This is a genomic window from Parabacteroides massiliensis, assembly GCF_900155425.1.
GTDB classification, from domain to species: Bacteria; Bacteroidota; Bacteroidia; order Bacteroidales; family Tannerellaceae; genus Parabacteroides; species Parabacteroides massiliensis.
Window position 1 is genome coordinate 1,777,700 of record NZ_LT700191.1, and the last position, 57,671, is coordinate 1,835,370.

Sequence of the window (57,671 nt, forward strand, 5' to 3'; positions counted from 1 at the left end):
CACACGACATACACTTTGCTGATTTGGTAGTTCCAACGTTTGCGAATTACTTCATCCGGTTCTTTTTCAAGTTTTTCCTTTACGATCATTGACTGCTGCTGGATCGCGAACGAGGCATAGTACAACACTCTGTCGGAGAAATATTTCTGCCGGCTTTTCTGCATCTCGACTATGAATATTTCTCCTTTTTCATTCTCACAGAAGATATCGAAGACAGCCCGCCGCTGATCTTGTTTCAAACCGAGCATCTCGACGTTCCGAAACGTAATGTCAACGATTACTTCCTGTTGGATAACTTCATTGAGGAAACTGATGATAAGATCCTTGCTTACTTCGCTGCCGAAAATCTTTTTCCAGCCATAATCGGAAAAGGGGTTGACAAATTTGTTCATAATTAAATGTTTTAGTCGCAACTGTTATTACTTCGATGACAAATATACATAAATAATTGAATTTACTATCTTTGCCGTATGAAAGAATTTATTATATCTGAAGCACAGACAGAAAAAGCTGTTCTCGTAGGGTTGATTACTCCCGAGCAGAATGAACAGAAAGTAAAGGAATACCTGGATGAATTGGCCTTTCTGGCCGATACGGCAGGCGTTGAAGCTGTGAAACGTTTTTATCAGAGGCTGGATTATCCGAACTCTGTGACCTTTGTCGGTTCCGGCAAGTTGCAGGAGATAAAGGAATATGTGGTGGAAAATGAGATCGGGTTGGTGATATTCGATGACGAACTTTCCGCCAAGCAATTGCGTAATATCGAGAAAGAGTTGCAGGTGAAGATTCTGGACCGTACGAATCTGATTCTGGATATCTTTGCCCGGCGTGCGCAGACAGCCCATGCGAAGACACAGGTGGAATTGGCCCAATATAAATATATGTTGCCTCGCCTGACACGTTTGTGGACCCACTTGGAACGTCAGCGTGGCGGTGTCGGTATGCGTGGTCCGGGTGAGACGCAGTTGGAAACGGATAAGCGTATCATCCTGGATAAGATATCCAAACTGAAACGGGACCTGGTCGAGATAGACAAGCAGAAAAGCGTGCAGCGGAAGAACCGCGGAAAGATGGTTCGTGTGGCTCTGGTTGGTTATACCAATGTCGGGAAGTCCACCTTGATGAACCAGCTTAGCAAAAGCGAAGTGTTTGCCGAAAACAAACTGTTTGCGACGCTTGATACGACTGTCCGCAAGGTGATTGTCGACAATCTGCCATTCCTGCTTTCCGATACGGTCGGTTTTATCCGTAAGTTGCCGACCGAACTGGTCGAATCCTTCAAATCAACCTTGGATGAGGTGCGTGAGGCGGACCTGCTGGTGCATGTTGTCGATATCTCCCATCCGACATTCGAAGAACAGATCGAGGTGGTGAACCGCACCTTGTCTGAAATCGACAAGACGGAGAAACCGATGATTATGGTGTTCAACAAGATTGATGCCTTCACTTTCGTCCCGAAGGATGAAGATGACCTGACTCCGCGTACACGCGAGAATATCGACCTGGACGAACTGAAACGAACTTGGATGAACAAGATGCAGGATAATTGTATCTTTATTTCGGCTAAGGAACGGACGAATCTCGATGCACTCAAAGCCTTGTTGTACGAACGGGTGAAACAGATTCATATTACCCGTTTCCCTTATAACGATTTCCTTTTCCAACAATATGACGAAGAATGAATGTTGGATATTTAAGGTTTTCTTGTTACGTATGCTTTTTGTTTCTCGGATGATGCTCCAGTATCTCCTTCCGTAGGAACTGGCGGTCGATATGCGTATAGATTTCGGTGGTGGTGATCTTCTCATGTCCCAACATCTCCTGGATGGCAAGCAGGTTGGCGCCACCTTCCAATAGATGGGTGGCGAAGGAATGGCGGAACGTATGCGGGCTGACGTTCTTTTTGATGCCCGCCATTTCCGTCTGCTGCTTGATGATATGGAAAACCATGATCCGCGATAAAGCCGTTCCCCGCCGGCTCAGGAACAGGATGTCTTCGAATCCCTTTTTCACCGGGACATGGTTGCGGTCATACAGGTAGTTCTTGATCTCCTTGATGGCAATTTCCGAGATGGGGACCAAGCGTTGCTTGCTCCCTTTCCCTTCCACCTTGATAAACCCTTCGTCGAAATAAATATCCGTGAAGCGCAGCGAGACCAGTTCCGAGACGCGCAGTCCGCAGCTATACAAGACTTCGAGCATTGCCCGGTTCCGCTGTCCCTCCGGCTGTGTCAGGTCGATCGTGTCCAAAATGCTGTTTATCTCGTTGACGGTTAGAACTTCCGGAAGTTTCAGCCCGATCTTGGGCGATTCTAACAATTCGGTCGGGTCAGTTGTTATATAATCGTCCAGGAACAGGAATCGGTAGAAAGATTTGATTCCGGAAATGATCCTTGCTTGCGAGCGTGGGTGGATGCCGATGTCGCGTAGGCGGGCGACAAACTGTTGCAGGTCGTCATACGTGACATCCTCATACTTCTTGCCCTCGCTTTCGACGAAGTTTGTCAGTTTGTCGATATCTGTCAGGTAAGCGTCGATGGAATTGGCCGAGAGCGCTTTTTCCAAACGGAGATAAATTTTGTATCGTTCTATTTTGTCGTTTTCTTGGTGCATGTTTTGATTTATGATTTTAGATTTATGATGCCGGAAGGCGTTCGTGAGGAACTTTTCAGAAAAAAGTTTCACGTGGCTTCCGGGTTTGAAACTAAAGTTTCAATTATTTCCCTTGGGTGGAACTAAAGTTTCATCCGGGGAAACTTTAGTTTCGTCCGATGAAACAAAATTTTCATGCCGATGAAACTTCCGGTAGACAGGGACGAAGGCTGAGCCATACTTCATAATTCATAAGTTTTTACTATCTTTGTCGAATATTTCTGCCCGTTCAAAGGGTAATGCAAAGGTAATAAATTACGGGAAAATGAAGAGAATTCAGATTATCAACGGCCCCAATCTTAATTTGTTAGGCAAGCGCGAACCTACAGTCTACGGAAATGCTTCGTTTGAAGGCTATCTGAGTGAATTGCGTGCCAAGTATCCGCAATGTGAAATTGCTTATTTCCAGAGTAATGTGGAAGGTGAGATGATAAACAAGATCCACGAGGTCGGTTTCGATTACGACGGGATCATCATGAATGCAGGTGCTTATACACATACATCCATAGCTCTCCACGATGCAATAAAAGCTGTAACTACTCCGGTAGTGGAGGTGCATATCTCAAACGTGCATGCCCGTGAACCTTTCCGCCATGTGTCCATGATTTCCGCCGCTTGCAAAGGGGTGATTTTAGGGTTCGGGCTGGATTCGTACCGGTTGGCGGTAGAAGCGGTGCTTCAATTGTCAATGGATAATTGACAATTGGCTATCAAAGAAAAAGAGAGATTTGTTTAGGTAAAAAGAAGTTTAATATAAGGTCTGGCACTTGGAGTTGAGGATTGGCTGTTTCTGAAATTGTCAATTGTCAATTATCAATTGTCAATAAAAAAAAGGTTATATGTTAAAGCATACGAAGATTGTAGCTACAGTTTCCGACCAGCGTTGCGAGGTCGAGTTCATCGACGCGTTGTACAAGGCGGGAATGAATGTCGTGCGCCTCAATACGGCTCACATGACAGAAGAAGGTTTGACCAGAGTCGTCAATAATGTCCGTACGGTTTCCAATCGTATCGGTATTCTGATGGATACCAAAGGACCGGAAGTGCGCACGACCACGGCACAGGCTCCGATCGAGTTCAAAACAGGTGAGATTGTCAAGATCATGGGAAACCTGGAAGGAGAGACTTCGCATGATTGTATTTGCGTCTCTTACCGGAATTTTGTCAATGACTTGGGTGTCGGCAGCGATATCCTGATCGACGACGGGGATCTGGAACTGAAAGTAATCGAAAAGAAAGACGATTATCTGGTTTGCGAAGTGGAGAACGACGCGACTTTGGGAAGCCGCAAGAGTGTGAACGTGCCGGGTGTACGTATCAACCTGCCTTCATTGACGGAAAAAGACCGTAAGAATATCCTCTGGGCGATCGAGAACGATCTGGATTTCATCGCTCACTCCTTCGTCCGTAACAAGCAAGACGTGATGGACATCCAACGTATCCTGGACGAACATAACAGCCCGATCAAGATTATCGCCAAGATAGAAAACCAGGAAGGCGTAGACAAGATCGACGAGATACTCGAAGTCGCTTACGGGATCATGATCGCCCGCGGTGACCTGGGAATCGAAGTGCCTGCCGAAAAAATTCCGGGTATCCAGCGCGTGCTGATCCGCAAATGCGTGGAAGTAAAGAAACCGGTTATCGTGGCAACGCAGATGCTTCACTCCATGATCAACAACCCGCGTCCTACACGTGCCGAGGTGACGGATATCGCCAATGCAATCTACTACCGTACGGATGCCTTGATGTTGAGTGGCGAAACAGCCTACGGGAAATATCCTGTCGAAGCCGTCCAGACGATGACGAAGGTGGCGCGTGAAGCGGAAAAGACGAAGCTTGCAGCCAATGATATCCGTGTTCCGATCGAAGGAAACGACCTGGATGTGACATCTTTCCTGGCAAAGCAAGCCGTGAAATCGTCCTCCAAACTGCATGTGAAAGCCATTATTACCGATAGTTATACCGGACGTACGGCCCGTTATCTGGCTGCATTCCGTGGCACTTCCACTGTGTTTGCCATTTGCTACAACCCCCGTGTCATGCGTATGCTGTCTCTCTCTTACGGCGTATGGGCTGTTTACCAGCCTTATAACGATAGCCGGCGCGGCTATTTCTACGATGCGCTGAACGAACTGATCAAGAGCGGGCGTATCACCCGCAACGACATGGTGGCTTACCTGAGCGGCAGTTTCGGCGAAGGCGGCGGTACGAGCTTCCTGGAGATCAACAACGTCGGGAAGGTGCTGGACGCAGGAACCAAATATCAGTTGCCGACGTTTAAGGAATAAACAACGATTTATAGTTTATGATTTATGCCCCAGCAGGTAAGCCATAAATCATATAAATCATAAATCATGAAGATGACAATAGACGAATATATCCTTTCCCATAGCGATGAAGAAGGTGCGTTGCTCTCGGCCCTGAACCGGGATGCGAATGTAAACCTGCTTCGTCCGCGTATGTTGTCGGGGCATCTGCAAGGGCGGATATTGAAGATGTTTTGCCGGATGCTTCGTCCCCGCCGCGTGCTTGAGATCGGCACTTATACGGGGTATGCGACTCTTTGCATGGCGGAAGGGCTGGAAGAGGGTGCTTTGATCCATACGCTTGAGATCAACGACGAGATGGAAGACTTCATCATGAAATACTTGAAACAGTCGCCCCATCAGGATAAGATACGGGTTCATTTCGGCGATGCCCTCGATATTATTCCGACACTGGATGAAACCTTCGACCTTGTTTTTATCGATGCCGACAAACGGCTGTATTCGGAATACTTCGACCTTGTTTTTCCGATGGTGCGTGCCGGTGGGTTGATCCTTGCCGACAACACGTTGTGGGACGGTCATGTGGTGGAAGAGCATCCTACGGATAAACAAACACTCGGTATTCTTAGTTTTAATGATAAAATCAAAGAAGACCCGCGTATTGAAAAAGTTATCTTACCTTTGCGTGACGGCCTCACGATGATCTGGAAAAAATAAAAAAGCAAGAAATTATGGAAAGTACAAGACTAAGTAAAATAGAGCGTCTCCTGCAAAAGGAGTTGAGTGATATCTTTCAGAAGCAGACACAGGCCATGCATGGCATCCTGATCTCTGTCAGCGTAGTACGTGTAAGCCCCGATTTGAGTGTGGCGCGTGCTTACCTAAGCATCTTCCCGTCCGACAAGTCGAAGGAAATGCTTGAAAACATCCGGGCGAATACGAAAGCCATCCGTTTTGATCTCGGACAGCGTATCCGGAAACAGGTCCGCAAGATTCCTGAATTGAGTTTCTTTATCGACGACTCTCTGGATTATATTGAGAACATAGATAATCTGTTGAAAAAATAAAAAGATTACCACGTTGAACTTCCCGTTTTATATAGCCCGGCGTTACCTTTTTTCAAAGAAATCCCACAACGCCATCAATATCATTTCGATGGTGTCTGTTTGTGGAGTGGTTGTCGCTACGATGGCTTTGGTCTGTGCGCTGTCTGTATTGAACGGGTTTGTCGCGCTGGTCTCTTCCATGCTCAGCAACTTCGATCCGGAGCTGAAGATCCAGCCTGTGCACGGAAAGGTTTTCGATCCGGCTCTTCCCGCTGTCCGTGAAGTGAAGGCGCTGCCTGAGGTCGCCTTGTTTTGCGAAGTGCTTCAAGACAATGCGCAGGTACGCTATCGGGACCGCCAGATTACCGCGACGGTTAAAGGCGTAGACGATGCTTTCGGCCGTCTGACACGGATAGACAGTATTTTGGTCGATAGCCGGGAGGGTAAGTTTGTCCTGTCTGACGAAGTGGCCAACTATGCCAACCTGGGTGTCGGAACGGCTTTCTCTTTGGGAGTACGTCCTAATTATGCCGATCCTTTGGAAATTTATGCTCCCAAAAGGAACGAGAAAGTCAACCTCGCCAACCCTGTCGCTTCCCTGAATTTGGAATATGCCTTTGTGGGCGGTGTATATGCCACTAACCAGCAGATGTATGACGAGAACTTCATCCTGCTGCCTTTGTCGATGGTCCGTTCTTTGTTCAGCTATGATAAGGAAGTCTCGGCGATAGAGTTGTCATTGGTTCCCGGTGCGGATATCAATTCGGTCAAAAGCCGTATCAAATCGCTCTTAGGCGATGATTTTTCGGTCAAGGACCGCTATGAACAGCAGGAAGCCTCTTTCCGGATGATGCAGGGAGAGAAATGGATGATCTTTCTGATCCTGTGTTTCATCCTGATCCTGGCTCTGTTCAACGTGATCGGCTCGCTCTCCATGCTGATGATAGAAAAGAAAGAGGATGTCCGCACTTTACGGAATATGGGTGCGGACGACCGTCTGATTCGTCGTATCTTCCTCTTCGAAGGTTGGATGATTTCCGGGCTCGGCGCTTTGATCGGCATCGTTATCGGTTTGGCGCTATGTCTGTTGCAACAAGAATTGGGCATCATAAAATTAGGCCAGGCAGCCGGTTCCTTTATTATAGATGCTTATCCGGTTCGTGTCGAAGCCGGCGACATTCTCATTGTTTTCGTGACTGTCCTTTCCATCGGTTTCCTTGCTGCCTGGTATCCCGTCCACTATTTGGGTAAGAAGTGGCTTGTCCGATAAGCCGTTGGAAATTTCTCTTATAAAGACAAGATTGTTTCTTCACTTAAGCCTGTACACATGGCTATGGTGGCAATATCGACTCCCGTCTCTTTCATCTTGGAAGCGACTTGGCGCAAACTTTCGGCTTTTCCTTTCGCCTCACCTTCGGCAAGACCTTCTGCTTTACCTTCTGCGATTCCTTCAGCTTTTCCTTCAGCTTTTCCTTCAGCAAGGCCTTCTATTCTTCCTTCCAGTTTGGAGGTGTGGATCGCGTCGTTTTGGATGTTGATGTCTTCGAGGTGGCGGATGTAGACAAGGCGTTCGCCGGGCGACATGGAGTAGTATTTCAACTTCTCGCGTGCTTCCTTCAGTCCGGGGACAGTCGTGTCGGGGCGGATCGTGCCGTCTTTCAGGTATTCGATCCATTCGTCCAGTGGCGTGAGGGCTGTTTTGTCGAACTCGTTCACGCGGATCAGGATGTATTCAGGGAAGATTTCGGCGGGGAGGCGGGAGACGAGGACGTCGCGTTCGCACGTGTTGACCCGCAACTGGTCGCCCGTATGCACGCCGATGAACTGGTTCTGCCCGTGGTAGATGTAGTCCGTTCCCGTGCCGAGGTCGAAATAGAGGATGCTGATGGAGTAGACTTTCCTGATTTTTTCGTAGTCTTCTCCCAAGGAAATATGTTCGGTGATGGCTTTGGCTACGCCGTAGAGGATACGTTCGAGGTAGTGTATTTCGCGCGTGTTCTGTATCTCGACGAGGATGATTTCGCCTTTGCTGTTGAGCGCTTTGATGTCGACGCGGTTGAACTTGTCGTCGGCTCTTTCCTGGTTGCCTTCGCTTTCGAGTATCTCGACGATCTTGATCTTTTCGTTCAGCATGACGGTCAGGAAGCCGTCGAGCACGTCGAAGTTGGCCTTCTGTCGCAGCAATCGCTTGATAGCCCAATCGAAGCGAATATACCGATCTTGTAATTCTTTTCTTTCCATTTCTTCCATAATTTTCAGATCCGACTTTTCTTTTTCCATAGTTATTGTTTTATTTGTTTGTAATTCACAAATATACATGATTATTCGTGAACGGGCAACGGATCGGGAAGAATGTTTCGGGTATCGCCTTATATATTATGTACGCGTATACATTATTCCTCATTCTTCTTGTGCAGGACTTTGTTGGTGCTCATCTGTGGATTTTATGGTTCGTCTCGTAAATAAGCGTTTTCGTACAGGATAGCTTATCTTGTTGATAAGAAAGAATATAGAAAAGGAAAAAATATTAAGGAAAAGGATTGTTGATTTAAAAGTTATGCGTATTTTTGCCAAAAGAAATTCGTACGCAATAGTATTTGATTATAAGATTTTTAAGACGTACGCGTTATTTGATTGATTTATTACACTTTAGTATTAATATTAAATTATTTGATTATGAACAAAAAGTTTTCTACACTTTTGGCAGGGGTTGCATTGTTAGGTGCGATGTCTGCTAATGCAGGGGATCCTGTAACATCCTTGAAGAAGACGGGTAATGGCTTGTATCAATTGAAAGCTGCTGATGGAGTGTTGGCAATGACTCCGGAAGGAGCTTTGAGATTGGAAGGAAGTACTACGTCTGCAAATTTAGCAAGTACATTGTGGTGTGTTGAAGTAACTGAAGAAGGTTTCGGAAAAGCTCCTATCTTTGATTTCACAAACAAAGCTACCGGTCAGCGTCTGGATATCCAGTATGCTGGAACTCTGTTGGAAGGTTTGGCTGGAAGTACAGCTACTTATACTGATACTGATTCTACCCGTGTAGGTGGTGAAATTTCAGGTTGGGCATTCTTGAGTCAGTACACTTCTATTCCGTCTTCTGAACAAGCAGGTAAGACTTTGTATTCTTATTTCAAAACTGACTCTGTTATCGGTTTGAAAGCTAATAACGCAAATATTCAGGTTGTGAAGGAAGCGGCGGCTAAAGTTTCTGCAGATGCTGTGGCAGGGTCTCTTTTGACAAAATTCGCTCTTGTAGAAGCCGACATGATTCGTTTGGCTGCTCCTGAAATCAATACGATTTTAGGTTTGCAGGATGCTGACAAGGGGGTTGCCTTAACATTTACGCCGGATGAAGAGGGTGCAAAGGTAAAAGTTGCCAACCCGTTCAACGGAAAGAATGCCGGCAAGTTCTTTGCTGAAGCAATTACAGGTGATAATGATTATGTGTATGTGTTAAATTCGGATTCTTCTTATCTGCGTGTGGATACAACTGTCGTAAACGCAAGTGGTGAAAGATTCCGTGCATTCTATTGGGATAATTTGACTCATGCAAAACTTCAGGCAAGTAAAGCTGCAACGAAACCGACTTCTCCTGCTGACTCAATTGGCAAATCGACAATTAAAGAACAGTATAAGTTCGCTTTCTCTTACTATCCTTCAAAAGACAGCTTGGTAATCCAGGTTGAAGAAGCTAAAGCTTATGATCCGGCAAATGGCCAAAATGGTTCTAACTGGGTTGATGGTTCAACCACAACGCTTCCTACAGCTTCTGCTGCAGGTACAAACAACTTTGTAACCGTTCAGGACCTGATCAAAGATGCAGTTCGTATTGTTACTGTTTATGACAAGAAGGAAACGAATATTTCCTTGGGTTATAAAGGTTGTGAAGCCGTTTACAACGGTCGTACTTCTGTTGAAGACGGTTTGTATTTCATCATGAACCAGAAAGGTCAATATTTGGCTTCTCCGATCCATAAAAATGGTGACTTGGAATGGGTAACTGTTAAGGCAGACGAACAGCTTACAGCTCACATGCCTGCATACCAGTGGGTTGTATTGAAGAAGAATACAGCAGATAAGGTAAAAGATTATTCTCCTGTAATTGTAACAAACCGCGAATATGACACTAAAACAGCAACAGCTCAACTGATGTTGAACGAAGGTGCTAAATATATGTACACATCTGCAGTTGGAATTAATATCGCGACAACAGACTCTTTGATCTTTGTACAGGTGAAAGATGCTGAAGGTGTTAAGGGCAATGCTGCTTTGATTGCTGAAGCTTATCAGGATTCATTGTTAGGCTATAAGAACATCAAAGATGCCAAGTTCTTCTTGGATGAATTCACATTCAAGTATCTGCATCCGTATGCAACCGGCGAAAACAGTAAGTATTTGGCTAAGGGTGCAGGTAAGGATTCTTTGCTGAATGTATTGAACGGTAAAGATGCTTTCCGTCTGACTGAAGAAGCAATTGCCAATTATGGTTATACTGTAACGAATGATGTTGCAAAACGTATTGGTATCAAGCAGTTGCGTAGAACAGAATATGCAATCTCCTTGAAGAATGCTTATATGGACGAAGCTACTGAAAATAAATATGCAATGTCTGCTTCTGCTGATCCTATCGATTATTTCTTCTTCAAAGAAAATAACCATTACGAAGGTGAATGCTATTATGCAATCGTAAAGGCTGAGAATGATGAAATCTCAGACGTTAAGGCTGGTGTTACGGACGATATCCTGGATGCAACAGTTAAAGTTCAGCCGTTAAGTGAAACAAGAACTTCTGCATTCGCGATCAATCCGGATGAGACTCCGTTGTATCGTCGTTTCAACAATGCAAATCTTGGTGAAGCTGATGGTCGTGACACTTTGAGATTCTACGAAAACGTACGTCATGAATATCTGATGGACGAAAATAATAAGGCTGGTGGTCTGACAGACGAAAATGTTGACTATGTCGGTATGTGGACTGCGGACAAAGCAACAGGCTTGGCATTCCAGATCGATACGACTTGGGTTGTTCGTGGACGTGGTTATATCAAACCTCAGTACCTGATTTCAGTTGCTCACAATGATTTCGCCGGTATCGAAGGAACTCCTTGTACGGAAGACGGTCCGCATATTACGGCCGACGGTAAGGTAACAGACGATCCTATGGCTTGTAAGCATGCTCGTCCTGCTATCCCTGGATTCGAAAGAGCTAAGTATATGGTTAGCTTCCAAGATTCTGTAGCAGTTTATGGTCAAGACAAACCGTATGCAGACGTAGCTGGTGGTTACACTCGCGTTGGTTTCGTTGAAGGTATCCGTATCGCTGATACATTGTGGATTTTGCCGGCTCAATATAGAGGCGTGGCTAACGAGAAAGTAAACTTCGCAACTCTGCAAGCATACAACGATTCTGTTGTAGCCAAAGGCCAGCCTGCTATCAAGAATCTGTTGACTGAAGATGTTCATAAGAACTACGTATGGTCATTCCGTTATGTACATCCTGAAAAGGCGAACAACGTAACAGAAGAAGGACAGGATAACTCATTCTTGTTCGAATCGAACATTTGGCCGAATTCTGCAACTACAGTCAATGCTTCCATCGCTCCTACAGACAAGGCTGCATGGTTGAAGATCCAGAATGGTTGCATTGTTTTGACAGATGATAAATCTACATTCGCCAATGCTAAGACTGGTGGTGACGGAGCTTTGGTTTTCAACGTAGAGAACGAAGAAAACGATCAGTTGGCTACAGATAACGAAACTATCGCTACATCTGAAGTAACAGTGATTGCCGGTAACGGTAATATTAAGATCGTGGGTGCTCAAGGTAAGAAGGTTGTTATCTCTAACATCTTGGGCCAGACAGTTGCCAACACAGTTATCACTTCAAGCGACGCTACAATCGCTGCTCCTCAGGGTGTAGTCGTAGTAGCTGTTGAAGGCGAAGAAGCTGTTAAAGCAATCGTTAAATAATTCGATGCATTTATAATTAAATAAATCGACTGCTTCTCTTCTCGTGAGAAAAGGGGACAGAAAACAAATGAGCCTCTCCGGTAGAAATATCGGAGAGGCTTTTTTTGTGCATATATAAATCCTCCAAATACACGATTCTGACAGGGTTTAGGACTGTCGGAATAGGGGTGTCTGTCCGACCTGTTGAAAACTTTTTGTTACTTTTCCCTTATATTTCTTGGCGGTTAAATTAGGAAATGTGTACTTTTACCCTCCAGTAGGGTGATGTATGTGCTAATCAACCAACTACAGACCCTTATTTTAAGGAAAAGTTTAACATGAAGTAGCGAAGAAATGGAAGAAAAAGAAGTCTGTTATCATGTGCCGGTAATGCTTCATGAAAGTTTGGAAGGACTGGCTATTCGCCCCTCCGGAGTCTATGTCGATGTTACCTTTGGCGGTGGAGGACATTCGCGTGAAATCCTGAACCGGTTGGATGACGATGGGAAACTTTATGGATTTGACCAGGATGCCGATGCAGAGAAAAACATTCCGGCAGATCCCCGTTTTGTTTTTGTCCGCAGCAATTTCCGTTACTTATATAACTTCATGCGCTATCATGGGGTAGCAGGCGAGGTCGATGGGCTGTTGGCAGACCTGGGCGTTTCTTCCCATCATTTTGATGACAAGGACCGCGGGTTTTCTTTCCGTTTCGACGGAGCGTTGGATATGAGGATGAATACCCGGGCCGGACAAACAGCAGCGGATATCGTTAATACATATACGGAAGAGCAGTTGGCCGACCTGTTCTATCTTTACGGGGAGTTGAAGGTGGCACGTAAACTGGCCTCTGTCTTGGTGCGTAGCCGGGAAACGAAGAAGATAGAGACGATCGCTGACTTTTTGGATGTGATAAAACCCTTTACGGGAAAAGATAAGGAGAAGAAATTCCTGGCTCAGGTGTTTCAAGCCTTGCGTATCGAGGTGAATGATGAAATGCGTGCCTTGCGCGAGATGTTGCAACAAACGCTGCAAGTGCTGAAACCCGGCGGACGCCTGGTCGTTATCACCTACCATTCTTTGGAAGACCGATTGGTGAAGAACTTCCTGAAGACAGGAAACTTCGAAGGAAAGGCGGAGCAGGACTTTTTTGGAAATGTCAAATCTCCGTTCCGTCTGGTAAACAACAAGGTGATTGTTCCATCGGACGAGGAGGTCGAACGGAATCCCCGTTCCCGGAGTGCAAAACTGAGAATAGCGGAGTTGAATAATGAACATAAAGTCCAATAACTTTCAACTTTTAACTTTCAACTAAAAAGTATGGCTGTGGAAACGAAACAGAAGAAAAAGAAGAAGGAGAATCGTTTTTCTCTTCTGTACATATTGGGAGGTGGAATCCTGAAGGAGGATTTTATTGTCAGGCATACGAAGATGATCGTGCTTGTCGTCGTGCTGATATTCATATTTATCGGTAACCGGTATGTCTGTATGCAACGGTTGCGCGAAATCGACCGCCTGCAGCAGCAATTGCGTGATGTGCGGTTCGAGGCGCTGTCCATCTCTTCGGAATTGACGGGCAACAGCCGCCAGTCGCAGATCGAACTATTGATAGAAGAACAGGGAATAGAATTGGAAGCGGCCAAGAACCCGCCGTATGAATTGTATAAGTAAAGATGGCTGAAGAGATCGAATCAAAAGAACAAGCTCCTAAGAGTAACCGGATTTTACTCTGTTACTTCTTCATTGTGCTGTTGCTCGGATTGGTAGCAATAGGCATCTTGCTGCGTGCCTGCGATACGGCTTTTGTGGAAAAGGAGACTTGGATGAAGGTGGCCGAGAGCCAGAAGCGCCCGAACCGCCTGATCTATCCCAGCCGTGGAAACATCTATTCTTCCGACGGCAAACTGATGGCGACCAGTGTGCCTTGCTTTTATCTGTATATCGATTTCAATGCAGACTGCTATACGCATCCGACCAAGACGTGGAACAGCTTGGATACGCTTCTGAAAAGTAAACATAACGGGATCGATTCCCTTTCCGTTTATCTTTCCCGTAAGTTGAAGAACCGGACGCCTGCCGGATATAAGAATTACCTGCTGAACGGCCTGAAGAAGAAAAACCGCCAGTTCCCTGTTTTCGACGGTAAAGTTTCCTATTCCGATTTGAAAGAAATAAAGAAATTCCCCTTCTTCCGTTTAGGACGTTTCAAGAGCGGTTTCTATACGCGGGAGATGGTTGAACGGCAGAAACCGTTCGGCACATTGGCTTCCCGTACGATCGGCGACACGTTTCGCGATATCGACCCTAAAACAGGGCTGACCAAGGGAAAGAACGGCCTGGAATTGCAATACGACACTTTGCTCCACGGCGTTGCCGGCCTGAATTCCGTCCGCCGTCTCGGTGGAGGATGGACGAATGTCGTAGAAGTGGAGCCGGTGGAAGGAATGGATATCCGCACGACGATCGACATCAATATCCAGGATATAGCCGAGAAGTCGTTGCTCGACATGTTGAAGAAGATCGACGCCGCATCGGGTACGGCTGTCGTCATGGAGGTCGCGACAGGCGAGGTGAAAGCCATTACCAACATGGGACGTATCCGTGAAGGCGTTTACGGCGAAGACACCAACCATGCCGTGGCGGACGAAACGGAACCCGGTTCGACCTTTAAGGTCGCATCCATCATGGTTGCCCTTGAAGACGGCGTTTGCCAGCCCGGGGATACGGTCGATGTCGGCAACGGTATCTATATGTACAAAGGAGCCCGCATGACGGACCATAATAATAACAAAGGCGGTTACGGCCGTATCTCGGTGGAGCAGGCTATTTGGTACTCGTCCAATATCGGAGTCGCCAAGACGATCCTGAAAGGATACGAAAAGAACCCGGCCAAATATGTGGAAGGACTTTACCGTATTGGCCTGAACGAAGACCTGCATCTGGAAATTCCCGGGGCGGGCCGCGCTAAAATCCGCCGGCCGGATGACACGGTACGCTACTGGTCGAAGACTGCTCTTCCGTGGATGTCTTTCGGGTACGAGACCCAGATACCGCCGATCTATACGCTTGCTTTCTATAATGCGATCGCCAACAACGGCAAGATGGTCCGCCCTCTCTTTACGAAAGAGATTATGCACAACGGCAGGACCGTACAGAGTTTCTCCACCGAAGTGGTGCGGGAATCCATCTGCTCGGAACGCACGCTGAATATCATCAAGGATATGTTGTTGGGCGTAGTGGAGAAAGGAACCGGAAAGGCGGTTCATTCCGACTTTGTCCGTATTGCCGGCAAAACGGGTACGGCCCAGATAGCATCGGGAGGCGTTTACCGCCAGGCAGGCCACCAGGTTGCTTTCTGTGGTTATTTCCCTGCCGACGAACCGAAATACTCCTGTATCGTCGTGATCCGCCAACCGCGCAACGGCTATCCTTCGGGTGGAACGATGTCGGGGGGCGTGGTGAAGGCGATCGCCGAGAAGGTATATGCCAGCCACATGTCTTTCGATATCCACGACATGGCGAAAGACTCGTTGGCCGTGACATTGCCTCAGCCGAAAGCCGGCGAACGGGATGCACTGGAATATGTTTTGAACAAACTCGATATAGAGGCCGATAACGACAGTACCGAAACCAAATGGGTGACGGCTAAGCGTGAAGACGGCAAGGAAGATGTGAAACTGAAAGATATCCCTATCCGGGAAGGATTGGTGCCGAATGTCGTCGGTATGGGAGCGAAAGACGCCGTCTACCTCCTGGAGAGTGCCGGACTGCGGGCTTCGTTGAATGGCATGGGGCGCGTGTCTTCTCAATCCATATCTCCCGGTTCGCGGGTTTCGAAAGGACAAACCGTTTCATTAACATTAAAATAGGCTATGGAACTAAAAGAACTTATTCGTCCGTTGGATGTGCTTGAGGTCATCGGAAACACAGATGTGGAGATCTCAGGTGTTCAGTCTGATTCCCGTAAAGTGGAAAAAGGCTTTTTGTTTGTAGCGGTTCGGGGTACGGCCGTAGACGGTCATGCTTATATCCAAAGCGCGATCGAGAAAGGGGCTGCCGCAATCGTCTGCGAGGAAATCCCTGCCCGTTCGGATGAAAATGTAGGAGCTTCCGGAAACAAACCGGTGTTCATCAGGGTGAAAGATTCGGCGGATGCTTTAGGCAAATCGCTTTCTGCCTGGTATGAGAATCCTTCGGACAATCTGATACTGGTGGGTGTGACCGGCACAAACGGAAAGACAACGATCGCAACGCTCTTGTACGAGATGTTCCGGAAGATGGGACATAAGGTGGGGTTGCTCTCTACCGTTTGCAACTATATCGATGGCGAAGCGATCCCGACCGATCATACGACGCCTGACCCCGTCACCCTCCATCACCTGATGGCACGGATGGTGGAGGCCGGTTGCGAGTATGCCTTTATGGAGGTCAGTTCGCATTCGATCGACCAGAAGCGTATCAGCGGCCTGTCGTTCGACGGGGGGATATTTACCAACCTGACGCGCGACCATCTGGATTATCATAAGACGGTCGAGAATTACCTGAAGGCCAAGAAGAAATTTTTTGACGACCTGCCCGCTTCGGCCTTTGCGCTTACGAATGCGGACGATAAATCAGGCCTTGTCATGTTGCAGAACACGGCTGCCAAGAAACTGACTTATTCGCTCCGTACGCTGGCTGATTTCAAAGGGAAGATATTGGAATCCCATTTCGAAGGGACCGAAATGCTGATTAACGGGCGTGAAGTGACGACGCGCTTTGTCGGCCGTTTCAATGCCTACAACCTGTTGGCGGTGTATGGGGCTGCTGTCTCTTTGGGCAAAGACCCGGAAGAAGTGTTGGTCGTGTTAAGCGATCTGCATCCGGTTTCCGGCCGCTTTCAGACGATCCAGTCTCCGGCGGGATATACGGCGATTGTGGATTATGCTCATACGCCTGACGCCTTGACGAACGTGCTCAACAGTATCCATGAGGTGCTGGACGGCAACGGCCGCGTGATCACGGTAGTAGGTTGTGGTGGCAACCGCGACAAAGGAAAGCGCCCGATCATGGCAAAGGAAGCAGCCCGGTTGAGCGACCAGCTGATCCTGACTTCCGACAATCCCCGTTTCGAGGAACCGGACGAGATCATTAAAGATATGGTTGCCGGCCTGAATACGGCAGATATGGAACATACGCTCTGCATTACGGACCGTGTGCAGGCGATCAAAACAGCCACCATGCTGGCAAAGAAAGGCGATGTGATCCTGGTTGCCGGCAAAGGCCATGAAGACTATCAGGAAGTAAAAGGCGTAAAGCACCATTTCGATGACAGGGAACAGTTAAAAGAAATATTTAAGAGTTGAAAGTTGAAAGTTGAAAGTTATACTCAGCAGTATTGAACTTTCAACTCTCACCTTTCAACTGAAAAAACAAAGTTTTTTTATGTTGTATTATTTGTTTAATTATTTGGATCAGCTCGATTTTCCGGGGGCCGGCATGTTCAAGTATGTATCGTTCCGTTCCGCCTTGGCCTTGATCCTCTCTTTGTTCATCTCGACGGCTATCGGACGCCGTATCATCGACAAGCTGCAAATGTTGCAGATCGGCGAGACGGTACGTAACCTCGGCCTGGAAGGGCAGATGAGTAAGAAAGGGACGCCGACGATGGGAGGTATCATCATTATCATTGCGATTGTGGTGCCGACCTTGCTTTGTGCGAAGCTGACCAATATCTATGTGATCCTGATGCTGGTGACGACCATTTGGTTAGGGGCGTTGGGATTTGCCGACGACTACATCAAGGTGTTTCGGAAGAACAAGGAAGGCATGCACGGCAAGTTTAAGATTATCGGACAGATAGGTCTGGGGCTGATCGTCGGACTGGTTCTCTTTATGAGTCCGGACGTGGTGATCAAGGAGAATATGGAAGTACGACATGACAATGTGATCGAGGAAGTGCACTTTCATACGGTCGAAAAGAAGTCGACCAAGACGACGATCCCGTTTGTGAAGAACAACAATTTCGATTATGCGCAGTTGGTTAGCTGGGCAGGCGAATATAAGGAAGAGGCGGCCTGGCTGGTCTTCGTCCTGATGGTGATCTTCGTGGTGACAGCCGTGTCGAACGGGGCGAACCTGACGGACGGCCTGGACGGTCTGGCGGCGGGAAGCTCGGCGATTATCGGGGTGGCGCTCGGAATACTCGCCTATATGTCGTCTCACTTCGAGTTTGCCTCCTTCCTGAATATCATGTTCATCCCGGGAGCGGAAGAACTGGTGGTGTTTGCAGCGGCCTTTATCGGGGCGACGGTCGGATTCCTGTGGTACAACGCCTATCCGGCACAGGTATTTATGGGTGATACGGGAAGTTTGACGTTAGGCGGTATCATCGCCGTGTTCGCGATCATTATCCGGAAAGAATTACTGATCCCGATCCTGTGCGGCATCTTCCTGGTAGAGAATCTTTCCGTTCTGATGCAGACGTTCTACTTCAAATATACGAAGAAGAAATACGGTGAGGGACGGCGCATCTTCAAGATGGCTCCCCTCCATCATCATTTTCAGAAACCCGGTAATGCGGGAATACAGGCTTTGATACAGAAACCTTTTAACGTGGTGCCCGAATCGAAGATCGTGGTCCGGTTCTGGTTGATCGGTATCATCCTGGCAGTTATTACGATTGTGACATTAAAGATGAGATAAAGTGATTTATGATTTATAATTTGTGATTTATTATCGATGCATAAATCATAAATTATAAATCATAAATGAATAAAAAAATCATAAATCAAATGAAGAAAAGGATTGTTATCTTAGGGGCCGGTGAAAGTGGCGCAGGTGCTGCCGTGCTGGCGAAGGCGAAAGGATTCGATGTGTTCGTTTCCGATTTCTCGTCTATCAAACCCAAGTATAAGGATATGCTGGATGCCCACGGTATCTGTTGGGAAGAGGGCCGGCATACCGAAGCCGACATCCTGAATGCCGACGAAATCATCAAGAGTCCGGGAATACCCGACAAGGCTCCCATTATAAAGAAACTGAAGGAGAAGGGTACGCCCATCATCTCCGAAATAGAATTTGCCGGACGGTATACGGATGCTAAGATGATCTGTATCACCGGAAGCAACGGCAAGACGACGACGACCATGCTGACCTACCACATCCTCCGGCAGGCAGGAGTGGACGCAGGGCTTGCGGGGAACGTCGGGAACAGCCTCGCTCTTCAGGTGGCTGAAGATCCTCACGCCGTCTACGTGATCGAACTGAGTAGTTTCCAGCTCGACAACATGTATGACTTTAAGGCGGATATCGCCATCTTGTTGAATATAACGCCCGACCATCTGGATCGTTATAATTATGAGATGCAGAACTACGTGGATGCCAAATTCCGCATCATCCAGAACCAGACGGCCGAAGATGCTTTCATTTTCTGGAACGACGACCCCATTATTGCCCGCGAAATAGCCAAACGCCATCCGCAGGCAACTCTCTACCCGTTCGCCGAAACTCACGAAGCCGGCGTAAAGGGCTATACGGAAGATAAAAAGATAATAATTGAAACCTCAAACGGAATGTTTACAATGGAAGAAGATTTATTGGCATTATCGGGAACGCATAATCTGTATAATTCGTTGGCTTCAGGTATCGCATCCAAACTGGTGGATATCCATGATGAAAACCTGCGAGCTTCGCTGAGCGACTTTACCGGGGTAGAACATCGCCTTGAGAAAGTGGCGCGTGTGCGCGGAGTCGATTATATCAACGACTCGAAAGCCACGAATGTAAACTCCTGCTGGTACGCCTTGCAGAGCATGACCACTCCTTTGGTCCTGATACTCGGTGGTACGGATAAGGGGAATGACTATTCCGAAATTGAAGAGCTGGTGAAGAAAAAGGTGCACGCCCTCATATTCCTGGGTGTGGATAATGCCAAGTTGCACGGCTTCTTCGACGGGAAGGTCCCCGTTATCGAAGATGCCCGTTCGATGGAAGAAGCCGTTTCGAAAGCTTATAAACTGGCCGAAAAGGGAGACACTGTCCTGTTGTCGCCTTGCTGTGCCAGCTTCGACCTCTTCAAAAGCTATGAGGATCGTGGCGACCAGTTCAAAGCTTGTGTGCGTAACCTGTAAAGAAAGACGAAGAAATGGATTTAGCGAGTAAACTGTTCAAGGGTGACCGGGTGATATGGGTGATCTTCATGTTCCTGTGTCTGGTCTCGGTGATCGAGGTGTTCAGTGCAACCAGCACGATTGCCTATAAGAACGCGAATCACTGGGCTCCTATTGTCCGTCATGCGACTTTCCTGTTAGGGGGCTTTGTGCTCGTATTACTGATGCACAACGTCCCGTGCAGGTTCTATTCCTTGTTGAGTTTGCTTTTGCCGGTCTCGATGGTCTTGTTGGCCATAACGCCCTTTGTCGGTGTCGTGGTAAACGGAGAACCCCGCTGGCTGGAAATACTCGGAGTCCGTTTCCAGCCTTCGGAGATAGCCAAGATCGCTGCCATCGGCTATACGGCGTTTATCCTGAGCAAGCGAAACTGGTTCACGGACAGACAGATGTTCTGGTACATCTTAGGAGGTGTCGGGAGCGTTTGTTTTCTGATCTTCTTCAATAACGGGTCGACAGCCATCCTGTTGTTTGCCGTGACCTTTATGATGATGTTCATCGGGCAGATATCCTTCATCCGTTTGCTGAAACTGAGCGGTGTGGGTCTCATTGGCCTTTTGATGTTGGTTGGGTTTATCCGGTTTGCCCCGGACAAGGTGATCGACCTGATGCCGGACCGTGTGCACACTTGGAAAGCACGTATCGAACGCTTCTCCGATCCGGAAGACGCTGTTAAGTTCGAGCCGGGGAGAGCGGTCAGCATCGACGGTGACGACTATCAGGTGGTGCATGCCAAGATCGCACTGGCGCGAGGCGGGCTGTTGGGAAAGTTTCCCGGACACGGGCAACAACGAGATTTCCTGCCGCAGGCTTACTCGGACTTTATCTATGCCATTATTATAGAAGAGATGGGGATCGTAGGAGGAGGTTTTGTCCTGCTCCTGTATATCATCCTGCTTGTCAGGGTGGGGATGATCGCCCGTAGATGCGATAAACTATTTCCTAAATTCCTGGTGCTGGGCTGCGGGCTGTTGGTCGTCGTCCAGGCTCTGACGAATATGGCGGTGGCGGTAGACCTGATACCGGTGACCGGGCAACCTTTGCCGTTGATCAGCCGGGGAGGTACGTCGACCGTCATCAGTTGTGCCTATATCGGCATCATTCTGAGCGTTAGCCGCTTCGGAGCGAATATGGGAAATGAGGAAGAAGCGCCGGATGAGGCTGTTGCCATAGGCGGTACGCCACCGGAAGGCGAGTCGATCGCAGATACAACGCTTGATACGGCTTCGGACGAACCGTTCGAAGCGACCGCAGAAGCTCCCGTGAGAGAAGAAAACCCCTTGGAGGCTGTGCGGACAATAAAAGAAACAACAACAGAAACTGAAATATGAAACAGTACCGAATCATCATAAGCGGCGGAGGAACCGGAGGCCATATCTTCCCGGCTATCTCCATTGCCAATACCTTCAGGAAACGTTTTCCGGAGGCGGAAATACTGTTTGTGGGAGCCGAAGACCGGATGGAAATGGAAAAAGTGCCGGCCGCCGGTTACCGCATCGTGGGATTGCCGGTAAGCGGTTTCGACCGTGCCCACCTGGCAAATAACATCCGTGTCGTGGGACGCCTGCTCAAAAGCCTCCGGCTTGCCAAAAAGACGATACGCGAGTTCAAGCCTGATATTGCCGTAGGCGTAGGCGGTTATGCCAGCGGACCGACGCTTTGGATGGCTGCTTCCTTAGGAATCCCGACCTTGATACAGGAGCAGAATTCCTATGCCGGTGTCACGAATAAGCTCTTGGCAAAGAAAGCAGGCAAAATATGTGTCGCTTACGAGGGCATGGAAAAGTTTTTCCCGGCCGACCGTATCGTCGTGACCGGCAATCCGGTCCGTCAGGATTTGGAAGAGGCACTGGATAAGCGCGAAGAAGCATTGAGGTTTTTCGGTCTCTCTCCGGATAAGAAGACAATCTTGGTGGTCGGCGGCAGTCTGGGAGCCCGGACGATCAACCGTAGCATACAGGGCGATCTGGATAAACTCTTTGCTTCGGATGTCGACGTACAGGTGATCTGGCAAACCGGGCGCTACTACCATGAAGAAGCTTTAAAGCATCTGAAGGCTTACAGGGGGATGCCGGTCTGGTGCTCGGACTTCATCACTCGCATGGACTATGCCTATGCTGCGGCCGATCTGATCATCTCCCGTGCAGGCGCCAGTTCCATTTCCGAACTCTGCCTGCTGAAAAAACCGGTGATCCTGGTCCCTTCTCCCAATGTGGCGGAAGACCATCAGACGAAGAATGCCTTGGCCTTGGTCGATAAAGAGGCTGCTATCCTGGTGGCCGACAAAGATGCCGAACAGCAATTGGTGCCGAAGGCTCTCGAAGTCATCCACGACGACGAACGCCTCCGTCTCTTGAGCCGCAACATCGCGACATTGGCCCAGCACCAGAGTGCGGAACGCATCGTAGACGAGATCGTCAAGATTATCGAATGAATGTATTATCTTTGTAACAAAGATTTGTAACGAGTAAGAAAATATGGATATAAACAACATAACGGCTGTCTATTTTGTTGGAGCCGGCGGGATAGGGATGAGTGCCCTGATCCGCTATTTCCTTTCGAAAGGAAAGATGGTGGCGGGTTACGACAAGACCCCTTCCGGCCTGACGGAACAGTTGAACTGTGAAGGAGCCGTCATTCACTATGAAGACAATGTGGACTTGATCCCCGACGGCTTTACCGATCCGGAAAAGACACTGGTCGTCTATACTCCTGCCGTTCCCGAAGACCATTCGGAACTCAGCTATTTCCGGGAAAATGGTTTCGAGGTGATGAAACGTGCCCGTGTGCTGGGTGAGATCACCGGTTGCAGCCGCGGATTGTGTGTGGCCGGTACGCATGGCAAGACAACGACCTCCTCGATGGTCGCCCACCTGCTGAAACAGTCTCATGTGGATTGCAACGCTTTCTTAGGTGGTATACTGAAGAACTACAACAGCAACCTGATGCTTTCCGATAAGAGCGACCTGACCGTGATAGAAGCGGACGAGTTCGACCGTTCTTTCCATTGGTTGAAACCCTATATGGCCGTTATCACGGCGGCCGATCCCGATCACCTGGATATCTACGGGACTCCGGAAGCTTACCGTGAAAGCTTCGAACATTTCACCTCGCTGATCCGCCCGGACGGTTGCCTGATCATGAAACAAGGCATCAACATCATCCCCCGCCTGCAAGAAGGCGTAAAGCTATACACCTATACCGGAGAACGTGCAGACAATTGTCAATTGACGACTGTCCCCGACTTTTATGCCGAGAACGTCCGTATCGGAAACGGCGAGATATTCTTCGATTTTGTCGGTCCCGATATCCGTATTCCCGATATCCAGTTGGGCGTGCCCGTGAAAGTAAATATCGAGAACGGAGTCGCCGCTGTCGCCCTTGCCTGGCTGAACGGTGTGACACCGGAGGAAATCAAGCACGGCATGGCGACTTTTGCCGGTCCGCGCCGCCGCTTCGACTTCCATCTCAAGAAAGACAACATCGTCCTGATCGACGATTATGCCCATCATCCGGCCGAACTGAAGGCAAGCATTCTTTCCGTAAAGGAACTGTATGCCGGGCGCAAGGTGACCGGTATCTTCCAACCGCACCTCTACACCCGTACGCGTGATTTTGCCGCCGACTTTGCCGCCAGCCTCTCGCTTTTGGATGAACTGATACTGTTGGACATCTATCCGGCACGCGAGAAGCCGATACCGGGTGTCACTTCGCAGATCATTTTCGATGCCGTGACGATCGCCGACAAGCGGTTGATCCGCAAGGAAGAATTGTTGGATGTTATAGCGGCCGAAGCCGATAAGCTCGAAGTTGTCCTGATGGTCGGAGCCGGAAATATAGAACTGTTGGTTGACCCGGTAAAACAAATATTGGATAAAAAAAATAAATCGTGATCCGTATCGTATCCATAATCGTTGCAACACTGTTGTTCTGCTACATCGTGTTTGTCTCTTTCTTTTTCCGGGAAAGCAGGCAAAAGGAGTTGTGCCGTGACCTGCAGGTCGTGGTCGTGGACAGCCTTGACAAACATTTTGTGAGCGAGGACGACTTGGTGTATATCCTCAAGAAGGCGGACTTGAACCCGATCAAGAAGCCGATGGACGAAATCAACACTGACCGGATTGAAAACGAACTGCTGAAAAACGAAATGATTGCCCGCGTGGAAGCCTATAAGACTCCTTCCGGCATGATCAAATTGGAAGTAGAGCAAAAAATTCCTATCTTGCGTGTGATAAGTTCGCAAGGCAATTATTATGTGGATAATTTGGGGAGCACGATGCCTGTCAGCCGCCATTATGTGGCGCATGTCCCGATTGTGAGCGGATATGTGGAAAAAGAACTGGCGGTAACCGACTTATATAAATTTGCATTATTTTTGCAGGAGAATGATTTCTGGAATAATCAGATAGAACAGATTTACGTTCATCCTGACAACGAGGTGGAGCTGATCCCGCGGGTAGGCAACCACCGTATCGTGTTGGGCTCCTTTGTCGATTTCGAGGAGAAACTGGATAATCTCCGGCTCTTCTACGAGAAAGCGATCCCGAAGGTGGGATGGGAGAAATACAGCATTATCAGTTTAAAATATAAGGATCAGATTGTTTGTACTAAAAGATAGAAAATATGGCATACACAGACTTTATAGCGGCCATCGACCTTGGCTCTTCTCACATGGTCGGTATGGTAGGTACGAAAGGCCCTTCGGGTTTCCTTTCCATTATTGCCTACGAAGTGGAGAACTCCGATACCAGTATACGAAGAGGATGTGTATATAATATAAAAGATGCAGCCGGCAAGATCGTGCGGTTGATCCGCAAACTGGAAAACAAGTTGGGCGGTTCTCGCATCGGCAAAGTCTATATCGGGGTGGGAGGCCAATCGCTTCGGTCGGTCAACCACGCTGTGTCGAGAGTGCTCGGTAGCGGAACGGTGACCGAGGAGGTGCTGAAGGAGTTGGATCGGGAATGCCGGCAGTATCGTCCCGATATGCTGGACGTGTTGGATGTGGCCACGCCTGTTTATTATCTCGACAACCAGCCGGAAGCTCATCCGGTAGGTCTGGGTTGTTCGCGTATCGAAGCCCGCTATAAGTTGCTCGTCGGCCGTCCGTCTCTCCGCCATGCCGTAACCACGAATATGTCGGAGCAGATCAAACTCGATGTGGCTGGAGCCATTGTCTCACCGCTGGCATTGGCAGACCTGATCCTGACGGAACAGGAAAAACAGAAGGGTTGTGCGCTGATCGACTTCGGAGCAGGCGTCACTTCTGTCACGATGTACAAGGACGGCAGTCTGGCCGGTTTGTATGTTATCCCGTTGGGCAGCCATCTGATCACTCGCGACCTGATGTCTTTAGGTATGCCGGAGAAGGAAGCGGAGCGTGTCAAACGTACGTATGGAAACGCTATCTGGGAAAAAGACAACGAACAGCAGATGGTCTCGGTAGACTTGGCCGACGGACAGCATTCGAGCGAGGTCAAACTTTCAGAGATCAATATGGTGGTGGAAGCCCGCAGCCGTGAAATCATCGAAAATATATACGCCCGCCTGGAGGATACGGGAGTGGCGAAAGAACCCGGTTACAGTATCGTGATTGCCGGCAATGGAGCAGCGCTGAAGAATATGCGTGAAGCTCTAAGCGAACGTTTTAAGATGGACGTCCGTTATGCCTCCGTCCGGAAGGACCTGATTGCCGACGGCGAGATGATAGCCAACAATCCCGAATATACGACTGCAGTCGCCCTGTTGCTGAAAGGAACGGAGAACTGCGCCCTTTATATCGCTCCCGAACCGGAGAAACCGAAAGTGGTGGAAACGAGGTTTGAGCCGAAGGAAGAACCCTTAATTGCTGAAATAGAGGAGAAAACGGAAGAACAGCCTGTTGAAAAGCAGGCCGTGGCTTCGGCTACGGCGGCTAAGAACCGTAATTCAGGAACCAAGAAAGAGGATGAAAAGAAGAAAAATAAGAGCTGGGGACTCGGTGATCTCTTTAAAAATGCGGTGGATAAGATGGGAGAGGGTATTGACAAGGCCTTGAAAGATGAGCAATAATCGGTAACAATAAAAGACAGATGAGAATGGACGATAATACATACGATTTTGATATGGCAAAAGCGCCTCAGACAATCATCAAGGTGATCGGTGTCGGTGGCGGTGGTGGTAATGCGGTCAGCAACATGTACCGCGAAGGTATCCGGGATGTGTCTTTCGTGTTATGCAATACCGATAATCAGGCGTTGCAGAAGTCGGAAGTTCCCGATAAGCTCCTGATAGGACGGAATACGACGAACGGGCTTGGTTCCGGCAATGTTCCGGAAAGAGGAGAAGCCGCAGCGATTGAAAGCGAAAAAGAAATCCACGATATGCTCGACGACGGTACCCGCATGGCTTTTGTTACGGCGGGGATGGGAGGAGGAACCGGTACGGGGGCCGGCCCGATCGTTGCCAAGATTTCCAAAGATATGGGAATCCTTACCGTCGGTATCGTTACGATCCCCTTCGTCTTTGAAGGACGTCCAAAGATCGTAAAAGCGTTGAAAGGCGTTAGGAAGATGGCGCAGAACGTAGACTCCTTGCTTGTCATCAACAACGAACGATTGAGGAATTTTGCCGATATGCCGGTTCCACAGGCCAACCGCAAGGCTGATGAGACATTGACGATTGCCGCCAAGAGCATTGCCGAGATCGTTACGACCAATCTTGAACAGAATGTCGATTTCGCCGATGTCGACACGACGATGCGCAACAGCGGTGTCGCCCTGATCAGTATCGGTTTCGGAGAGGGCGAAGGACGTTTGCACCAAGCTATCAGCGAAGCGTTGGAAAACACGCTGGTGAACGATGTCAACAATATCTTCAATGCCCAACGTGTGGCGTTTGTCATCTACTATAGCCATGAAGACGAACTTCGTATCAGCGAGATGACAGACATACATAATTTCATGTCCCAGTTCAAGACCGAATACGAGGTGAAGTGGGGACACGGCTATGACGACAGCCTGGGCCACAAGATCAAGATCACGATCCTGGTGACCGGTTTCGGCTTGGAAGACATCCTGTCGCAGAGCGAACAGCAGGAGCTTGCCACCGAAGAGGAAATACGTCAGGCAGCCGAACGGGAAGAAGCTGCAAGAAAAGCGAGAGAAGAAGAGGACAAATGGGTAAGGCAGTATTACGGCGACTATATCGATTCGCGTCCGAATGCCGAAATCGTTGTCTTTGCCGTCGACGAATTGGACGATGACGCTCTGATCTCTTTCGTGGAAGATAAACCTACTTATAAACGGACTGCCAAAGATGTGCAGCAGATACGTCGGAAGGGAGAAGAGCCTGTACGTACTCAAGGTCTGTCGTTTACCTCGTCAGCCGCTAACCCGGGTAAGAAGCCTAAATCCGGCGGAACGGTAATCAGTTTCAGATAATTCATAAATCAAAAATCATAAATCAAAAATCATTACATATATGGATTTGTTCGAAAAAGTCAGCGAAGACATTAAAAACGCAATGAAGGCGAAAGATAAAGTAGCCCTTGAAACACTGAGAAACGTGAAGAAGTTTTTCCTCGAAGCGAAGACCGCTCCGGGGGCCAACGATACATTGACTGATGCCGATGCATTGAAGATCATGCAGAAACTTGTGAAACAGGGTAAAGATTCCGCCACTATCTATGTGCAGCAAGGACGTCAGGATTTGGCTGACGATGAACTGGCACAAGTTGCCGTTATTGAAAAATACCTGCCTAAACAGATGTCTGCCGAGGAGCTGGAAGTTGAACTGAAGGCAATCATCGCACAGGTCGGAGCTGCCGGTCCGAAAGACATGGGTAAGGTAATGGGCGTTGCTTCCAAGGCCTTAGCCGGAAAAGCCGAAGGACGTATGATCTCTGAAGTCGTTAAAAGACTGCTGAATTGAAAAAATTACAGAAATGATTACTTTTGTTTGTTGCCTTATTGCACTTATCGTGGGCTATTTTGTCTACGGTAAATTTATTGAACGTATTTTCGGCATAGATGCCAAACGGCAGACCCCTGCCTATACACACCAGGACGGTGTGGATTATATCCCGATGCCTACCTGGAAAGTCTTTATGATCCAGTTCCTGAACATTGCCGGACTGGGTCCGATCTTCGGTGCCATTATGGGAGCGAAGTTCGGAACCGCCTCTTTCCTGTGGATCGTGTTGGGAAGTATCTTTGCCGGTTCGGTACACGATTACCTGTCCGGGATGTTGTCTCTGCGCCATAATGGAGAGAGCTTGCCTGAGATTATCGGCCGTTACCTGGGCGTGAACTTCAAACAGTTTATGCGCGGTTTTACGGTGATCCTGATGGTACTGGTCGGTTCCGTGTTTGTGGCCGGACCGGCCGGATTGTTGGCCAAGTTGACACCGGAACATCTGGATGTCACTTTCTGGATCATCATCGTGTTCTTGTATTATATCTTGGCGACCTTGCTGCCGGTCGATAAGATAATAGGGAAAGTCTATCCTTTGTTTGCAGCCGCTTTGCTGTTTATGGCGATCGGTATTTTGGTGATGTTGTTCATCAATCATCCGCCGTTGCCGGAAATTACAGACGGGATGCCGAACACTTCTCCCGGTCATCTGCCTATCTTCCCGATCATGTTCGTCAGCATTGCCTGCGGTGCAATTTCCGGTTTCCATGCGACGCAAAGTCCGTTGATGGCCCGTTGCATCAAGAATGAGAAGTACGGACGTCCTATCTTTTTCGGGTCTATGATTACGGAAGGTATCGTTGCGCTGATCTGGGCGGCTGCCGCTACTTATTTCTATCATAACAATGGGATGGGGGAAAACAATGCCGCCGTTGTCGTCGACAGTATTACGAAAGAATGGCTCGGCACGGTAGGAGGTGTATTGGCCGTCTTAGGTGTGATCGCTGCTCCGATTACTTCCGGTGATACAGCGTTTCGTTCGGCTCGTCTGATCGTGGCTGATTTCCTGCATCTCGAACAGCGCAGTATCTCCAAGCGACTCATGATCTGTATTCCTTTGTTCTTAGTGGCTATCGCTCTTTTGCTTTACAGCCAGAAAGATAAGGATGGCTTCGATATGATCTGGCGTTATTTTGCTTGGAGTAACCAGACGCTCGCCGTGTTTACCTTATGGGCGTTGACCGTCTACCTGGTGATCTCGAAGAAACCCTATATCGTTACGCTGATCCCGGCTCTGTTCATGACAGCTGTCTGCTCGACATACATCTTTGTCGCTCCTGAAGGCTTAGGTCTGGAAACCGGCATCTCACAGATTATCGGCATTGCCGTAACAATCGTTGTTTTCGCATTCTTCCTGGTTTGGAAGAAGAAAAACAGTAAGATATAACGCCGGAGGATCAATCTTCTCCGGTGTCCAGCCCGGTAATTGTCGGTTTATCAGCAGGTCGAAACTGTAAACTGTAACTTATGGGAGTAAGATGAAACAACTGTCATACTATCATGATTTGTTCTCAATTCATTAAAAATCAATGGATGCATAGAATGATTGATTGTATGACAGTTGTTTTTTTCATCATCATACTATCATAAAAACTGGTATATTTTACTTGAAAGCATATATCTTATTTTCAGCGAATTACCTATCTGTTTTCTTTGAGACCCGGATGTCGGAGCCTTTGACATCCGGGTCTCAAGACCGTGCAGACGGGGATCTGAATCAGGCTTAAACGGGGGTCTTAACGAAAAGTTCTGCCTACTTTATGTGTTTATCCCCCATAATTATCGGGTGAACCCGGGACTTATTGATTGCAGGGGATTCGTTTTTTGTGAATATAGGAAAGATAGTTGAACATTCGCCTTTTAGGTAGGGAATATTTACCTATATTTGTCATCGAAGTAATAACTATTGCAACTAAAACATTTAATTATGAACAAATTTATCAACCCCTTCTCCGATTACGGCTGGAAAAAGATTTTCGGCAGCGAAGTAAGCAAGGATCTTATCATCAGTTTCCTCAATGAAGTTATCCAGCAGGAAGTAATCGTTGACATTACGTTTCGGAACGTTGAGATGCTCGGTTTGAAACAAGATCAGCGGCGGGCTGTCTTCGATATCTTCTGTGAGAATGAAAAAGGAGAAATATTCATAGTCGAGATGCAGAAAAGCCGGCAGAAATATTTTTCCGACAGGGTGTTGTACTATGCCTCGTTCGCGATCCAGCAGCAGTCAATGATCGTAAAGGAAAAACTTGAAAAAGAACCGGATGAAGTAATTCGCAAACGTTGGAACTACCAAATCAGCAAAGTGTATGTCGTGTGCATCCTGAGCTACATCATGGACCTGTCCCGCCCGGAGAAATATCGTTGGGATGTCGTACGCATGGACCGGGAGTTGAAGCTTCCCTTCAGCGAAACACTTAACGAAATCTATATCGAAATGCCGAAATTTGTGTTACCTTTGCATCAGTGTGATACACTTTATAAGAAGTGGTTATATGTTTTAAACAACATCGAGATCATGGAACGATTACCCCAAGAGCTGAACAACCAGATATTCCGCAAGCTGAAAAGCATCGTGGAGGTAGAGCGCATGACCCCCGATCAACGCTTGGAATACGAACTGAGCCTTTCCGTTGAACGCGACCTTTCCGCCGCCCTCGATACCAGTTTCGAAGATGGGATGGAGAAGGGAATTGAGAAAGGGATAAAAAAAGGAATAGAGAAGGGAATAGAAAAAGGGAAAGTCGAGGAACAACGTCTTATTGCAGCCAATTTTAAAAAGCAAGGAATTAATATCGAAACGATTGCACAATGTACCGGTTTATCAGTAAAAGAGGTGAGCGAATTATAACCTGTTAAAGCTTATCGATTGAATCTGGCGTGTTGTTTAAATACATGACAATCCGTGGCTTACAGCATATGATATTTTTTCAGCTCTTTCCTCAGTTCTAATGCTTTTCCGTCTGTGACCTTGTCCATAAGTGCCCAAAAACGGTCGCTGTGGTTCATCTCTATGGTGTGGCAGAGTTCGTGGAGGAGGACGTAGTCGATCAGATGCCAAGGTAAGAGCATCAGGGAAAGAGAGAGATTGATGCTGCGGCGTGGCGTGCAACTTCCCCAATGGCTTTTACTGTTGAATATTTTTACTCCCGTGCAGGTGAAACCATGCCTGGAGGCCAGGCTGAGTAATCGTGAAGGCAATAGGCGACGAGCCTCGTGGCGGAGGGCCTGTTCGAGGAAATCTTTCAGAAGTTCTTGTATACGTTCGTCGGCAAAGTCGGTCTGTGCGGGGCAGGCGATGTGCAGAATGCCGTTGTCTAAATTCATATAGAAGTTTGTCCGGTCTGTACGAAAGATATGGAGGCGGAATGTGGCGGTTTGCATCTCCGTTTTGTCCGTCAGAAGTGGGCGGGCAGGATGTTTGGCCAAAGCAATGAGAAGTTTTTCCCTGTTCTCACGGATAAAGGCCAGCATACGTGCTTCGTCACCTCCCGGAGGTAGGGTTGCCGTGATCGTCCCTTTGGCGATTTTCAGCGTATAGCGGGTGGCGCGTGGACTGGTACGGAGGATGATGATCCCTAAGTCTTTGTCTTGTATCGTCTTTTGCATATCGTTTGCAAAAGTAATGTTTTATACATAAACAATAGAGGCTTGGAATTGGTTATTTTAGCCATAAAGACGAAGATAAGCGGCTCCTCGGCATAAAAAATGAACAAGTTCGTTTTATTCTGCTCTCGGTTTGCATTATCTTTGTAGCCGGATAACGAAAAATGAGTATAAACAATATAATAAATTAAGTAATCATGAGCAAGAAAGCCCTTTTAATGATACTTGACGGCTGGGGTATCGGCGATCAAGGTAAAGACGATGTAATCTTTAACACTCCCACTCCTTATTGGGACAGCCTGCTGGCCACTTATCCTCATTCACAGTTACAGGCAAGCGGCGAAAACGTAGGGCTGCCTGACGGACAAATGGGTAATTCTGAAGTCGGCCACCTCAATATCGGAGCCGGACGTATCGTTTACCAGGATTTGGTGAAGATCAACCGTGCCTGTGCCGACAATAGCATCATGAAGAACCCTGAAATCGTTTCTGCCTTCTCTTATGCCAAGGAGCACGGCAAAAGCATCCATTTCATGGGATTGACCTCCAACGGTGGCGTGCACAGTTCTTTTGACCACCTGTTCAAACTTTGCGATATCTCCAAGGAGTACGGGATTGACAATACTTTCATCCACTGTTTTATGGACGGTCGCGACACAGACCCGAAGAGCGGTAAAGGATTTATCGAACAACTGACGGCCCACTGTGCACAGTCTGCCGGAAAGATCGCATCCATCGTCGGCCGTTTCTATGCAATGGACCGCGACAAACGTTGGGAACGCGTGAAAGAAGCCTACGACCTGTTGGTCGAAGGCAAGGGTAAACAAGCAGCCGACATGGTCCAGGCTATGCAGGAGTCGTACGATGAAGGCGTGACCGACGAGTTTATCAAACCGATCAACAACGCTACCGTAGACGGTACGATCAAAGAAGGCGATGTCGTGATCTTCTTCAACTACCGTAACGACCGTGCAAAAGAATTGACCATCGTACTGACTCAGCAGGATATGCCGGAACAGGGTATGCACACGATCCCCGGCCTGCAGTATTATTGCATGACGCCCTACGATGCTTCTTTCAAAGGCGTTCATATTCTGTTCGACAAAGAAAATGTCCAAAACACATTGGGAGAATACCTGGCTAATAACGGGAAGACTCAACTTCATATCGCCGAAACGGAAAAGTATGCTCACGTGACTTTCTTCTTCAACGGCGGCCGTGAAACTCCGTACAAAAATGAAGAACGCATCCTGGTTCCGAGTCCGAAAGTCGCCACTTACGACCTGAAGCCGGAAATGAGCGCTTACGAAGTGAAAGACAAATTGGTTGAGGCTATCAATACGCAGAAGTTCGACTTCATCGTCGTGAACTATGCCAACGGTGACATGGTGGGTCATACCGGTGTTTACAGCGCGATTGAAAAAGCCGTTGTCGCTATCGACAACTGTGTGAAAGACACTGTCGAAGCTGCTAAGGCTAACGGATATGAAGTAATCATCATCGCAGACCACGGTAATGCCGATCACGCGCTCAACGCAGACGGTACGCCCAATACGGCTCACTCCCTGAACCCGGTACCTTTTGTATATGTAACAGAAAACAAGAATGCAAAAGTTGAAAACGGTGTCCTGGCCGACGTCGCTCCGTCTATCCTGCATATTTTGGGCATGGCACAGCCGGCTGATATGACAGGACATGACTTGATTAAAAACTAAAGATTTATGATTTGTGATTCATGATTTATGCATCGATGATAAGTCATGAATCATGAATCATGAATCATAAATTCTTTCATCGTGATTCAAATAGACAATACATTGGTCAGTCTTGACGTTCTCGAACGCCAGTTTTTATGTGACCTGTCGCATTGTAAAGGTATTTGTTGTGTGGAAGGTGATTCCGGTGCGCCCCTGCTGGAAGAAGAGGTGGGCGAACTGGAAAAAGCCCTTCCTGTTATTTGGGACGATCTGGCACCGAAAGCCCGGGAGATCATCAAGAGACAAGGCGTTGCCTATATTGATGAAGAAGGAGACTTGGTGACCTCTATCGTAAACGGGAAGGACTGTGTTTTTACCTGCTACGATGCGGATGGAACTTGCAAGTGTGCGGTGGAGAAAGCCTTCCGCGAAGGCAGACTTTCTTTCTATAAACCGGTTTCCTGCCATCTTTACCCGATCCGCGTGGAAAAATACGATACGTTCGAAGCTGTGAATTATAATCGCTGGAATATCTGTAAGGCAGCGGAGGTGTTGGGTGAGAAAGAAAAACTTCCGGTCTATAAGTTTCTGAAAGAACCGCTGATTCGTCGTTTCGGAAAGGAATGGTACGACGCGCTTGAAGAAATTGCCGGAGAGTGGGAGAAGCAGAAGAATGAAGAGTAACTAAGGTTGATATTAAAAAGAACCGGAAATACAAATAACATGGATCTGGTGGAGATCCGCGTTATCTGCATTTCCGGTTCTTTGCTTTATATACCGTTTTAACTGTTGCGTATCAGGTCCGCCGATTTGCCTTCCTCGTTCAGGTAGGTCTCGATATGGCGTTTCTTTTTCTCTTCCAGGATTTCGTCGATGGCGATCAGGATGCCGGTCTCTTCAACCTCTCCAAACTCATGGTTGATGGCTGTGCCGAAAACGCGCATCTTGGGGGAGAGGCTCATATAAGCATTGACCAACGGCGGCACATTGATGCCGAACTTGCGAACCTCCTGGTTCAAGACCTTATAATTGTCTTTGAAGTTATCATATTTGAAAAGTTCCCGCATCTTTTCCAGGTCTGTGCCTGTTTCCAAAGGACAGACCGGAGTGATCAGCCTCTCCGGATCGGGGAAGTGCATGTTCAGGAAATACAGGATCATGTTGCGGGCTTCGGAGTTGTAGGTGTTGTACATCGTCACTTTTCCGAAATAATACTGCAAGCTGGGGTCAACCACGGAAAGAGCTCCCAGTCCGTCCCAAAGGTTATCCAGCACAAACAGCCCCTTGGCGCTGCCGCTGCGGGTCGACTGGTATTCCAGTGTAACGAACGAACGGCCAAGTTCGACCGTGTATGGCAAATATTCTTTGTTGAACTTATCGGAGAAATTAAACAGATGGGACGTTGCTAAAATGGGTTTGCCTGCTTTGTCGAATTTCACATCCGAACCGCAGAGGAAGCGGTAGCCGCCCAAAATCTGTTTGTCTTCAGGGCTCCATACGATAAGCTGGCGGTAAGCATCGTCCATCGTGTCATACTCGTCGATATCGACCGGAAAGCCGGTTCCGCCTCCGTAATACCGGAAAGCGATTTCCCTGAGTCGTCCGATCTCCTGCATCACATTTGGAGAATCATGAGCTGTGACAATGTATATCTCATTGCTGGATTTATTGGTCCTCCGCAGCAGCTTGTCCCCGGTCAGTTCAGCTTTCAGGAGAGCACGGTCAATCGGTTTGATAATGTCTTGCATATAATAAAATCTGTTATTACTTTAGATTATAGACTATTCCCTTCATCCATTCTGCCCATTCGGCCGGTTTGCGGCTGTTGTCGAAGGTTTGCCAGGGAATCGGTTTTCCGAAATGGATGCGGAATGTCTTGTGTTTGCTTTTGAACATCTCGTCGGGCAGGTAGATCATTTCGTAATTCATCTTTATGCCCAATGCTTTCCGCAGATTGGCGAGACGGTAGAAAAAGTTGGAGTTACGTCCTTCGAAAAACACCGGTACGATGTCCCGCTTGTGTTCTACGGCCTTTTGGATAAACGACTTTTTCCATTCAGTGTCCTGTATCTTCCCGTTTTGTTTGCGTGAGCATAAGCCGGCGGGGAAAGTGATGATCTGATTGTCCGAAGCGTAAGCTTCTTCGATCAGCTCGGCGTTCTTTTTCCCTTGTGCTCCATGTTTGTTAATGGGAACGAAGATCGATCTCAGGTTGGACAGGTAGAGCAGCAGATCATTCACCAGATATCGTATCTTCCCGTCGAAATGCCCTCCGATAATGGCCGAAAGGCAAATTCCGTCCAGCCCGCCCAACGGATGGTTGGAGGCGAATATGTATCGTCCGCCGGTAGGAATATTCTCTTCGTTTACCAATTCCAGATTCAAATCGAAATATCCGATCAACTCCTGCATGAACGCTACCCCGTCTTTATCGTGATACCGGCGGAGGATGTCGTTCAGTTCATCCTGATGGACAGTACGGATCAGATAGCGGACTACAAAGCCAGGGATCTTACGGGCGGCCGAAGGCGCCTTTTGTTGTAATACCTGTTTGATGTCTATCTGTGTAATACCTTCTTGTGTCATTTTCACATAACTCTTACGGATGGCAAAGATAGGGTTAATAATTAAAAGTCAATGCTTTCGGGAAAAGTTTTTAAGTACCGGCTACAACAATTTGCGTTGCATTTCTGTTCTTATAAATTAGTATGGAAGTGTGGATTATGATGATACGGTCGTGAAGGGGTGTAAAACCTTAGTTTAAAAATAGATATAAAAAAGATTAGAGCTCTCCGATAATACATTTTTAACATTTACGGTTCCTTGTTTTTACTTTTTTTGTGTAAATATTAAATTAAAAGACGCGTTATTTGTAACGTTAAAACGAGAGATTTATTGATATGAGGAAGTCTACGATTTGGTTGCTTGCGGTGGTGATAGCTTTTGCCTTTGCCGGTTTACTCTTTTTGCAGGTAAAATATGTAAGCATCATACTCAAAAAAAGTAGCGAGCAGTTCAATGAAACTGTCAAACGATCGATGCACCAAGTCTCGAAAAACCTGGAGCTTGACGAAACGGCCCGGTATCTGGAAGAAGATCTCAGCCGTGACGAGGCCAACAATTATCTATACCAGAACGAACAAAGCGGTCTTGGCGGTGGAATCATCACCGAGAAAAAGTATAAGATGCAGTTCACCAATGCCGATGGGACTGTAGAGCATATTGAGTTCCATAGCGACATCCGGACACGTAAATTCGAACCGCTTTCGTCGTTGGGCAGCAATAAGGCGCCTAACAGCATCGTGAGCACGTCAAAAGATTTGCAACAGACGTTGAAACGTCGTTATCAGTATCAGAGTGGGTTGTTTAACGAAGTGATTTTGAATATTTTACATACAGCAAGTCTGAAGCCGATCGAAGAACGGATCGATTTTAAAAAGCTGAATAATTACTTAAAATCAGAATTTGTTAACAACGGATTGAACCTGCCGTTCGTTTTTGCTGTTATTAACAAAGACGGAAAGATCGTGTATCAGAACGGAGAGATTCCTCCTGTATCAGACGTGATTCAGCAGGTGTTATTCCCCAACGATCCACCTTCGAAGCAGAACTACCTGAAAGTGTATTTCCCGACGAAGGGCGATTACATTTCGAGTTCTGTAACATTTATCGTACCGTCGATCATCTTCTCGCTGATACTTTTGGTGACGTTTATCTTTACCATTTATATCGTGTTCCGCCAGAAGAGACTTTCGGAAATGAAGAACGATTTTATCAACAATATGACACACGAACTGAAGACACCGGTTTCGACCATCTCGCTTGCCGCGCAGATGCTGAAGGATTCGGACATCACGAAGAGCCCCGACGTGTTCAAGCATATATCGGGCGTGATCAACGACGAGACGAAACGATTGGGCTTCCTGGTGGAAAAAGTTCTGCAAATGTCGCTGTTTGAACGTCAGAAAGCAGCTCTCAAGCTGAAGGAAGTGGATGCAAACGATTTGCTGGCAAGCGTCGCCAACACATTCGCGCTGAAAGTCGAGAAGTATGACGGCACGATCGATATCGACCTGCAGGCCGAAGATTCGGATATCTACGTGGATGAGATGCACATCACGAACGTGTTGTTCAACCTGTTGGACAACGCCGTGAAGTATCGTCGCCTCGAAGTGCCGCTGACGCTGATGTGCCGTACCTGGAACGAGAACGGCAAGTTGTTGATATCGATCGAGGACAACGGTATCGGGATCAAGAAAGAATACCTCAAGAAAGTATTCGACCGCTTCTTCCGCGTACCGACAGGAAACGTGCACGACGTGAAAGGGTTCGGCCTCGGACTTGCTTACGTCCGTAAAATAGTGGAGGACCATAAGGGTACGATCCGTGCCGAAAGTGGATCCGGAAATGTAGGAACGAAATTTATTATTACTTTACCTCTTATAAAAAGTTAGTTATGGAAGAAAAACTAAAAATCTTCTTTTGCGAAGACGACGAAAACCTGGGTATGCTATTAAGAGAATACTTGCAGGCAAAAGGTTATGTGACTGACCTCTTCTCCGATGGAGAAGCCGGTTACAAAGGTTTCACCAAAGGCAAATATGACCTTTGCGTACTTGACGTGATGATGCCGAAAAAAGACGGCTTCACACTGGCTCAGGAAATCCGTTCAATCAACCCTGATATCCCTGTTATCTTCCTTACGGCCAAGACTATGAAGGAAGATATCCTGGAAGGTTTCAAAATCGGTGCAGACGATTATCTGACAAAACCTTTCAGCATGGAAGAACTCTTGCTTCGTATCGAAGCGATCCTTCGCCGCGTGAAAGGCAAGAAGATGAAAGATATTCCTTTCTACAAGTTAGGAAACTTCTTGTTCGATACCCAGAAACAGACATTGGCTATCGGCGACAAGGTTACGAAGCTGACAACGAAGGAATGTGAACTCCTGAGTCTCCTTTGCGCACATGCAAATGAAATTCTGGAACGTAATTATGCACTGAAGACAATCTGGGTGGACGATAACTACTTCAATGCCCGCAGTATGGACGTATATATCACGAAACTTCGCAAGCTGTTGAAAGATGATCCGGGAATCGAAATCATCAACATTCACGGTAAGGGCTACAAGCTGATCACTCCTTCAGGAGAAGAAGCTGCCCGTGAAGAAGGCATCCAGGTTCTTTAAAACCGGAGTTTAACCGGATACAAACAACACAGACGAGCGCAAAGTGATGCAGATGTTATTATCTATAAAAGGTAAGTCTGCGTTGCTTTGCGCTTTTTGCTTATATTTGTGTGTAATTAAATGAAGATATGATGAACGATAGACCGCTTATTCTGATTACAAATGATGACGGCGTAGGAGCCAAAGGAATAAAAGAATTGACCGAGTGCCTCCGGGATCTGGGGGATATTGTGGTTTTTGCTCCCGACGGGCCTCGTTCGGGAATGGCAAGCGCAATCACTTCGATCGTGCCGATCAAGTACACATTGGTAAAGAAAGAAAAAGGGCTGACGATCTATAGCTGTACCGGAACTCCGGTCGATTGCGTGAAGCTGGCCATCAACGAAGTGCTGGAACACAAGCCCGACTTGTTGGTCTCCGGGATCAATCATGGAGGCAACCATGCTATTTGTGTCCACTATTCCGGAACGATGGGGGCAGCTGCCGAAGGATGCGTGTTCGGCATACCCTCGATGGGGGTGTCGCTTTTGGATCATCGTGCGGATGCGGATTTTACCGAGAGTTGCCGTTTAGGGCGCATGCTTGCAAGGCGGGTCATAAAAGAAGGATTGCCGCATGGTACTTATCTGAACCTGAATGTCCCCAATATCCCGAACGTAAAAGGTATGAAGGCATGCAGGCAGGCGGACGGACGTTGGACCAATGAATTCAAACGTTCGGAAAATGCGACGGGCGAACCTGTGTTCTGGCTTACCGGTGCATTCGAAAATGCCAAACCGATCCATGCCGACAACGACACATTGGCGCTCGACAGTGGCTACGCTTCGCTTGTTCCTTGCAAGATAGATGTGACGGACTATGATTTTTTAGCACAGCTAAAAAATCAGTTGAAAGTTGAGAGTTGAAAGAGTATCAGCATTGTCGGCATTTCCAACTTTCAACTTTCAACTCTCAACTTTCAACTGAAAAAATATGAAATATTTTTTAATAGCGGGCGAAGCTTCCGGTGATCTGCATGCCTCCAACCTGATGGCAGCACTGAAGAAGCAGGATGCCGAAGCGGATTTTCGTTTCTTGGGCGGCGATCTTATGCAGGCAGTCGGAGGGACGCTGGTGAAACATTACAGGGATATGGCTTTCATGGGCTTTATCCCCGTATTGCTCAATCTCCGTACGATCCTGAACAATATGAAAGCCTGCCAGGAGGAAATCCGGAAGTACAGGCCCGATGTGGTGATCCTGATCGATTATCCGGGGTTCAATTTGAAAATAGCCAAATATGTGAAGACGCAGTTAGGGCTGCCGGTCTATTATTATATTTCTCCTAAAATATGGGCCTGGAAGCAGTATCGCATCAAGGATTTCCGTCGCTATGTAGACCGGATGTTCTGCATCCTGCCTTTCGAAGTGGAGTTTTTCCACAAGCTCGACTATCCGGTAGATTATGTGGGCAACCCTTCGGTCGATTCGGTTGCCGGCTATATGGAAAAACAGGCGGCTGTACCGGATACTTTCCGCGCGGACGAACAATTGGACGAACGCCCCGTACTGGCGCTGTTGGCTGGTAGCCGTCGGCAGGAGATCAAAGACAATCTGCCGACCATGCTGAAGGTGGCAGCCGCCTATCCGGACTACCAACCCGTGATTGCCGGTGCTCCCGGCCTGGAACCGGAATATTACAGGCAATATATCGGCGATGCGGATGTCAGGATCGTTTTCGGTAAGACCTATCCTCTCCTCAGCCATAGTGATGCGGCACTGGTCACATCAGGGACAGCTACGCTCGAAACATCGCTTTTCCGTGTCCCGCAAGTCGTCTGCTATTATGTTGCGGCCGGCCGGTTGGCAAGTTTTATTTTCCGCCATTTCTTCCACACCAAATACATCTCACTGGTCAACCTGATAGCCGGACGCGAAGTGGTGCAGGAGTTGTTCGGAGCCAGGTTCTCATACGGTCATATACACGATGAACTGGGGCGCGTTTTGAATGATCCGGCCTACCGTAACCGTATGCTCGACGGCTACGACGAGATGATCCGCCTGCTTGGAAAGCCTGGCGCTTCCCGCCGCACAGCGGAGCTTATCTATCAATCACTGAAGTATTAACATCTTTTATCAACAATCTTTGCAGCATTTACAGTGTGTTTATCATCTCTTTTTTTAGAAAGAAAAATAAACAAATTAGATACATGTTATGAAGACGTTGAAAAGTTTTATGCTATTGATTGGAATCTTGTTGGGTTCCACAGCTTTTTATTCTTGTTTGGATAATGACGACGCTTACAGCGAGTTTTGGAAAAATAGTATCCAAGCGATTGTGACGGTAAAACCATTGAGTAATAATTCTTACTACATGCAGCTCGACGACAGTACGACGCTGTTCCCGACAAATTCCTATATGCCTGAGAATTTGAAGGAAATCCGTGCAGCCATTATATATAAGAACGACGAGAAGAAGACCGAAGGTTATGATCAGTCTGTTCAGGTGCTAAGAATGGACACTCTTCTGACCAAACCGATCGCTCCTGATCTGGGATCGGAAAATGATTCTTATTACGGAACGGACATGCTGGCCTTGAATGGCGGCAGCATCTGGTCTAAAAGCGGTGTGTGGATCGAGGACGGATATATCACGTTCGATTTCTATATCCAAAGAGGATATGACGACAATGTCAAACATTTCATAAACCTGGTACAGGCTAACAGTGCTGATCCGTATGAACTGGAATTCCGCCATAACGCCTATGGCGATACTGACTCGTCCATCAGGCCTTCAGCCGGCTTGGTCTCCTTCAAATTGGATAAGTTGCCGAGCACGGAAGGTAAGACGGTGAAGCTGAAGATCAAATATAAGTCTTTCGTTTCGAACGATTATAAAACCATTGAGTTGGACTACAAATCAAAAGATACGGGAAATACAGAAGAATAATAACCTTCCCACATAACTTTTATTTTTATCATTTAGTTCAGGGAGAGAGGCATCGGGATGATGTCTCTCTTTTTTTTATTTTTATCCGGATAAAAATGCAACGTTTCTCCGGTTGCTCTCGTTTATATATATGAAAATGGAAGAAACAAATACATATCTGATCGAGGGGTGCCGGCGTGGTGACCGGACTGCGCAACTTGCCCTTTACAAGCAATTCGCGAGACGGTTGTATGTCGCCTGTCTGCGTATTGTCGGTAACGCGCCGGAGGCGGAGGAGGCGATGCAGGATTCTTTTCTGAAGATTTTCACCCGCCTGGACCAGTATCAGGATGGACAAAGTTTCGAAGCATGGATGCACCGCATAGCCGTCCATACAGCCATTGATTACGTGCGCCGGCAGGCGCCCGATTGGGAAGAACTTTCGGACAACTACACCGAGCCCGACGATGACGGGCCGGATGAAGAGGAAATCCGCTATTCGGTCGCCCAGGTGAAGGAAGCCTGCAAGAAACTGCCGGCCGGCTATCGCGTAATACTCTCGCTCTACCTCTTTGAGGGATATGATATGGAAGAGATAGCCTCCATCCTGAAGATTCAGCCGGCGAGCGTACGCAGCCAGTATCTCAGGGCAAAGCGCAAATTGTTGGATATAATAGCAGCAAATAAAGAAAATGGATAAACTGAAAAATTTCATAGACACGAACCGTGAAGCATTTGAAGACGACCTGTTACCTGAAGGCCACTTCGAGCGCTTCGAGCAGAAGCTGGCTGTTCCGCGCAAAAGCCGGGCTACGTTGTATGGCCTTTGGGCTTTTGCCGCGGCAGCTTGCATCGCTCTGCTGTTCCTCTTCAAACTGCCAGGTGGCACGTCTTTGCATACGCAGCCCGGACAGATGGCCACGGGGCAGCATGCTTGCGAGGTGAAAGAGGAGATTGAAGAGCTTCGTCTCTATTACAACATGCAGATGAGCGACATCATTTCGCAGATGCAGGCGATGTATAAACTGCAACGGATTCCCGGAGCGGAGGATCTCTTGAAAGAGACAAAACGTGTCCTGACAGACAATTATATGTTCGAGGAAACGGTTCTTCCGATCCTGCCATGCTCCAATGCCGGGCTTTATGCCATGAACCTGCATTACAGCACCAGCCTGGAAAGTCTCAACATCATGCTGAAGCAGATGGAGAATATGAAGACAACGGATAATAATAATTTTAATAATAAACAGACAAACAAATGAAAGCAACTCGTCAACATTCAGTGGCCGGCAAGCAGTCCTTATTCAGACCTTGCCTGCTTATGCTCCTGGTTTTGTTTTGCAGCTTACCCGGTTGGGGCAGCAAACAGGAAAGCATCAAGAAAAAGGAATTCAACAAAAGTTTCAATGTCGATAAGAGCGACATCCTGCAAGTGGACAACCGCTACGGAAACATAACGGTCACGCATTGGAGCAAGAGCGAAGTTTCTATCCGTGTCGTAATCGAGGCGAAAGCCCGCAATGACGAAAGGGCGCAGGCCATCATCGACCGTGTCAATATCCGGATGGAAAAGATGGGCAATACGGTCTCGGCTGTCACCAGCTTGAAGTCGCAAAACGGAAACGGCGGCTCCAACGAATCCTTCACCATCAACTACTATGTCAGTATGCCGTCCGAACTGACCTGCGACCTGACGCAGAAGTACGGTAATATCAGCATGCCGGAAAACAATAAAGGGAAATGCGACCTGCATGTCAAATACGGTAATCTCAATGGCGGTAATTTCACGGGACCTCTTAACATAGACGTGCAATATGGCAATATGGATATTTCCGATGTCGACAATGCGACTTTGGGGCTGGCCTATTGCGGCAAATCCTCTGTTCGCAATGCGTCACAACTGAATGTCGACAGCAAATACTCCAACCTCAATCTTGGAAAAATCCAGAAAATGAATGTCGAAGCCAAATACGGTGACATCCATATCGACAGGCTGGACAACGGCTATATGGAGCTGAAGTACGGGAATTGCAAGATAGACGAGTTGAGACAAGGCATCAATGTCGATGAATTGAGCTACAGCACGCTTACCATCAAAGACCTTGCCAGCAATTTCGACAAAGTCAACGTGGATGCCCGCTACGGCAACCTGAATATTTATATCGATGTGAACGCTTCCTTCCGTGTCGTTGCCAACAACATGAAATATGGCAATTGCAAGATTCAAGGCGAATTCAATATCCAACGTCGTAACCAGGACGATAACTCGGTCGGATTCGATAGCCGCGACGACCAGAAGAACAAAAACAACTACACCCTCGATGTCAACAATGGCAAAAACGGCCGTATCAATTTCGAAGGAAACAGTTATAGCAATATAAAGGTGATTGCGAAATAAGCCTTACCATCATGGTATCGGACAAATGAAAGAAGCCCCGGCATCCAAACGATACCGGGGCTTCCTTATTTTGATTAAAGAACGACTGCTTAGTCGAGTTCTTTAATAGTGATGTTACGATACCAAACGTCGTCTCCGTGGTCCTGGAAACCGATGAAACCTTCTTTGTTTTCACCACCACAGTTCAGCAACAGTTCGTAAGCCAACGGCCATTTGTCTTTGCTGAATTTGCTGTTATCCAACATTTCCTTCCACTGCTGTGTCCACAAATGATATTCGACAACCGGTTCGTCGTTCTGATAGTGAACAACCGTACCTTTGTAGCACATGATCTTAGACTTGTTCCATTCGCCAAACGGTTTAGAGTTCTGCGGTTTAGCCGGAATCATGTCATACAGGGAGGCAGACATACGGTTACCGTCCTTGCCTAATTTGGCATCCGGATGGTTCGCATTGTCCAGAATCTGATATTCAGGGGCAGAAATATAAGAAGGCTGTCCTTCTACTTCCTGGATCATGATAAACACGCCGGAGTTAGAACCTTTACCAACTTTCCATTCCCATTCCAGTTCGAAATTTTTGAACTTGTGAGCGAAGATCAGGTCACCGCCATCTTTAGCGCCGGCTTCACCTGCACCCGAACCTTTGATATGGATCGTACCGTCTGTCACTTCCCAGGCAGCAGGCACATCCGTACGGTCGTAACCTCTCCAACCATTGAAAGATTTACCATCGAACAAAGTGACTTTGCCATCGGCATCTTTCGGGAAAGTAGACAAATCAACAGTGGGCAGGTCGTTCATGAGTTTGTATTCAGGAACGGCAGCTTCAGTTGTAGCTTCTTCAGCAGGAGCTTCTTCTGTTTTCTTACCACCACCACAAGATGTGAAATAACACATCATAATTGCAGCACTTGCTAATAATACTGACTTTTTCATTCTTTTTTATTGTTTAAAACTAATTATCTCGGCATATCAGGCAACTTCCATCCTTCACGATAGTTATGCTTGATCAATTCGGCAGCGAATTCTTTAGCACTGACAGGATCTGTCCAGATCTTGTTGAATTTCGGGTCACCGTCGACAATCTTGAAGTCATCTTTCTTGATGATCTTGATTTCTTCGTTGTCGCCGATATTTGTAAACTTCATGTTGATACCATCCCACAACAGTTCTTTGTTCAATGTCTGCAGACGGATAGCCAATACACCCATTACAACCATTTCGTTCATAGGACCTGATACAGAGAAGTCGGATTTGGTCAGGACACGGCTGCTTGCGCTTTCTTTACAAGCACGGATCCAGTCTTGTTCGTGACCTCCACCCATAGCGTTTTCTACGCGGCGGCAAACTTGCGGAGCGTTAGGCACACGACCTGACAGCAACCAAGGCTTCTGGCCGTAGCAACCGCAAATCAAAGTATCTTTCGTACCGTGGAAGATACACAATCCACCACCAGGACCCATCAGTTCCTTTCCTTCAGGGAATCCTTCGGGACGGTCAGGCATCATACCACCATCATACCAATGAACTTCTACTTCAGGCAGAGCCACCTTCGGCATGTTGTCACGAGCCGGGAATATCATTCTTACGTGCTGTGCGTTAGGAGCGCAATCAGCCAGCAACAGTGTGGAAGAACCCTGTACTTTTGTAGGATAACCCAACTTCAAGGCTGTAAATACAGGCTGCATGATGTGGCAAGCCATATCACCCAAAGCGCCGGTTCCGTAATCCCACCATCCGCGCCAGTTCCAAGGATGATAAATCTTGTTGTAAGGACGAACCTTTGCAGGACCAGTAAACAAATCCCAGTTCAAAGTAGAAGGAATCTTATCCGCCTTTTCCGGAGCGTTCAAGCCCTGCGGCCAGATAGGACGGTTTGTAGCACATTCTACTTTTGTCACTTCACCGATTTCACCGTTCCAGATCCATTCGCAAACCAAGTCTGTGTCTGTAGCGGAAGAACCCTGGTTACCCATCTGAGTGGCTACGTTATATTTCTTTGCCAGGTTGGTCAGCAAACGAGATTCGTAAACCGAGTGAGTCAACGGTTTCTGAGTATATACGTGTTTGCCCATTGTCATTGCATCTGCAGTGATGATGGCGTGAGTATGGTCGGCTGTTGCAACCAGTACGGCGTCGATGGATTTGCCCATTTCGTCATACATCTTACGATAATCCCAATACTTTTTAGCTTGCGGATGACGATCGAATACCGGTTTTGCATATTTCCAGTCGATATCGCAAAGTGCTACGATATTTTCTGTTTTTTCCATGTTCTTCAGGTTGGCATTACCCATACCGCCGATACCGACGGCTGCAATGTTCAACTTGTCGGATGGAGCAGTGTATCCGTGAGATTTTCCCAGGATGGAACCCGGAACAATAGAGAAAGCGGCAGCTGCGGCAGCTCCTCTCTGAAGAAATGATCTTCTTGAAATGTTCGACATAGTAATAATTTTTTATAGATTAGCACTTAATTATAATATTTCGATGTAATTTTTTCGTTTATAAAAATACAAACTGACGCAAATATAGCCAAAGCGAGAATAACAGCAAGGCTTCCTTATAGGCTTTCTTTGTTAAAATAGTTTTTTTTAACAGAAGTAATAGATAAGATCTATTTTTTCATAAATAATATCTATGCTTTTAGGGGAAACATTTTAGCGTATTCCTCTATCTTTGTAAAAGAAGAAAACCAATTCATCCGATCTCTTGTTATTTAAGTATGGTACAGATATGAAAAGGGAGCCTATATACATACGGATATGGAGTTTTTATCTGGAAGGATTTCGCGAAATGCAACTGGGTAAAACGTTATGGCTGATTATATTGGTCAAACTTTTCATTATGTTTTTTATCTTAAAACTGTTTTTCTTTCCTAATTATTTAGGAAAGTTTGCTGGAGAGTCTGCGAAGGAAGAACACGTTTCGAATGAATTGACGGGCAGAGCAATTACTCCTTAAATTATATAATTATGATCGCAAGCATTGACACATCTTTGATAGACTGGTCAAGAGCGCAATTCGCTCTCACAGCCATGTACCACTGGCTGTTCGTCCCTCTCACGTTGGGACTCGGCGTCATACAAGCCATCATGGAGACCATCTATTACAAAACGGGTGATGAATTTTGGAAAAAGACAGCGCAGTTCTGGATGAAACTGTTTGGCATTAATTTCGCCATCGGTGTTGCTACCGGGTTGATCCTCGAATTCGAATTCGGGACGAACTGGTCTAACTACAGTTGGTTTGTAGGTGACATCTTCGGCGCTCCTCTCGCTATCGAGGGTATATTGGCTTTCTTTATGGAAGCGACCTTTATTGCCGTGATGTTTTTCGGCTGGGACAAGGTCAGCAAGCGTTTCCACCTTGCTTCTACCTGGCTGACGATCATAGGGGCCACTCTTTCTGCTCTCTGGATTTTGATTGCCAATGCCTGGATGCAACATCCGGTGGGGATGCGGTTTAATCCGGATACCGTACGAAACGAGATGTTCGATTTCTGGGCGGTGGCCTTATCGCCTGTCGCCATCAACAAATTCTTCCATACCGTGCTCTCCGGGTGGATCGTGGGGGCCGTCTTCGTGATCGGTATCAGCAGTTGGTTCCTGTTGAAAAAGCGGGCGGCGAAGTTCGCGCTCGAAAGTATCAAGGTCGGTGCCGTTTTCGGACTTGCCGCATCCATACTTATCGTATGGACGGGTGACGGTTCCGCTTATCAGGTAGCCCAAAAGCAACCGATGAAGCTGGCCGCCATGGAAGGCTTGTACGAAGGGAGTAACGGGACGGGGTTGGTCGCCATCGGACTGTTGAACCCCGCCAAGACAAGCTATACGGATAATGTAAATCCTTTCCTTTTCAATGTCAAGATCCCGAAATTGCTGTCCCTCCTTGCCGAGCGTGATGCGGATGCTTATGTTCCGGGTATCGCCAACCTGATCGAAGGTGGTTATAAAACTGGCAAAGGGACGGTTGCCCTTTCTGCAGCCGAGAAGATAGGGAAAGGGCGGATTGCCATCCAGGCTCTTGCCGACTATCGCAAGGCGGTAAAGGATAAAGACCGGGTGGCTGCGGAGCAAGCCCGTGCCCTGTTGGACGAGAACTTCGCTTATTTCGGTTACGGGTATATCAAAGATCCTGCCGACTTGATTCCGCCTGTCGGGCTCACTTTCTATTCGTTTCGCGTCATGGTGATCCTGGGCGGATATTTTATCCTGTTGTTCATCGTTGCTTTGGTCTGGTGCAAAAAGAACAAGTTTGCCGATGCCCGCTGGTTGCAATGGGCGAACCTGTGGACGATTCCTCTGGCCTACATAGCCGGACAGGCGGGGTGGATCGTCGCTGAAGTCGGACGTCAGCCTTGGGCCATCCAGGACATCCTGCCGACAGGCGCATCCGTGTCCGATCTGGCTACTTCGTCGGTACAGACGACCTTCTTTCTCTTCCTGCTGCTCTTTACCGTCCTGCTCGTTGCCGAGATAGGCATTATGGTGAAGGCCATCAAGAAAGGACCGGAGAGAGGGTGAAGGATTTATAATTTATGATTTATGCGTCGATAATAAATCATAAATCATAAATTTCCTCCTTTCCTCTCTTAAATCATAAATCATAAATCATAAATCATAAATGATAATCATCATGACCTACATATTCTTACAGCATTACTGGTGGTTCCTCGTTTCCTTGTTAGGAGCTCTGTTGGTTTTCCTGCTTTTCGTGCAAGGCGGGCAGTCCTTGCTCTTCACGATCGGCAAAACCGAATTGCAACAAAAGATGTTGCTGAATTCGACCGGACGTAAATGGGAGTTTACTTTTACGACCTTGGTTACTTTCGGAGGCGCGTTCTTTGCCTCTTTCCCGTTATTCTATTCGACCAGCTTCGGCGGAGCCTACTGGGTGTGGATGCTGATACTGGCATGCTTTGTCTTGCAGGCCGTGTCCTACGAGTACCAGTCGAAGAAAGGGAACCTGTTGGGTAAAAAGACATATCAGGTGTTTCTGCTGTTGAACGGTATCTTGGGGCCTATCCTGTTGGGGACGGCCGTCGGTACGTTCTTTAACGGAGCCGAGTTCATTGTCGACAAAGGGCAGCTGACCGATGTCGCAATGCCGGTGATTTCCTCTTGGGCGAACCCCTGGCACGGGCTTGAAGCCGCTTTGGTGTTCTGGAACGTATGCCTTGGGCTGGCCGTGTTTTTCCTGGCGCGTATCCAGGCTTTGCTTTATTTCATCAACAATATCGACGATGCCGAGATCGCGAAACGTAGCCGCAAGCATTTGGTGATCGAAACGGCGTTGTTCCTTGTTTTCTTCCTTGTCTTCCTAGTTCATCTGTTGCTTGCCGACGGGTTTGCCGTCGATCCGGCGACAAAAGAGGTCTATATGCAGCCCTATAAATACTTCATGAACCTGGTCGAGATGCCGGCCGTATCGGTTGTGTTGTCGGTGGGTGTGGCCGGTGTCCTGTATGGCATTGTCCGTACGGCCTTGTCGGGGACGTGGAGAAAGGGAATCTGGTTCTGTGGGACCGGTACGGTGCTCACAGTGTTGGCGCTGTTGCTTTGTGCCGGTTGGAACCATACGGCTTATTATCCTTCGGTTGCCGACCTGCAAAGTTCGCTGACGATCGCGAACAGTTGCTCCAGCCCGTTCACCCTGGAAGTGATGAGCATTGTCTCCATCCTCGTTCCTTTCGTCTTAGGCTATATTTTCTATGCCTGGCGTGCGTTGGATCTAAGGAAGATAGATGCGGAAGAAATGAAAGAGAAAGGCACACATGCGTATTAAAAACAAAGGAAACGGCGAAGCTCACGCTTGGCCGTTTCTACATTTAACCGTTTTAAACAAAAAGAAAAAGTTAGTTAAGGCTTAGATGAAAATATCTTAAGTCTTTTCTTCTGACTCTGAATAGCTACCATAAGGATAGCAAACAAATATATGGAATACCTGCCATCCGTGGAACAATCTTCCTGTTTTTTTTGTTATTTTTCACAGTACGCCAATGCTTTTGTATTATCTTTACACCCGAATTATCCGATGAACCTTATGGCAGAATTTAACATAAACATATTGGGATGCGGTTCGGCGTTACCTACCACGCGGCATCTGGCGACTTCGCAGGTAGTGGATTTACGGGACAAATTATATATGATTGATTGTGGGGAAGGTACCCAGGTTCAGATGCGCAGGATGCGTGTCCGCTTCGGCCGTCTCGCCCATATTTTCATTTCGCATCTGCATGGCGATCATTGCTTCGGTTTGCCGGGGCTGATCTCCACGCTCGGCATGTTGGGGCGTACCGGCGAGCTGGTCGTGCACGGTCCGAAAGAGGTCGAGAGCTACTTGCGCCCGGTGATGGATTTGTTTTGCCGGGGGATGGAGTTCGAGGTCCGTTTCAATCCTGTCGACACCCGCAGCCATTCGTTGGTGATGGAAGACCGGTCGTTGTCGGTCTATTCCATCCCGTTGAAACACCGGATTCCTACTTGCGGCTACCTCTTTGCCGAAAAGCCGAAGGAGGCGCATATCATCCGCGAAATGACGGATTTCTATCAGGTTCCCGTCCGTTGCATGAAAGACATCAAACAGGGGCTGGATTATGTTACGCCCGAAGGCGAGGTGGTCCCCAATTCCCGCCTGACGCGTCCTGCCGCCCCGCCCAAGCGCTATGCGTTCTGTTCCGATACGGCCTATAACCGTTCGATCATTCCGATCATCGAAGGGGTGGACCTGCTCTATCACGAAGCGACTTTTGCCGAGTGTGATCTCGCCCGTGCCAAAGAAACCTTCCATTCCACCGCCCGGCAGGCGGCGGAGATAGCTCGCGATGCCCGGGTGAAACGCCTTGTTATCGGTCATTATTCCGCCCGCTACGAAGACCTGTCCGAACTTCACCGGGAAGCCGAAGCTGTATTTCCCGGCACGATATTGGGAAATGAGGGGATGGTGATAACGGTCTAATTGGTAAATCTTAACCCTATGCTTTAGCACTCGTAACCCATAGCTTTAGGCCGGCTAAAGCATAGCTTTACGATTTGCCGGGTGCCTCTCGGCGATCTCCTCTGCGTCGCTGCCTTATAAGGCCATTTATTTCACGCATGTCTGGGATTGCCGGCAAAGCACAAAGCGGCTTAAAAAACGATTTAATCATTAATAAAACAGAACTTTCTGCATTATCAAAAAAAATATTTCTACTTTTGTGCAATCTTAGGGTTTGGAATATGAAGGCATTGATTACATCTGTTTTGTTGCTGGCTGTATGGGCCGGTTGTCCGCTTGAGGTGATAGCACAGCAGGCGAATACGACTGTGTCCGGGACGGCCGTTGCCAAAGACAAAGAACCGGACTCTGTAGAGATCAGTGCCTACGACAACAAGATCGTTGTTGAAAACGCTCCGATCGGCAGCAAACTCGAAATCTACAGCGTGGTAGGTATCCGGGTGAAAGAAATACCGATGAAGCAGCCCTCCGGCGAATATGCAGTAGATATTGCCAAAGGATACTATATCGTCCGCATCGGCGAGACGGTCCGCAAGGTGTCCATCCGTTAATGCTCGTTTAAGCTCCCTCTCCATTAAAAGGCATCCTTATAATTCCCCCAACAAGGGAATCCTTTCTTATTTTCTCGTATCGAAACAAAAGTTTCCTCGGGTGAAACAAAAGTTTCCTCGGATGAAACTTTAGTTTCAAGAAAAATTTTTGCTGAAACTTTTTTACCGGTCGAAACTTTTATGGCGTTGCCGGAAGAGGCAATCGCCTTGTTATTATTATCATGAAACAAGATAGGATCATGGTGTTTTCGCTCAGAGACGAACTCTCCCAAAAGGCTAAAACGAAATAAGGGAGAAAACGGCTTCGTTTTCTCCCTTATTGATTGTATGCCTTCGTCCTTCACAGGAGAAAGGATACTTGAATTTTAAATTCAATATACTTTAGTATTATTAATATTAAACTTGGTTACTTGTTCGCCTGTCGCAGGGTAATTGGATGATTAGTCCGCGTAACCGAAGATTATTTGGTAATATCAAGTTTTTATCTACTTGTTATTAATAGAATTGTCATTTAACGATCGCTTTAACAGCTTCTTCGCCTTCAACAGCTACAACGACTACACCGGCAGGAGCAGCGATTGTTGCGTTGTCTGAAGCGATAACTGTGTTAGCAACTGTCTGGCCTAAGACGTTAGAGATAACAACCTTCTTGCCGGCAGCGCCTGCGATAGTCAACTGGCCTTTACCTGCTACTACAGTAACATTAGAAACTTTTACGTTTTCGTTAGAAGTCGGGATTGCAGAAGTTCTTGTTACTACTACAGGCAGAGCATCCTGGTCTGTTGAGATTACAACTACACCGTTGATCTGAGCCAAACGAGCTTTTCTGTTCTTAGCCGGGTGGATTGTGTACTGGTTTTCAACGTCAGTGAGCTTGAACAAGAATGTGTTGTCAGCAGCCTGAGCCTTAGCCATTGTGTCGTTGATCTTAGCTTTTCCAGTTACGAATACCAAGCTGTCGTTGTTAACTTTGTAAGAACCATCCTTAGTCAAGAAGTCACCTGCCAAAGAATCACCTTCAGCTACGATAGCAGCATCCTTCATGATGTAGTAAGTCGGCAACAGACGCAGACCCGGTTCGTCAGATACACATGCAGAGTCGATCCACAATGAGAAGTTTTCTTCGATTGCTTCAACGCTACCCAGATTGTCTCCGGTGCTTAAGAACTTAGCGTCCATGTTTTCTTTCTTAGTCAGGACTTCGTTTTCAGACAAGTCACCGCTGTCAACTGTACCCTTGCTGTTGTCAACGATTACATAGTGACCGGCTTCCAGACGTGCATATTCTGCGTCGTCCAATGTGTAGTTGATAGTGAACAGAGAAACATCATTGTTTGTAGTCTGTGTAGAAGTTGTCGTACCGCCGTTTTCGTGTACACGTACTGCCCAACCACCAGAAGTGTTGCTGCAATTGATTGTTTCAATGCCTTTTGTATTGAACAACATCTTGTATTCACCTTCGTTTTCAGCCTTGAAGTAGAAGCAACGGAGCTGCTGGTCTTCTTTTGTAGTCAACGTAATGTTGTTGTTGTTTTCAGTTGCGATAAGACCGATCCACAATGTGTCGGCATCAGCGTTCAGAGTGTAGAGGTGATACATTGCCAATGTGTCTGTAGCGAATGTCTTTTCACCATCTTCATTCAAGTTGAAGTTTCTTGAGTCTGCAAATTTAGCACGGAATTCCAACGGAGCGTCAGTCTTCAATACGTTCAAAGAAGAGTCTTCGTTCATAACCATGTATACGTCTTCAGCACCCAATTTGTTTACCAAACCTAAAGTGAAAGAAGAAGATTCCAGTTCGTCACCATCGAATACTTTGTAACCATAGTTAGCATCGATTGCTTTTACGGCAACAGTATCAGTTGAATTCAGAATGAAATAAGTATCATCGCAAGTAGTTACTTTCTTGATGTTATAGTTACCACCATAGAAACGGTTTGTTGCTTTATAAGAATAGATACCGTCTTCGAAAGAAGAAGTGATCATCCACTGGTTTTCAGGAACGTATTCGTTTGTATAAGCAGCCTGTGCATTACCATTGTTTGCACTACCAACTGCACATACTGTACCGAACGGAACACCCCAAATCTTACCATCCTTAGCAGTCAGGATATACAAGCCATCGGCCAACGGCTGACCCGGTTCGATCTGTGCAGGAGCAGGAGTCCAATAAGGCATACCGTTTGTCGGGTTGTAAAGGCTGTCTACTGTGATATATTCAACTTCGTCGTTGATGAAACGGGCATTACCCAACCATGCAACAGCTTCGCCTTCATTTACTACATTCTCAGCCAATTTTTTGTTTACGACATCCCAACCCAAAACTGAATCCATAACAGCGACAGCGATACTGTCGTTAACCGGGTTGAATAAGATACCGAAATGATCGAAAGCAGATTCTGCACCAAATGCTACGTTGAAACCAAACACTTTATTCTGGCGAGGATCGCCTACGTTTACAGTTGATTTCTCTGTTACATTGGTAGAATCTACAGCCAAGAATTTGTCGGAAGTCTTGGACTGGATTGTGAAGATTGTATCTGTGCTTTGAGCATCAGCTGCTGTTGATACGAATTCATAAGCAGCGTCTTCCAATTCGATACCTTCCATTTGTGCGAACAAAGGAACCATGTATTTAGCACATTGGTTCAATTCTGCAACAGACATCCAGTGAGTCATGTCGTTCGGCAAAGCCAGAATCAAAGACAAGTCGTTGTCTGCATAGATCGTAGTGTCAGGAACGATAGTCTTCGGGAAAGTACCCCAGTTGTTGTCACGAGTAGCAATTGTGAATCCACCTTCTACAGTGAACAATTTTTTGAAATCAACCGGAGTAGATACGTTTAATGTATCCATCTGATGTCTTACGGCATCTTTGTCACCAACGGCAAACCATTCTTCACCGTTTAATTTCAAAGTCGTGTTAGTAGCTTTGTTTGTAAATTTGTAAACAAAGTTACCTGAAGTCGCACGAGAATCCACATCCACTTTCCACAAAGAGGCAGCAGTCATTGTTGCTGGATCGTTTTGTGCAACAAGTACAGTGGAGTCACCTTTCTTTACCAATTCACCTCTACCAGTCTGAATCTTCAGATATTGTGCATTGGTAGAAAATGAAACTAAAGCAAATGCTCCACACACAAGAGTAGAAACAATTTTGTTCATAATTCTAAAATGTTTAATTAATAAATAGTATATCTATATGTTCATTGTCTTCTTTTTGGAGAAACCCTTGTTTTACAAGCGTTAACCAAATACCTGTATAATGACGAGATAAAACGTACGTTTTTTTTAGTCATTTTCTTTCGAGGAATTAGGGGGTTTGTATAGGAAAGGTGGTTTTTCGTACGGTTTAAGCTATCTAATTGATAAGAAAGAATATAGAAAAGAAAATTTTATTGGAAGAAAGGATTGCAGGTTTAAAAAGTAGTTGTATTTTTGTAGCTGAAAAATGGCGAATTTAAACGTACGTTTTCATCAGTCATTTTGAAGCGTATACCTATCTTTTTTATCTCCAATAACTTACAAACAGAAAAATAATCGGACACAAGGCTGAATTCCGGATTTTTATATTAAGGTACATGCGTACTTTAATATGCACGTAAAGGAAAGTCAGTCAACTGTATACATGATATTTGCGCTCAACCCGTTTCTGTTGCCGAAATAGCCGAAATCGACCTGTTTGGGGGATAAACCCCACTGTTGAGTCTTCCCGTTGTTAACAAAATGTAAATTATAAGCAGGTGAAAGTCCATTCTTACTCTACAGGCCCGATGAAGGGTTATTAACAAAAAAATAATATCCGGCCATTAGCTGAGGCAATTCCGGCTGGCTATGTCGTGCCGGACGACAAGGATTCGTTATCATTCCTAAAAAAGTACCATCCATCGCGCTCATTTGAAACAAGTTATTAAATATTCTGTTTATATTTGCAAGTTATCAACAGATAAGGTGACTTTTCAACAAAACGGGCATTGTTTTGCTTAAACTGATTTGTGTTAGGTTTTTAATGTTTAGTTTTGCCTCCGAATAAATAGACAAAGTATGGGAAAGATTATCGCTTTAGCAAATCAGAAAGGTGGGGTAGGCAAGACTACCACTACGATTAACCTGGCTGCGTCGTTGGCGGCACTTGAGAAGAAAGTGCTGGTGGTCGATGCGGATCCGCAGGCTAACGCTTCGTCGGGACTGGGCGTGGATATCCGCAGTGTGGAATTGTCCATCTATGAATGCCTGGTGAACGGCGACGACCCGAAAGGCGCGATTACCAATACGGAAGTGGAAGGGCTGGATATTATCCCTTCGCATATCGACCTGGTAGGAGCGGAGATTGAAATGCTGAACATGGAGAACCGGGAGCAGATATTGAAACAAGTGCTGGTCCCGTTGAAAGATCGATACGATTATATCCTGATCGACTGTTCTCCCTCTTTGGGACTGATCACGGTTAATGCCTTGACGGCGGCCGATTCGGTGATGATACCCGTGCAATGTGAGTATTTTGCGTTGGAAGGTATTAGTAAATTGTTGAATACGATAAAGATTATCAAATCGAAGCTGAATCCCGCATTGGAAATCGAAGGCTTCCTGCTGACCATGTACGACTCGCGTCTTCGTCTGGCCAACCAGATATACGAGGAGGTGAAACGTCCGTTCCGGGATTTGGTTTTCACAACCGTTATTCAGCGTAATGTCAAATTGAGCGAAGCTTCCAGCTACGGCAAACCTGTATTGCTTTACGATGCCGAGTCGAAAGGTGCTCTTAATCACATGCAGCTTGCACAGGAGCTGATAGATAAAAACAAATAGATTTAGGACTTATGGTAATGAAAAGATCGGCTCTTGGCCGCGGATTGGATGCTTTGATTACGATGGACGACCTGAAAACGGGCGGTTCGTCGTCTATTAGTGAAATAGAGCTGAGTAAGATCCAGCCTAATCCGGATCAACCCCGTTCTGTTTTTGAGGAAGAGACGCTTGAAGAACTGGCTACCTCTATCCGTTCATTGGGCGTCATTCAGCCGATTACGCTGAAAGAGACGGGAACGGACAAATATATGATTATCTCCGGCGAACGCCGGTATCGTGCCTCCCTGATGGCGGGATTGGAACGTATCCCCGCCTATATCAAAACCGCGGCGGACGAGAATGTCGTCGAGATGGCTCTGATCGAGAACATCCAACGTGAAGACCTGAATTCGATAGAAATAGCATTGGCTTATCAGAAGCTGATCGACAGCTACGGCCTGACGCAGGAGAAGCTGAGCGAACGTGTCGGCAAGAAGCGGGCGACGATTGCCAATTACCTGCGCCTCTTGAAACTGCCGGCCGAGATACAGGTGGGACTGAAAGATAAGAAGATCGACATGGGGCACGCGCGTGCACTGCTTCCGGTCGAGGATCCGGAAGTGCAGTTGGCGCTTTACGAACAAATCCTGGCGGAAGGCCTGTCCGTCCGTAACGTCGAAGAAATAGTACGTGGCGGAGTGGATGCGGCAACACTCGAACAGGCGAAAAAGGAAAAGCCCGCCCAGCGGAAACCGAGGCTTCCGGAGGAATTCAACTTGCTGAGGGATCATCTGTCCAGTTTCTTTAAAACCAAGGTGCAACTGGTATGCAACGAAAAAGGTAAAGGTAGAATAACGATCCCCTTCGCATCAGAAGATGAATTGGAGAAACTGATCGGCTTGTTGGATAAGTTGAAATGAGAAACGGGAGAGCGATTTTATGGATAATAGTCCTGCTGTGCGGCTCGGTATGGTCCGGCTATGCGCAGGGGGCGATGACGGCAAGGCAGGACACGGTGATGCCTCCCGATTCGGCCGTCATGGCGGTGCTTTCGGCTGCCGACTCGCTTCCGCAGCCGAAAGTGAAGCTGAAGGAATTCAAACCCGATCCGAACAAAGCGCTGCTTTATGCGTTGGTGCCGGGTCTGGGACAGATATATAACAGAAAGTATTGGAAGCTCCCGCTGGTATACGGGGCCTTTATGGGCTGTATGTATGCCATCACCTGGAACAATAAGAACTATAAGGACTATTCGACCGCCTACTTCGATATCATGGCAGACTATCAAAAGGTGCTGGTGGCAGAGAAAGAAGGACAAAAGTATGAAGGGCCCTGGCAGGAGAGTTGGACGATCTTTGTCAGGAACGGAGAAGAAAGTACTTATGTTTCGAACAGCCAGTTTCAGGAAAACCTGAAGCGCCGGAAAGACTACTTCCGCCGTTACAGGGATTTGAGTATTATCATTACGGTCGGGGTGTATGCGATCAGTATTATCGACGCGTATGTGGATG

50 protein-coding genes (1 of these 50 cut by a window edge) are annotated in these 57,671 nt (G+C 47.2%); 40 read left to right on the forward strand and 10 right to left on the reverse strand.

From position 1 onward, the window contains the following. Positions 1-392 (reverse strand): Rpn family recombination-promoting nuclease/putative transposase (locus BQ9893_RS18130; protein ID WP_139322624.1); only part of this gene is annotated, 392 nt, incomplete at its 3' end. A gap of 78 nt (positions 393-470) precedes the next feature. Between BQ9893_RS18130 and hflX the strand changes: the two genes are divergently transcribed. Further along, on the forward strand, positions 471-1,682 hold the full coding sequence (hflX, locus tag BQ9893_RS18135; protein ID WP_075967219.1) for a GTPase HflX: 1,212 nt from the start codon (positions 471-473) through the stop codon (positions 1,680-1,682). A gap of 25 nt (positions 1,683-1,707) precedes the next feature. On the opposite strand, the gene xerD is transcribed toward hflX, so the two are convergent. Next, complete coding sequence (xerD, locus tag BQ9893_RS18140) at positions 1,708-2,613, reverse strand: site-specific tyrosine recombinase XerD (protein WP_075967220.1); 906 nt, start codon at positions 2,611-2,613, stop codon at positions 1,708-1,710. Positions 2,614-2,917: 304 nt separating this feature from the next. Between xerD and aroQ the strand changes: the two genes are divergently transcribed. The 5 genes from aroQ (at position 2,918) to BQ9893_RS18165 (ending at position 7,238) form a co-directional block, all read left to right on the forward strand. Continuing rightward, positions 2,918-3,352, forward strand: coding sequence for a type II 3-dehydroquinate dehydratase (gene aroQ, locus BQ9893_RS18145; RefSeq protein WP_075967221.1), 435 nt, complete (start codon positions 2,918-2,920; stop codon positions 3,350-3,352). A 139-nt stretch (positions 3,353-3,491) separates the two neighbouring features. Beyond that, complete coding sequence (gene pyk, locus BQ9893_RS18150) at positions 3,492-4,943, forward strand: pyruvate kinase (RefSeq protein WP_075967222.1); 1,452 nt, start codon at positions 3,492-3,494, stop codon at positions 4,941-4,943. Positions 4,944-5,015: 72 nt separating this feature from the next. Next, the gene (locus BQ9893_RS18155) at positions 5,016-5,639 is read left to right on the forward strand and encodes an O-methyltransferase (protein ID WP_081415501.1); all 624 of its coding nucleotides are present in this window, start codon (positions 5,016-5,018) and stop codon (positions 5,637-5,639) included. Positions 5,640-5,653: 14 nt separating this feature from the next. Beyond that, positions 5,654-5,989 carry a 30S ribosome-binding factor RbfA gene (gene rbfA, locus BQ9893_RS18160; protein WP_075967224.1) on the forward strand — a complete coding sequence of 112 codons (336 nt, stop codon included), beginning with the start codon at positions 5,654-5,656 and terminating at the stop codon, positions 5,987-5,989. 13 nt (positions 5,990-6,002) lie between these two features. Continuing rightward, positions 6,003-7,238 carry an FtsX-like permease family protein gene (locus BQ9893_RS18165; protein ID WP_075967225.1) on the forward strand — a complete coding sequence of 412 codons (1,236 nt, stop codon included), beginning with the start codon at positions 6,003-6,005 and terminating at the stop codon, positions 7,236-7,238. A 17-nt stretch (positions 7,239-7,255) separates the two neighbouring features. Here BQ9893_RS18165 and BQ9893_RS18170 read toward each other — a convergent pair whose 3' ends face one another. Continuing rightward, a complete protein-coding gene (locus BQ9893_RS18170) occupies positions 7,256-8,248 on the reverse strand; it encodes an Rpn family recombination-promoting nuclease/putative transposase (protein WP_075967226.1) in 993 nt (330 codons plus the stop codon). A gap of 396 nt (positions 8,249-8,644) precedes the next feature. Here BQ9893_RS18170 and BQ9893_RS18175 point away from each other — a divergent pair, with 396 nt between their 5' ends. From BQ9893_RS18175 to BQ9893_RS18250, 16 genes are all read left to right on the forward strand, one after another. Then, positions 8,645-11,941 carry a DUF6383 domain-containing protein gene (locus tag BQ9893_RS18175; protein WP_075967227.1) on the forward strand — a complete coding sequence of 1,099 codons (3,297 nt, stop codon included), beginning with the start codon at positions 8,645-8,647 and terminating at the stop codon, positions 11,939-11,941. Positions 11,942-12,274: 333 nt separating this feature from the next. Continuing rightward, a complete protein-coding gene (rsmH, locus tag BQ9893_RS18180) occupies positions 12,275-13,210 on the forward strand; it encodes a 16S rRNA (cytosine(1402)-N(4))-methyltransferase RsmH (RefSeq protein WP_075967228.1) in 936 nt (311 codons plus the stop codon). A 30-nt stretch (positions 13,211-13,240) separates the two neighbouring features. Next, positions 13,241-13,591 (forward strand): FtsL-like putative cell division protein, encoded by a 351-nt coding sequence (locus BQ9893_RS18185; RefSeq protein WP_075967229.1) that lies wholly within the window; start codon positions 13,241-13,243, stop codon positions 13,589-13,591. Positions 13,592-13,593: 2 nt separating this feature from the next. After that, positions 13,594-15,789: a penicillin-binding protein gene (locus BQ9893_RS18190; RefSeq protein WP_075967230.1), complete on the forward strand. Its 2,196-nt coding sequence runs from the start codon at positions 13,594-13,596 to the stop codon at positions 15,787-15,789. Between the two features lie 3 nt (positions 15,790-15,792). Continuing rightward, positions 15,793-17,265 carry a UDP-N-acetylmuramoyl-L-alanyl-D-glutamate--2,6-diaminopimelate ligase gene (locus tag BQ9893_RS18195; protein ID WP_075967231.1) on the forward strand — a complete coding sequence of 491 codons (1,473 nt, stop codon included), beginning with the start codon at positions 15,793-15,795 and terminating at the stop codon, positions 17,263-17,265. A gap of 79 nt (positions 17,266-17,344) precedes the next feature. Continuing rightward, entirely contained in the window at positions 17,345-18,604 is a 1,260-nt protein-coding gene (gene mraY, locus BQ9893_RS18200) for a phospho-N-acetylmuramoyl-pentapeptide-transferase (RefSeq protein ID WP_075967232.1), read from the forward strand. Between the two features lie 89 nt (positions 18,605-18,693). Then, positions 18,694-20,031, forward strand: a complete 1,338-nt coding sequence (murD, locus tag BQ9893_RS18205; RefSeq protein WP_208610818.1) for a UDP-N-acetylmuramoyl-L-alanine--D-glutamate ligase — start codon at positions 18,694-18,696, stop codon at positions 20,029-20,031. A 14-nt stretch (positions 20,032-20,045) separates the two neighbouring features. After that, a complete protein-coding gene (locus BQ9893_RS18210) occupies positions 20,046-21,401 on the forward strand; it encodes an FtsW/RodA/SpoVE family cell cycle protein (RefSeq protein WP_075967234.1) in 1,356 nt (451 codons plus the stop codon). After that, positions 21,398-22,504, forward strand: coding sequence for an undecaprenyldiphospho-muramoylpentapeptide beta-N-acetylglucosaminyltransferase (gene murG, locus BQ9893_RS18215; protein WP_075967235.1), 1,107 nt, complete (start codon positions 21,398-21,400; stop codon positions 22,502-22,504). The genes BQ9893_RS18210 and murG overlap by 4 nt, the downstream gene beginning before the upstream one ends. A 43-nt stretch (positions 22,505-22,547) precedes the next feature. Continuing rightward, positions 22,548-23,963 carry a UDP-N-acetylmuramate--L-alanine ligase gene (gene murC, locus BQ9893_RS18220; protein WP_075967236.1) on the forward strand — a complete coding sequence of 472 codons (1,416 nt, stop codon included), beginning with the start codon at positions 22,548-22,550 and terminating at the stop codon, positions 23,961-23,963. Beyond that, positions 23,960-24,688, forward strand: coding sequence for a cell division protein FtsQ/DivIB (locus BQ9893_RS18225; protein WP_075967237.1), 729 nt, complete (start codon positions 23,960-23,962; stop codon positions 24,686-24,688). Before murC ends, BQ9893_RS18225 begins: the two co-directional genes overlap by 4 nt. A 5-nt stretch (positions 24,689-24,693) precedes the next feature. Further along, entirely contained in the window at positions 24,694-26,121 is a 1,428-nt protein-coding gene (gene ftsA, locus BQ9893_RS18230) for a cell division protein FtsA (protein ID WP_075967238.1), read from the forward strand. A gap of 26 nt (positions 26,122-26,147) precedes the next feature. Beyond that, a complete protein-coding gene (gene ftsZ, locus BQ9893_RS18235; protein WP_075967239.1) occupies positions 26,148-27,491 on the forward strand; it encodes a cell division protein FtsZ in 1,344 nt (447 codons plus the stop codon). Positions 27,492-27,531: 40 nt separating this feature from the next. Beyond that, on the forward strand, positions 27,532-27,981 hold the full coding sequence (locus BQ9893_RS18240) for a GatB/YqeY domain-containing protein (protein WP_075967240.1): 450 nt from the start codon (positions 27,532-27,534) through the stop codon (positions 27,979-27,981). A 13-nt stretch (positions 27,982-27,994) separates the two neighbouring features. Beyond that, positions 27,995-29,410: a carbon starvation CstA family protein gene (locus tag BQ9893_RS18245; protein ID WP_075967241.1), complete on the forward strand. Its 1,416-nt coding sequence runs from the start codon at positions 27,995-27,997 to the stop codon at positions 29,408-29,410. 540 nt (positions 29,411-29,950) lie between these two features. Then, complete coding sequence (locus BQ9893_RS18250; protein WP_075967242.1) at positions 29,951-30,874, forward strand: Rpn family recombination-promoting nuclease/putative transposase; 924 nt, start codon at positions 29,951-29,953, stop codon at positions 30,872-30,874. Between the two features lie 59 nt (positions 30,875-30,933). On the opposite strand, the gene BQ9893_RS18255 is transcribed toward BQ9893_RS18250, so the two are convergent. Further along, positions 30,934-31,632 carry a M48 family metallopeptidase gene (locus BQ9893_RS18255; protein WP_075967243.1) on the reverse strand — a complete coding sequence of 233 codons (699 nt, stop codon included), beginning with the start codon at positions 31,630-31,632 and terminating at the stop codon, positions 30,934-30,936. A 194-nt stretch (positions 31,633-31,826) separates the two neighbouring features. On the opposite strand from BQ9893_RS18255, the gene gpmI reads away from it, so the two are divergent. Together gpmI and BQ9893_RS18265 are read left to right on the forward strand one after the other, a co-directional pair. Continuing rightward, the gene (gpmI, locus tag BQ9893_RS18260) at positions 31,827-33,344 is read left to right on the forward strand and encodes a 2,3-bisphosphoglycerate-independent phosphoglycerate mutase (RefSeq protein ID WP_075967244.1); all 1,518 of its coding nucleotides are present in this window, start codon (positions 31,827-31,829) and stop codon (positions 33,342-33,344) included. Between the two features lie 81 nt (positions 33,345-33,425). Further along, a complete protein-coding gene (locus tag BQ9893_RS18265) occupies positions 33,426-34,010 on the forward strand; it encodes a DUF3109 family protein (RefSeq protein ID WP_075967245.1) in 585 nt (194 codons plus the stop codon). Between the two features lie 98 nt (positions 34,011-34,108). Here BQ9893_RS18265 and BQ9893_RS18270 read toward each other — a convergent pair whose 3' ends face one another. Both BQ9893_RS18270 and BQ9893_RS18275 read right to left on the reverse strand, forming a co-directional pair. Continuing rightward, positions 34,109-35,074, reverse strand: a complete 966-nt coding sequence (locus tag BQ9893_RS18270; protein ID WP_075967246.1) for a glycine N(alpha)-acyltransferase GlsB — start codon at positions 35,072-35,074, stop codon at positions 34,109-34,111. 16 nt (positions 35,075-35,090) lie between these two features. After that, positions 35,091-35,912: a lyso-glycine lipid O-acyltransferase GlsA gene (locus tag BQ9893_RS18275; protein WP_075967247.1), complete on the reverse strand. Its 822-nt coding sequence runs from the start codon at positions 35,910-35,912 to the stop codon at positions 35,091-35,093. 314 nt (positions 35,913-36,226) lie between these two features. Here BQ9893_RS18275 and BQ9893_RS18280 point away from each other — a divergent pair, with 314 nt between their 5' ends. The 8 genes from BQ9893_RS18280 (at position 36,227) to BQ9893_RS18315 (ending at position 43,820) form a co-directional block, all read left to right on the forward strand. Further along, positions 36,227-37,780: a sensor histidine kinase gene (locus BQ9893_RS18280; protein ID WP_075967248.1), complete on the forward strand. Its 1,554-nt coding sequence runs from the start codon at positions 36,227-36,229 to the stop codon at positions 37,778-37,780. A 2-nt stretch (positions 37,781-37,782) separates the two neighbouring features. After that, positions 37,783-38,514 carry a response regulator transcription factor RprY gene (gene rprY, locus BQ9893_RS18285; protein WP_005634267.1) on the forward strand — a complete coding sequence of 244 codons (732 nt, stop codon included), beginning with the start codon at positions 37,783-37,785 and terminating at the stop codon, positions 38,512-38,514. A gap of 128 nt (positions 38,515-38,642) precedes the next feature. Next, positions 38,643-39,419 carry a 5'/3'-nucleotidase SurE gene (surE, locus tag BQ9893_RS18290; RefSeq protein WP_208610819.1) on the forward strand — a complete coding sequence of 259 codons (777 nt, stop codon included), beginning with the start codon at positions 38,643-38,645 and terminating at the stop codon, positions 39,417-39,419. A gap of 67 nt (positions 39,420-39,486) precedes the next feature. Next, a complete protein-coding gene (gene lpxB / locus BQ9893_RS18295; protein WP_075967250.1) occupies positions 39,487-40,620 on the forward strand; it encodes a lipid-A-disaccharide synthase in 1,134 nt (377 codons plus the stop codon). Between the two features lie 88 nt (positions 40,621-40,708). Further along, on the forward strand, positions 40,709-41,443 hold the full coding sequence (locus BQ9893_RS18300; RefSeq protein ID WP_075967251.1) for a NigD1/NigD2 family lipoprotein: 735 nt from the start codon (positions 40,709-40,711) through the stop codon (positions 41,441-41,443). 130 nt (positions 41,444-41,573) lie between these two features. Next, positions 41,574-42,122 carry an RNA polymerase sigma factor gene (locus BQ9893_RS18305; RefSeq protein WP_374046580.1) on the forward strand — a complete coding sequence of 183 codons (549 nt, stop codon included), beginning with the start codon at positions 41,574-41,576 and terminating at the stop codon, positions 42,120-42,122. After that, a complete protein-coding gene (locus BQ9893_RS18310; protein ID WP_075967252.1) occupies positions 42,115-42,684 on the forward strand; it encodes a hypothetical protein in 570 nt (189 codons plus the stop codon). The genes BQ9893_RS18305 and BQ9893_RS18310 overlap by 8 nt, the downstream gene beginning before the upstream one ends. Then, positions 42,681-43,820 (forward strand): hypothetical protein, encoded by a 1,140-nt coding sequence (locus BQ9893_RS18315; protein ID WP_075967253.1) that lies wholly within the window; start codon positions 42,681-42,683, stop codon positions 43,818-43,820. Before BQ9893_RS18310 ends, BQ9893_RS18315 begins: the two co-directional genes overlap by 4 nt. Before the next feature lie 89 nt (positions 43,821-43,909). Here BQ9893_RS18315 and BQ9893_RS18320 read toward each other — a convergent pair whose 3' ends face one another. Both BQ9893_RS18320 and BQ9893_RS18325 read right to left on the reverse strand, forming a co-directional pair. Further along, positions 43,910-44,758 (reverse strand): 3-keto-disaccharide hydrolase, encoded by an 849-nt coding sequence (locus BQ9893_RS18320; RefSeq protein WP_075967254.1) that lies wholly within the window; start codon positions 44,756-44,758, stop codon positions 43,910-43,912. Between the two features lie 23 nt (positions 44,759-44,781). Next, a complete protein-coding gene (locus BQ9893_RS18325; RefSeq protein ID WP_075967255.1) occupies positions 44,782-46,269 on the reverse strand; it encodes a Gfo/Idh/MocA family protein in 1,488 nt (495 codons plus the stop codon). Positions 46,270-46,558: 289 nt separating this feature from the next. Here BQ9893_RS18325 and BQ9893_RS18330 point away from each other — a divergent pair, with 289 nt between their 5' ends. The 5 genes from BQ9893_RS18330 to BQ9893_RS18350 all read left to right on the forward strand — a co-directional run bounded on the left by BQ9893_RS18330 (position 46,559) and on the right by BQ9893_RS18350 (position 51,372). After that, positions 46,559-46,786: a DUF4492 domain-containing protein gene (locus tag BQ9893_RS18330; RefSeq protein WP_075967461.1), complete on the forward strand. Its 228-nt coding sequence runs from the start codon at positions 46,559-46,561 to the stop codon at positions 46,784-46,786. Between the two features lie 11 nt (positions 46,787-46,797). Then, positions 46,798-48,348: a cytochrome ubiquinol oxidase subunit I gene (locus tag BQ9893_RS18335; RefSeq protein WP_075967256.1), complete on the forward strand. Its 1,551-nt coding sequence runs from the start codon at positions 46,798-46,800 to the stop codon at positions 48,346-48,348. A 109-nt stretch (positions 48,349-48,457) separates the two neighbouring features. Beyond that, the gene (locus BQ9893_RS18340) at positions 48,458-49,609 is read left to right on the forward strand and encodes a cytochrome d ubiquinol oxidase subunit II (protein WP_208610828.1); all 1,152 of its coding nucleotides are present in this window, start codon (positions 48,458-48,460) and stop codon (positions 49,607-49,609) included. 258 nt (positions 49,610-49,867) lie between these two features. Then, a complete protein-coding gene (locus BQ9893_RS18345; RefSeq protein ID WP_075967463.1) occupies positions 49,868-50,782 on the forward strand; it encodes a ribonuclease Z in 915 nt (304 codons plus the stop codon). Between the two features lie 260 nt (positions 50,783-51,042). Further along, positions 51,043-51,372, forward strand: a complete 330-nt coding sequence (locus BQ9893_RS18350) for a hypothetical protein (protein WP_075967257.1) — start codon at positions 51,043-51,045, stop codon at positions 51,370-51,372. A 23-nt stretch (positions 51,373-51,395) separates the two neighbouring features. Here the strand turns inward: BQ9893_RS18350 and BQ9893_RS18355 are convergent, their stop codons facing one another. Continuing rightward, positions 51,396-51,716 (reverse strand): hypothetical protein, encoded by a 321-nt coding sequence (locus tag BQ9893_RS18355; RefSeq protein WP_139322621.1) that lies wholly within the window; start codon positions 51,714-51,716, stop codon positions 51,396-51,398. 163 nt (positions 51,717-51,879) lie between these two features. Next, a complete protein-coding gene (locus BQ9893_RS22460) occupies positions 51,880-54,537 on the reverse strand; it encodes a DUF6383 domain-containing protein (RefSeq protein WP_139322622.1) in 2,658 nt (885 codons plus the stop codon). 879 nt (positions 54,538-55,416) lie between these two features. Here BQ9893_RS22460 and BQ9893_RS18365 point away from each other — a divergent pair. The 3 genes in view from BQ9893_RS18365 to BQ9893_RS18375 are tightly spaced (at most 11 nt apart) and all read left to right on the forward strand, a layout consistent with a single transcriptional unit that may run on beyond the window. Beyond that, entirely contained in the window at positions 55,417-56,181 is a 765-nt protein-coding gene (locus BQ9893_RS18365; protein WP_075967260.1) for a ParA family protein, read from the forward strand. Positions 56,182-56,192: 11 nt separating this feature from the next. Beyond that, positions 56,193-57,080: a ParB/RepB/Spo0J family partition protein gene (locus BQ9893_RS18370; RefSeq protein WP_075967261.1), complete on the forward strand. Its 888-nt coding sequence runs from the start codon at positions 56,193-56,195 to the stop codon at positions 57,078-57,080. Beyond that, a protein-coding gene (locus BQ9893_RS18375) for a DUF5683 domain-containing protein (protein WP_075967262.1) crosses the window boundary here: on the forward strand, positions 57,077-57,671 show its 5' portion. The gene runs 119 nt beyond the window's last position; the window shows 595 of its 714 coding nt (coding positions 1-595); its start codon is at positions 57,077-57,079; the stop codon falls past the right edge of the window. Before BQ9893_RS18370 ends, BQ9893_RS18375 begins: the two co-directional genes overlap by 4 nt.

Excerpts from the sequence above, each read along its gene's own strand:
- hflX (WP_075967219.1), top strand. The coding sequence starts at position 471 with ATGAAAGAATTTATTATATCTGAAGCACAGACAGAAAAAGCTGTTCTC.
- xerD (WP_075967220.1), bottom strand. The coding sequence starts at position 2,613 with ATGCACCAAGAAAACGACAAAATAGAACGATACAAAATTTATCTCCGT.
- aroQ (WP_075967221.1), top strand. The coding sequence starts at position 2,918 with ATGAAGAGAATTCAGATTATCAACGGCCCCAATCTTAATTTGTTAGGC.
- pyk (WP_075967222.1), top strand. The coding sequence starts at position 3,492 with ATGTTAAAGCATACGAAGATTGTAGCTACAGTTTCCGACCAGCGTTGC.
- BQ9893_RS18155 (WP_081415501.1), top strand. The coding sequence starts at position 5,016 with ATGACAATAGACGAATATATCCTTTCCCATAGCGATGAAGAAGGTGCG.
- rbfA (WP_075967224.1), top strand. The coding sequence starts at position 5,654 with ATGGAAAGTACAAGACTAAGTAAAATAGAGCGTCTCCTGCAAAAGGAG.
- BQ9893_RS18170 (WP_075967226.1), bottom strand. The coding sequence starts at position 8,248 with ATGGAAAAAGAAAAGTCGGATCTGAAAATTATGGAAGAAATGGAAAGA.
- BQ9893_RS18175 (WP_075967227.1), top strand. The coding sequence starts at position 8,645 with ATGAACAAAAAGTTTTCTACACTTTTGGCAGGGGTTGCATTGTTAGGT.
- rsmH (WP_075967228.1), top strand. The coding sequence starts at position 12,275 with ATGGAAGAAAAAGAAGTCTGTTATCATGTGCCGGTAATGCTTCATGAA.
- BQ9893_RS18185 (WP_075967229.1), top strand. The coding sequence starts at position 13,241 with ATGGCTGTGGAAACGAAACAGAAGAAAAAGAAGAAGGAGAATCGTTTT.
- BQ9893_RS18190 (WP_075967230.1), top strand. The coding sequence starts at position 13,594 with ATGGCTGAAGAGATCGAATCAAAAGAACAAGCTCCTAAGAGTAACCGG.
- BQ9893_RS18195 (WP_075967231.1), top strand. The coding sequence starts at position 15,793 with ATGGAACTAAAAGAACTTATTCGTCCGTTGGATGTGCTTGAGGTCATC.
- mraY (WP_075967232.1), top strand. The coding sequence starts at position 17,345 with ATGTTGTATTATTTGTTTAATTATTTGGATCAGCTCGATTTTCCGGGG.
- murD (WP_208610818.1), top strand. The coding sequence starts at position 18,694 with ATGAAGAAAAGGATTGTTATCTTAGGGGCCGGTGAAAGTGGCGCAGGT.
- BQ9893_RS18210 (WP_075967234.1), top strand. The coding sequence starts at position 20,046 with ATGGATTTAGCGAGTAAACTGTTCAAGGGTGACCGGGTGATATGGGTG.
- murG (WP_075967235.1), top strand. The coding sequence starts at position 21,398 with ATGAAACAGTACCGAATCATCATAAGCGGCGGAGGAACCGGAGGCCAT.
- murC (WP_075967236.1), top strand. The coding sequence starts at position 22,548 with ATGGATATAAACAACATAACGGCTGTCTATTTTGTTGGAGCCGGCGGG.
- ftsA (WP_075967238.1), top strand. The coding sequence starts at position 24,694 with ATGGCATACACAGACTTTATAGCGGCCATCGACCTTGGCTCTTCTCAC.
- ftsZ (WP_075967239.1), top strand. The coding sequence starts at position 26,148 with ATGGACGATAATACATACGATTTTGATATGGCAAAAGCGCCTCAGACA.
- BQ9893_RS18240 (WP_075967240.1), top strand. The coding sequence starts at position 27,532 with ATGGATTTGTTCGAAAAAGTCAGCGAAGACATTAAAAACGCAATGAAG.
- BQ9893_RS18245 (WP_075967241.1), top strand. The coding sequence starts at position 27,995 with ATGATTACTTTTGTTTGTTGCCTTATTGCACTTATCGTGGGCTATTTT.
- BQ9893_RS18250 (WP_075967242.1), top strand. The coding sequence starts at position 29,951 with ATGAACAAATTTATCAACCCCTTCTCCGATTACGGCTGGAAAAAGATT.
- BQ9893_RS18255 (WP_075967243.1), bottom strand. The coding sequence starts at position 31,632 with ATGCAAAAGACGATACAAGACAAAGACTTAGGGATCATCATCCTCCGT.
- gpmI (WP_075967244.1), top strand. The coding sequence starts at position 31,827 with ATGAGCAAGAAAGCCCTTTTAATGATACTTGACGGCTGGGGTATCGGC.
- BQ9893_RS18270 (WP_075967246.1), bottom strand. The coding sequence starts at position 35,074 with ATGCAAGACATTATCAAACCGATTGACCGTGCTCTCCTGAAAGCTGAA.
- BQ9893_RS18275 (WP_075967247.1), bottom strand. The coding sequence starts at position 35,912 with ATGACACAAGAAGGTATTACACAGATAGACATCAAACAGGTATTACAA.
- BQ9893_RS18280 (WP_075967248.1), top strand. The coding sequence starts at position 36,227 with ATGAGGAAGTCTACGATTTGGTTGCTTGCGGTGGTGATAGCTTTTGCC.
- rprY (WP_005634267.1), top strand. The coding sequence starts at position 37,783 with ATGGAAGAAAAACTAAAAATCTTCTTTTGCGAAGACGACGAAAACCTG.
- surE (WP_208610819.1), top strand. The coding sequence starts at position 38,643 with ATGATGAACGATAGACCGCTTATTCTGATTACAAATGATGACGGCGTA.
- lpxB (WP_075967250.1), top strand. The coding sequence starts at position 39,487 with ATGAAATATTTTTTAATAGCGGGCGAAGCTTCCGGTGATCTGCATGCC.
- BQ9893_RS18300 (WP_075967251.1), top strand. The coding sequence starts at position 40,709 with ATGAAGACGTTGAAAAGTTTTATGCTATTGATTGGAATCTTGTTGGGT.
- BQ9893_RS18305 (WP_374046580.1), top strand. The coding sequence starts at position 41,574 with ATGAAAATGGAAGAAACAAATACATATCTGATCGAGGGGTGCCGGCGT.
- BQ9893_RS18310 (WP_075967252.1), top strand. The coding sequence starts at position 42,115 with ATGGATAAACTGAAAAATTTCATAGACACGAACCGTGAAGCATTTGAA.
- BQ9893_RS18315 (WP_075967253.1), top strand. The coding sequence starts at position 42,681 with ATGAAAGCAACTCGTCAACATTCAGTGGCCGGCAAGCAGTCCTTATTC.
- BQ9893_RS18320 (WP_075967254.1), bottom strand. The coding sequence starts at position 44,758 with ATGAAAAAGTCAGTATTATTAGCAAGTGCTGCAATTATGATGTGTTAT.
- BQ9893_RS18325 (WP_075967255.1), bottom strand. The coding sequence starts at position 46,269 with ATGTCGAACATTTCAAGAAGATCATTTCTTCAGAGAGGAGCTGCCGCA.
- BQ9893_RS18330 (WP_075967461.1), top strand. The coding sequence starts at position 46,559 with ATGAAAAGGGAGCCTATATACATACGGATATGGAGTTTTTATCTGGAA.
- BQ9893_RS18335 (WP_075967256.1), top strand. The coding sequence starts at position 46,798 with ATGATCGCAAGCATTGACACATCTTTGATAGACTGGTCAAGAGCGCAA.
- BQ9893_RS18345 (WP_075967463.1), top strand. The coding sequence starts at position 49,868 with ATGGCAGAATTTAACATAAACATATTGGGATGCGGTTCGGCGTTACCT.
- BQ9893_RS18350 (WP_075967257.1), top strand. The coding sequence starts at position 51,043 with ATGAAGGCATTGATTACATCTGTTTTGTTGCTGGCTGTATGGGCCGGT.
- BQ9893_RS22460 (WP_139322622.1), bottom strand. The coding sequence starts at position 54,537 with ATGAACAAAATTGTTTCTACTCTTGTGTGTGGAGCATTTGCTTTAGTT.
- BQ9893_RS18365 (WP_075967260.1), top strand. The coding sequence starts at position 55,417 with ATGGGAAAGATTATCGCTTTAGCAAATCAGAAAGGTGGGGTAGGCAAG.
- BQ9893_RS18370 (WP_075967261.1), top strand. The coding sequence starts at position 56,193 with ATGGTAATGAAAAGATCGGCTCTTGGCCGCGGATTGGATGCTTTGATT.